Below are 41,180 nucleotides of genomic sequence, written 5' to 3' on the forward strand. Positions count from 1 at the left end.
TGAGGTTCACCCCGAACGGTGGACAGGGGCTTAAGAGATTCAGGCAGCCGCTCGGAGTGACTTCTCGTAGTCGCTGGGACTGCGCATCCCGAGCTTGGAGTGCCGCCGCGTACTGTTATAGAAACGGATCCACTTGTCAACTGCGGCAACGAGTTCCATCTTCGTGGCGTAGACGTGCCGGTAGTAGTGCTCGTGTTTGAACGTCGACCAGAACGACTCGGCTGGGCTGTTGTCCCAGCAAATCCCGGTGGCGCCCATCGATCGGCGCAGCCCGTGCCGGAAGCAGGCCTGTGCGGTCAGGTGTGCCGTGTATTCGCCGCCGCGGTCGGAATGTAGGACTGTGCCACGACATTCACCGCCGCGGGCGGCCACGGCCGCCTCGATGGCGGTGGTGACCATCTCGGCGCTAATGTGGTCGGCGACGCTGTAGCCGAGCACTGTGCGGGAGTGCCCGTCCCGGATCGCGCACAGGAACATCTCGCCCTCACCGCAAGACAAGTACGTGATGTCGGTGAGCCACACGGCGTCCAGGCGGCCTTGGTCGAACTCGCGGTCGACGAGATCCGGCGGGAACGATGCCGCCAGGTCGGAGACCGTCGTTCTGACCTTGAACGTGCGTGGGCTGATGCCCTCGATCCCGATCTCGGCCATGACCTTGGCAACGGTTTTGGCGCTGATCACCTCGCCCTGATCCCGCAGTTCCGCGGTGATCCGTGGCGATCCGTAGGTGCCGTCAGAGTCCTTGTGCGCCTGGGTGATCTTCACCTCCAGGTCTGCGCGGCGCTGCTGACGAGGTGTCAACACCGTTGCGGCACAACGTTTCACGTAGGCGTAGTAGCCAGAGGCGGACACCGCCAGCAGCCGCGCCATGCGTCGGATCGCGAAGCGTTCGCCCTCAGGCGCGGCCAGGTCGGCGACGCCGGCGATGGTGTCGGGGCCGGCGTACTTGGCCATCAGAGCGAACCGGGCCGGTTCTTCTGCATCGCGGCAAAGTACGCCGAGGCTTTTACCAGGAACGCGTTGTCCTTCTCGAGCTCGGCGACCTGTCGACGCAACCGCTGCAGCTCGGCCAGCTCAGCCGCCTCCAGGGGCGTGTCCCCGTGAGCCTCGGCCGCGGCGATCCGGCGCCGCTCGTCCTTGACCCAGACGCTCAACATTCCCGCGTCGATCCCCAGCTCGCGGGCAACCTCAGAGATCGTCCGACCGGAATCGATCACACGATGCGCAGCCTCGACCTTGTACTCGGCCGTGTACGAACGGCGTTTACGAGGAGGCATGAGGACATCCTTTCAGCAGAACCCTAGGTCCTGCTAACTCGGTGTCCACTGCTCGGGGTGAACCTCAGAACACCGCGCCTCGAACACAGAACGGCCACTCAGTGAAGCGGCATTCGATCCGAACGATCGGGACATGCTGCGCCGCATCGACGCACCGCAGCCCGAACCTGCCATGCCAGCGGCTTATCCGGACGACGGCACCGGCCTTGACCGCGTCGTGCTCTACGACGATCCCGACGACGTGTACCGCACGCCGACAACTCGAGGTCTGCTCGATGGCCAGCGGCCGCGACGGCCGCGCTTCACTGTGTGAACTTCCAGCAGCCGTAAACGCTTCGCATGCGCACACTGAGCGATGGTGGAGGTGACCGCCGATGGTGTGACCCACGACAACGACGATGGCCAAGCGCAGTTGCCTGGCCTCGGCCCGTCGCCCTTGCACCACAGACAAAATCTGGGCCCGCAGTATCGTCGAGCTGTTCACCGTGGCTCGTACCTGGCGAGACCACAACGAGATACCAAGACCGTAAGCGAGACTGGCAAAACCTGGCGAGACACGGAGTCTCGCTCCGGTCTCGCGGTCTCGACAGAAGTCTCGGAGGTGTCTCAAGTGGACAGTGGAGAGGGTCCAGTCGACATGTGATCGCTGGCCCCGACAGGTGCTACGGCAGTCGGGGAGTCGAAGCGGCACAGGGCGAAGCAGTCCTGACCGACCGGCCTTTGAATCGCGCGTCATGGCGCGGCCACCACTCAACCACCGCCCCGCCGTCGTAGGGGAGTCTGGGTGCTGGTGACCAGAGGGCTGGCGGATCCTGCTGATCGACGGTTTTCCATGACCGCACGACAGCCGCTCGCGACCTTCCGCCCGAGGCGGGGGTCGTTGGCATTGAGGTGCACCATGCCCCAACAGACACCTGACCACGAAGGCCATCCCCGCGAAGCGCGCATCAAGGGTGATGACGCCACGACACCACCGGTTCGCCGCACACGATCATCCACACAGAACACCTGGCGCGTGGAGCGGATCGACACGGAACCAATGACCGCCCAGCAGTACGACCTCGCCGTCACCACACTGGCCGCGCTCATCACCAGATGGCGCATCAACCAAGAAAACGCGAAAGAAACCCGCGAAGAGTCCGCGTAGAACAGTGGTGTTCGGCTTCCCCTCCGGCATGCGAAGAGCAACAATAGAAACAAGCAGCAAGGCCTATGGGCTGCGGCTTTAGGTCGCCTGACGTATTGATCCAGCGACTGCGCATACCTGCAGTAGTGCCAAAAAGGACTGCTGCAGGTATGCGTGCGGAAATGACGAAAGAGAGGACGAGTCATGGCGCGATCATCGGCCGTGCGGCGCAGCAGGAAAGCCGCGATGACGACAACACTCGGCGACGACGTACGGGTGGGGATCTACGTGCGGCGCTCCACCGACGACGAGCACCAGCCCTACTCAATCGAAGCCCAGGACACGCGCCTACAGGCCTACATCGACTCGCAGCCGGGCTGGCGCCTGGTCACACGGTTCCCCGACGATGCCTCCGGCGCCACCACCGAACGACCTGGGCTCCAACGCGCGCTCACGGCCGCCCGTTCCGGTCTGATCGACGTGCTGCTCGTCTACCGGGTGGACCGCTTCTCGCGCAACCTGCGCGACATGGTCATGCTGCTCGACGAACTCGATTCTGCTCGGGTGGTGTTCCGCAGCGCCACCGAACCGTTCGACACCTCCACCCCAATGGGTCGCATGCTCGTGCAGATGCTCGGCATGTTCGCCCAGTTCGAACGCGACACCATCATCGATCGCGTCATCGCCGGCATGGAACGCAAACACGCCAAAGGAAAGTGGAAGGGCGGCCGGCGCCCCTTCGGTTACCAGGTCGACAAGGCCACCCACACCCTCGTCGTCGACGAGCACGAGGCCGTGATCGTGCGGCTGATCTTCGACCTCTACACCACCGACCGCCTCGGCTCCCGCGCCATCGCCACAGTGCTCAACGACCGGGGCCACCGCACCAGTTCGGGCGGCAAGTGGTCCGGCTACCAAGTCATCCGCGCTCTGAACAACCGCGTCTATCTGGGAGAGCTGACCTTCCGGGAGGCCACCGTGATCGATACCCACGCACCAGTCATCGACCTGACGGTGTGGGAGCAAGCCCAGGCCATCCTCGCCGCCCGCGGCGAATCCCACGCCCACCGTGCCGCATCAGGCTCCGACTACATCCTCACCGGCCGCCTCCGCTGCCCTCAATGCGGCAAAGCCATGATCGGCACCCGCGCCACCGGCCGCAACAAGACCTACCGCTACTACACCTGCTGGAACCTCGCGCGCTACGACGCCAGCAAATGCGACTTCCGTCGGCTCAACGCCGACGCTGTCGACACGGCCATCCTGGACGCGATGACCAGCTTCTACCGCGACCGTCATGACCTCATCGCCGACACCATCGCCCACCAGCAGAAGCAGCACCAGGCAGCGAACGCCGACCGACACGCCGAACTGGCCGCCGTCGACAGCGAGATCGCCAAGACCGGGCAGTCCATCGACCGCTACCTCGCCGCGTTCGAGCGCGGCACCATGGACGAGGAACTCGTCGTTGACCGGCTCACAGGGCTCCGCGTCAAGACCAAACAACTCCGCATCCGCCGCGACGAACTCGGTCTCGCTCTCGATGACCAGCCCGCAGCGCCCGAGCCCGCCACCCTCTCGGCAGTGGCCGACCACATCGCCGAGATCATCACGAGCGGTACCCATAATCAGGCCAAGGCACTCGTCGAAGCCCTGGTCGCCAGCGTGACCGTCACCGGGCCTGACCGGCTCGTTCCGGTCTTCCGCATCCCGCAACCCCGCATCGACAACGACGGGGTCGCACCCGCTCTACCAGCGGATACGACCCCGAACGGAGTGCTTCGCACAATGACTAACTTGGTGGAGGTGCCGGGAATCGAACCCGGGTCCTGTGCCGGTTCATCAGGGCTTCTCCGTGCGCAGTCCGCTGTGTCTCTGCTTGGCCCCACCTGTCACGCGAACAAGCAGGTGTGACGGGCCCAGTCGCTGTGAGTTTCCCGGGCAGTCTCCGCGACCGAGACTGCTGGTAAGCCCTCTAGCTGATGCCGGGAACTAGGCCGAAGGCACTCCTAGGCCGACAACCGCTAGCTCCGCTGTCAGGCAGCGAGAGCGTACGCGGTGCGCTTGTCGTTAGACGTGGCGCTTATTGGTTTGCGATGACGCTTAACGGTGGTCTCTCGCCTGCACCGACACGCTTCCCCTGAATCAACGTCCACAGTCGAAACCGTTCACCCCCTCGTAGTGGTACGCATAGCATAACGACTGGGGCCACCGAGTTCTTCCCGAGGCAGGTAGGGCTGTCCCCACCTCTGACCGGATGGCTGGCCAGATGGTCTCTGACCAGCGAGAACGACACCATGGACGTCATGAGGAAACCGAACGCGCTCGCAGCCGGGTTCTACCTGCTGACCAACCTGGTGACCGGCATCTTCTGGTTCACCCTCTCCGTCGTGCTCACCGTCGTCGGGTTCGCCACCTCGATCCTCTGGGTGGGTCTGCCGATCCTGTGGTCGGCGATGGCGGTCGTGCGAGGTGGCGCGACGATGGAGCGGGCGTGGGTCAGGGCGGCGTTGCGCACGGACATCCCCAGGCCTTACCGCGAGCCACCGACCGGCACGTTGTGGCAGCGGTTCAAGGCCCAGTTCACGGATCCGGCGACGTGGCGCGATTTCGGTTACCTGCTGTTGCTGTTGCCGGTCGGCATCTTGGAGTTCGTGTCCGTCGTCGTCATGTGGTCGGTGGCGGCGGCGTTCATCGCGGTGCCGTTCTGGATCGGCACCGCGCCGTTCGCGGTGATCGTGGGCGACTTCTGGACCATCGACTCGTTCGCGTCGGCGTTGCCGGTCTCGCTGATCGGGCTGGCGTTGATCCCGTTCGCGGCGCTCGGTACCCGGTGGCTCGGGTCGGTGCACGGCAAGTTCGCGCGCGGCATGCTCGGACCGACCCGTGCGGACGCGCTGGCGATCGAGGCGGAGCGGCTGTCGTCCAGCCGTGCCCGCGGTGTGGAGGCGGCCGAGGCGGAGCGGCGGCGCATCGAACGCGACCTGCACGACGGCGCGCAGCAGCGGCTCGTGGCCGTGGCAATGGGGCTGGGGCGGGCGAAGTCCAAGATGGGCACGGACCCGGAGGCCGCGGCCGAGCTCATCGCGGAGGCGCACGCGGACGCGAAGCTCGCCATCAAGGAACTGCGGGACCTGGCGCGGGGCATCTACCCGTCCGTCCTGGGTGACCGGGGGCTCGACGCCGCGCTGTCCGCGCTCGCCGCCCGTGTGCCGATCGAGGTCGACCTGCAGGTCGACGTGGAGCCGCGGCCGCCGACGTCGGTGGAGAGCGCCGCGTACTTCACCGTCGGCGAGGCGCTCACGAACATCACCAAGCACTCCAACGGCACCAAGGCGACCGTGCGGGTCAACAGGGTGGACACGGGAGTGCTGGTCGAGGTCACCGACAACGGTCAGGGTGGCGCGGAACTGCGGCCGGGCGGCGGACTCGCCGGGCTCGCGGACCGGGCCGCCACGATCGACGGTGTGGTTGTCGTCGTCAGCCCCGCTGGTGGGCCGACCGTTATTCGAGCGGAGTTGCCGTGCGCGTGGTGATCGCCGAGGACTCGGTGCTGCTGAGGGTGGGCGTTCAGCGCCTGCTCGCCGACGAGGGCATCGAGACCGTCGCGGCGGTGGAGAACGGTGACGACCTGCTCGACGCCGTGACCGAGTACAGGCCCGACCTGTGCGTGGTGGACGTGCGGATGCCGCCGTCGTTCACCGACGAGGGGCTGCGGGCCGCCATCGAGTGCCGCCGCCGCTATCCCGGGCTGCCGGTGCTGGTGCTGTCGCAGTACGTCGAGGAGCGCTACGCCGTGGAACTCCTCGCGGGCGGTGCGAGCGGTGTCGGATATCTGCTGAAGGAACGGGTGGCGGACGTGAAGGAGTTCGTCGACGCGGTGCGCAGGGTCGCCGACGGCGGCACGAGCATCGACCACGAGGTGATCACGCAGCTCATGGTGCGCAGCAAGAAGAGCCCGGTCGACAAGCTGACGCCCCGCGAACGCGAGGTCCTGGGCCTGATGGCCCAGGGACTGTCCAACACGGCCATCGCCGGCACGCTCGTCGTGTCCGACGGCGCCGTCGAGAAGCACGTCGGCAACATCTTCGCCAAGCTCGGCCTGGAGCCGTCGAACTCCGAGCACCGCCGCGTGCGCGCCGTGCTCGCCTATCTCGACAGCTGAAGCAGACGGGCGCCGTTGTCGTGCAGGACCGCCTGCTCGGTGGCGGCGTCCAGGCCCCACGCCCTGATGGCGTCGAGCTGCACCTCGTACGGGTACGGGATGTTCGGGAAGTCGGTGCCCAGCACCACCCGGTCCGCCAGCCCTGCGACGCGCGCCCGCCAGTCCGCGGGCAACGGCACCATCTGCTCGGTGAACGGGACGCCCACCATCGTGGTGTCGACGTGCACGTTGCGGTAGCGCTCCACCAGGTCCAGCGCGTCCGAGTAGTCCGGCATACCGGCGTGTGCGATCACCGCGGTCAGCCGCGGGTGCTGCTTCAGGACCTCTTCGAACACTCCGAGCCCGGTGAACTCTCCCGGCATCGGCCCGTCGCCGCAGTGCACGACCACCGGCACGCCGGCCTCCGCCAGCTGGCCCCAGACGCCGTCCAGCAGTGCGTCACGCGGGTCGTAGCCACCGACCTGGACGTGCGACTTGAAACAGCGCGCACCGGCCTCCAGGGCGTTGCGCACGTACGCCTCGGCGCCCGGCTCCGCGTAGAACGTGCCCGTCGGCACCGCCTCGGGGACCCGTGCCGCGAAGTCGGCCACCCACTCGTTCAGCCACGGCGCCATGCCTGGCTTGTGCGGGTAGAGCAGGGGTGCGAACGCGACGACGCCCAGCTCCCGCAATGCGGTGAGCCGGGCGTTCTCGTCAGTGCGGTACCAGATGATCCAGTCGACCCCGGACTCGCGCACGCGGTCGAAGTACGCCCAGACCTTGTCCAGGACGTTCTGCGGCATGAAGTGGACGTGGACGTCCACCAGTGCCATCAGTAGCGACCCTTCAGGGCCCTGCCGTGGGCCTTGGCGATCTCGCGGTTCGCGTCGCGCTTCGCCAGGTCCTGCCGCTTGTCGTAGGACTTCTTGCCCTTCGCCAGCGCGAGCTCGACCTTGACGTAGCCGTCCTTGAAGTACATCTGCAGCGGCACGAGCGACAGACCGGACTCCTTGGTCTTGCCGATCAGCCGCTCGATCTCCGCCTTGTGCAGCAGGAGCTTGCGCTTGCGCCGGACCTCGTGGTTCGTCCAGGTGCCCGCGACGTACTCCGGGATGTGCAGCGCGTGCAGCCAGATCTCGCCGTCGTCGACCTGGGCGAAGGCGTCCACCAGGGACGCCCGTCCCATGCGCAGGCTCTTCACCTCGGTGCCGACGAGCTGAATGCCCGCCTCGAAGGTGTCCAGAATGGACCAGTCGTGCCGAGCCTTGCGGTTCGACGCGATGACCTTCTGCCCGCGTTCCTTGACCATGACGACCAGTCTAAATGCTCGGCAAAATCCTTAAAGCCGCACGTAGAGGCGGAGTGTCACGTAGCCGGTGGTCGCCGAGATGACTATCGCGACGAGGAACAGCCAGGGCGACACGATCAGGATGTCCAGGTAGCCGATCGGCGGGATGATGCCCGACTCGGTGAGGTTCCTGGTGATCCGGTCGAGGAAGAACGCCTTGAACAGCACCAGGCCGCCGACCGCGGTGACCGAGCCGATGATGCCCGCGACGACCGCCTCGATGAGGAACGGCAACTGCGTGTACCACCGCGTCGCGCCCACCAGGCGCATGATGCCGACCTCGACTCGGCGGGTGAACGCCGACACCTGGATGGTGTTCGAGATCAGCAGCAGCGCGGCGAACGCCTGGATGAGCGCGAGGATCAGGGCGACGTCGCGCATGCCGTTGAGGCCCTCGAAGAACCGCTCCAGGAACTTGCCCTGGTCGTCGACGCCCTTCACACCGGGCTTGCCCTCGAAGGCCTGCTTGATGACGTCGGTGCGCTCCGGGTCCTCGAGCTTCACGCGGAACGTGGCCGGGATGGCTTCGGGACGCGCGAGCTTGAGCAGTTCCGGCTGGGCCTCGAAGATGCGCTTGAAGCGCTCGAAACCCTCGTCCCGGTTCTGGTAGACCACGGACTCGACGCCGGAGGTCGCCTCCAGGTTGGAACGCAGGCCCGCGCACGGCTGCTGGGTGCAGTCCTTGTCGTTGGCGCTGACATCGTTCGTCAGCAGCACGGAGACCTCGAGCTTGCCCGCGTAGTTGGCCTGCATCTTGTCGACCATGCGGACGACGAGCAGGCCACCGCCGAGCAGCCCGAGCGAGATGGCGGTCGTGAGGATCATCGCGATCGTCATCGTGACGTTCCGGCGAAGTCCGGTGATGACCTCGCTGAACACGAAGCTGGTACGCATCGGGGGCGGGGTTCCTTGGGGTTCGGGGGCTTAGGGACGCTTAGCGGCCAACGCCGTAAACGCCGCGCGCGTCATCACGGACGACCTTGCCGTACGACAGCTCCACCACTCGGCGGCGCATCGAGTCGACGATGCCGTGGTCGTGGGTGGCCATGATGACGGTCGTGCCGGTGCGGTTGATCCGCTCCAGCAGCAACATGATGTCCTGGCTCGTGTCGGGGTCCAGGTTTCCGGTCGGCTCGTCGGCGATCAGCACCAGCGGGCGGTTCACGAACGCACGGGCGATCGCGACGCGCTGCTGCTCACCACCGGACAGCTCGGTCGGGAACCTGTCCTCCTTGCCGTCGAGACCCACCAGCTGCAGCACCTCCGGCACCACCTTGACGATGGTGTTGCGGGGCTTGCCGATGACCTCGAGCGCGAAGGCGACGTTCTCCGCCACCGTCTTCGTGGGCAGAAGACGGAAGTCCTGGAACACGCAGCCGATCGACTGCCGCAGGCGGGGAACCCTGCGCCGCGACATCTTGGCGACGTCGAAGTTGGAGACGTAGACGCGTCCCCTGGTCGGCACCTCTTCGCGCAGCAGCAGGCGCAGGAACGTCGACTTGCCGGACCCGGAGGGCCCGATCAGGAAGACGAACTCGCCCTTCTCCATCTCGACGGACACGTCGTCGAGCGCAGGACGCGTGGAGGTCTTGTAGACCTTGGAAACGTGTTCGAGACGAATCACGAGGCGCGAGTCTACTCATGGCCGGGGTAAAGCCCCCGTTCCGGTTAACTTCCAGCCCCGGAAGGGCGGCCGGAACCTCGACGCGGCGTATCCGACCAGGCACTACCCGTCCACGAAAAGAGCACGTCCGACCCTCGTTCGGGGCTGAACGTGCTCTTCGGTTCAGATCAGGACTAGGACTGCTGGGACTGCTTGCGCCACCGGATGCCGGCCTCGAGGAAGTCGTCGATCTCCCCGTCCAGCACCGCCGACGGGTTGCCGACCTCGTGGTTGTTCCGCAGGTCCTTGACCATCTGGTACGGGTGCAGCACGTAGGAGCGCATCTGGTTGCCCCAGCTGGAGCCGGAGTCCTTCAGCGCGTCCATCTTGGCCTGCTCCTCCTGCCGGCGGCGTTCGAGCAGTTTCGCCTGCAGGACGTTCATGGCCGTGGCCTTGTTCTGCAGCTGCGAGCGCTCGTTCTGGCAGGACACCACGATGCCGGTCGGGATGTGCGTGAGGCGCACCGCCGAGTCCGTCGTGTTGACGCCCTGACCGCCGGGGCCGGACGAGCGGTAGACGTCGACGCGCAGTTCCTTCTCGTCGATCTCGACGTGGTCCGTCTGCTCGACGACGGGCACGACCTCGACGCCGGCGAAGGACGTCTGGCGGCGGCCCTGGTTGTCGAACGGCGAAATGCGCACGAGACGGTGCGTGCCCTGCTCGACGCTCAGCGTGCCGTAGGCATAGGGGGCGCTGATGCGGAACGTCGCGGACTTGATGCCCGCCTCTTCCGCGTAGGAGGTGTCGAACACGTCGACGCCGTAGTTGTGGCGCTCGGCCCAGCGCGAGTACATGCGGAGCAGCATCTCGGCGAAGTCCGCGGCGTCGACGCCACCGGCCTCGGCGCGGATGGTGATCAGCGCGTTGCGCTCGTCGTACTCGCCGGACAGCAGCGTGCGCACCTCGAGGCTCGCGATCTCCTCGCGGAGCTTGGCGCGGTCGGTGTCCGCGTCGGCCGCCGCGTCCGCGTCCTCTGCCTCTTCGGCGAGCTCGTAGAGCAGTGGCAGGTCGTCGAGGCGCGAGCGCAGGCCGGTGACGCGGCGCAGCTCGCCCTGCTTGTGGGAGAGCGCGCTGGTGACCTTCTGCGCCTTCTCCTGGTCGTCCCAGAGGTCAGGGCGGGTCGCCTGCGCCTCCAGGTCCGCGACAGCGGCGCGCAGCGCATCGAGGTCCAGCACCGCCTCGATGCTCGAAAGGGTGGCGGAGAGGTCCTTGATGTCTGCTTCGACGTCCGGGTTCACGCAAAAAGATTACGCCAGCACCGGCCGTCAGTCGCGACCGGTGCGTGCTGGCGCTCTCTTCGAAGCGGTTTCTACGCGGTCGGAATCGCGTCGAGCAGCTTGAGAACGGCCTTCGCGTGTGCGAGACCGAACTCCGCCACCGCCTTTGCGTAGGGGTCCTCCGCCGTCTTGGCAGCGCTCTTCGCGCTCTCCTGTTCCTGACCGTACGTAGAGCGTGCGGTCGTGATCAGGGACTCGCGCTGCTTCGCGGTCAGCGAGCCGGCGTGCACCAGGCGGAGGATGAGCGGGCTGCGCAGGTGGTCCGGGCCAGGCTCGGACAGCAGCCAGTTCTTGAAGGCCTTCTTGCCCGCGGCCGTCAGCACGTACTGCTGGCTGGACCGCGGTCCCTGCTTGCCGAGGCGCAGCAGGCCTTGGTCAGCCAGCGCGGGCAGCTCGCGGTACACCTGGGAGCGGGTCACGCTGAAGAACGCGCCGAAGCGGTCTCCTGCCTCCGCCACCAACTGGCCACCGGTCTTGGGTCCGTCGTGCAGCAGCCCGAGCAGGGCGGCTGCGGTCGCATTCAGGTCTGACACAACGACAACGTTCCCACGTCTGGGGGAAGCTGTCCACAATGGTCAGCCGTTCTGTCCACAGTGGCTGATCACCGGGCTAGTCTGATGGGCCATGCGGAGCAACGAAAAGTCTCGCTGAGTAAGCGGCAGTTTCCGAGCCTCACGCGTTTGGCCTCTTGACCGTCTGTGTCCATCCCGGATGGAAAAGTCCTTTCGCAGAACCGAAAGTCCCCGCTCTCACTCGATCGGCGGTACGACTCTCACCGGCCGGAGCCACCCGAATGGACGGTCGGGGGCCGTCGTCGCACGACCTGGTGATGTCCGCGCAGACCTCTTTCCCCTGCCCGGCATTGGGGGAAAATGATCACTGCCAGGCAGGCGCGGTTGAACACGGAGGTCGGGGACCATGAAGAACCTGAGCTTGAAGTGGCTGGACCACAAGAAGGTGGCGGCGCACACGAGGGCGTGGGTGACGGGAGGCATCCCGGAGCAGGCCGGCAAGGACGAGTGCATGGTGTGCGGCAAACAGATCCGCAAGCACCGCACCGTCAACGGCCAGGGCCGCATCTGCTCCAGCATGCTGTGCGCCCAGTACTGGGCGGAGAACATGACCTGAAAGATCCTGGCCGAGTCACCTCGGCCAGACAACGCAGAAGGCCGGAGTCCATTGGACTCCGGCCTTCTGTCTATCCTAGTAGCGGGGACAGGATTTGAACCTGCGACCTCTGGGTTATGAGCCCAGCGAGCTACCGAGCTGCTCCACCCCGCGCCGCTTCTAGCTTGTCTTGCGGTGTTGCTGTCTTGCTGTTGTAAGGAGAACTCTACACCCTCCAAAAACCCATTTTCACCCACCCCCCTTAAGCAGCATCCCCGCAGGTCAAGGCCCTAAAAGCCCCACCGCCCCAGCCAGCACGCGAACCCCACCCAAGCAGACCCGCACCCCGGTACGGAGCAAGGCGCCGATACAACAGAGTCAGCCACCGAAGCCGACCCCCAAAGCAAAGCCAGGGCTTGGCAGTGGGATGGGTTCGAGGACTCCGCCTCTACCGCAAATGCGAAAAAGCCCTGTCCGCGTTTCCGCGAACAGGGCTTTCTCTACTTTGTAGCGGGGACAGGATTTGAACCTGCGACCTCTGGGTTATGAGCCCAGCGAGCTACCGAGCTGCTCCACCCCGCGTCGGTAATTGGAACTCTACGCGGGGTGGAGCAGGTAATGCAAATCGGTAGGTCAGCCGGACGGTGTGGGGCTCGGCACAACCGACGACTGACCCGTCGGTGGCGCTGCCGGTGCCCCGGTGTTGTACTGCTTGAACCTCTTCGTGGCGTCGTCCAGCTTGGCGTACGCCTGGCCGAGCTCGGTGAAGTTGCTGTTCTGCTGGGCCTTCTTGATGTCGGCCAGCGCGGCGTCGATGTCGGTGACCGCCTTCTGCAGCTCCGGGCTCAGCGCGCTGTTGGTGGGCGGTGTGGTCGGCGGCGTGGAGGTCTGGCCGTTGCCGTTGTTGTCACTCGGCGGCGGCACGACCGCGCCGGCACCGCTGAGCACCTGGTCCAGCGCCTCGTTCAGCGTGGACGCGTAGCCGACCCGGTCGCCGTACCAGACGAGCACCTTGGACAGCTGCGGGTACGACGTGTTGTTCGACGCCCGTTCGATGTAGACGGGTTCGACGTAGAGCAGCGCTCCGCCCACGGGCAACGTGAGCAGGTTGCCGTAGACGACCGTCGTCTTCTGCTGGGTCAGCAGGTTGAGCTCGCGGCTGACGTTGTCCGACGTGAGGAACTGCGTCTGGATCTGCTGCGGGCCCTTCGCGTCCTGGCTGAGTTGCAGGACGCTGATCTTCCCGTAGTTGTCCGGGTCGGATCCGACCGAGACGTGGGCCGCCATGAACTCCCGGTTCTCGCGGACGAGCGGGCTGGTCAGCTGGAAGCGGACCTTGCTCGGGTCGCTCGAGTCACCGGCGAGGACGTAGAACGGCGGCTGGGCGTCACGGCGCTTGCTCGCCGCGTCGCGCTGGGCGTCGGCCGTCGTCACGTTGTCGATCGTCGGGTCCTGCGGCGGTGCCCAGTAGGCGACACCGGAGTAGAAGTCCGACGGCGACGAGACGTGGTACTTCGACAGGATCTGCCGCTGCACCTTGAACAGGTCCTCGGGGTAGCGGAAGTGCTGGCGCAGCTCGTTCGAGATCTCGCTGCCCGGCTTCACCGTGTTCGGGAAGACGCCCATCCACGCCTTGAGGACCGGGTCCTTGTCGTCGATCTGGTACAGGTTCACCGTGCCGTCGTAGGCGTCCACAGTGGCCTTGACCGAGTTGCGGATGTAGTTGACGGGCTTGTTGACCTGCGAGATGACGACGCCGTCCGCGGTGAGCGAGTCGTTCGTCGCGTCACCGAGCTGCGTGCGTTGCGCGTACGGGTAGTTCTCGAGCGTGGTGTAGCCGTCGACGATCCAGGTGATGCGGCCGTTGACGACTGCCGGGTACGGGTCGCTGTCGACCGTGAGCCACGGGGCGACTGCCTGCACGCGGTCGCGCGGCGTGCGCTTGAACAAGATCTTCGAGTCGTCCGCGATCGACTGGTTGAAGAGGATGTTGCGCTCGCCGTAGTACGCCGCGAAGGCGAGCTTGTTGAACAGGCTGCCGATCGGAACGCCGCCGCTGCCGGTGTAGGTGTAGGACTTGGCGTCCGTGTCGTACTCCGCCGCCGAACCGGCCGGGCGGCCACCGACGATGGAGTAGTCGTTCACGCCGAACAGCTCACCGAAGTAGGTGCGCGGCTGGTCGACCTTGATGCCGTTCTGCACGTTGCCGACGTCGCCGTTGGACTTGACCTCACCGGTCTTGAAGTCCGGGTAGCCGCCGTTGGACTCGTCGGCGACCGCGTTGACCTTGTTCGCCTCGGCGTAGACGAAGCCGTTGCCGTGGGTGTAGATGAGGTGCTGGTTGATCCAGTCGCGCTGGCCCTGCGGCAGGCTGTCGAGCTTCAGCTCGCGCACCGCGACGATGTAGTCGCGGAGCTTCCCGTCCACTGTGTACCGGTCGACGTCGAGCTTGTTCGGGAAGCCGTAGAACGGCCGCAGCTGCTGGAACTGGGTGAAGGTCCGCGAGAGCACCGCCGGGTCGAGCAGGCGGATGTTGCCCAGCGTCGCCGCGTCGTTGGACTTGACCTGGTCGTTGCTGACGTTCTGCTTGCCCTCGTAGGGCTTCGTCTCGACCTTGTCGTCGGTCAGCCCGAACGACTGCCGTGTCGCCGCGATGTTGCGGGTGATCGACTCGGCTTCCTTCTGGATGGCGTTCGGCTTGACCGAGAACTGCTCCAGCACCGCGGGCCACGCCGCGCCGACGAGCACGCTCGACAGCACCAGCAGGACGGTCGCGATGGCGGGCAGCTGCACGTTGCGCATGAACGCGCCCGCGAAGAACGCGACGGCGCAGAACACCGCGATGCACAGCAGGATCAGCTTGGCCGGCAGCACCGCGTTCAGGTCGGTGTAGCTCGCGCCGACGAACTTCTCGTTCTCGTGCAGCAGCAGCGCGTACCGGTCGAAGAAGTACGCGACGGCCTTGAGCAGCACGAACGCGCCGGCGACGAGCGCCAGGTGCAGCCGCGCGGGACCCGAGAGCTGGCCGCCGCGACCGGCCAGGCGGATGCCGCCGAACAGGTAGTGCGCGATGACCGCGCCGATGAACGACACCGCGACCGTGATGAACAGCCACGACAGCAGCCACTCGTAGAACGGCAGCTGGAACGCGTAGAAGCCGATGTCGTGCCCGAACTGCGGGTCGGTCACGCCGAACGGCTGGGAGTTCAGGAACAGCTGGATCTGCTGCCAGTCGGCCTGCGCCGACGCGCCCGCGATCAACCCGACGAACACGGGGATGCCGATCGCGAAGAACCGGACCCGGCCCATCACGACGGTGCGGTAGCGCGCCACCGGGTCGTCCGGTCCGGACACCGGCACGAACACCGGCCGTGCCCGGTACGCGAGGAAGAGGTTCAGCGCGACGACGCCGCCGACCACGGCCCCGACGGCCACGAACAGGGCCAGGCGGGTGAGCAGGACTGTGCTGTAGACGTCGCGGAATTTCACCTCGCCGAACCACAGCCAGTTCACGTAGGTGTCGAGCAGCCGCGATCCCGTGATGAGACCGAACAGGAGCACAACACCCACGATGAGCAGTATTCGGCTTCGCCGGGACAGTTTCGGCAGTCCGACCGGAGGCCGTGTGGCCACGAGGCACGCTCCTGGATCGCGGTAAATCGATACGTACGTTTAGTCCAACTCTACGGACGACGCCCTGGGTTCCCGTGAAGTCCGCAGTCTTACGATGACACGCGTGTCAGCGAGTGAAACGCCAGCGGTCATCCTCCCGACGGTCGCCCGCGAGGTTGAGGAGTTCGTAGCGGCAGGCGGCTGGGAGCAGCCCCCGCAACTCTTCGCCCTAGTGGCCACCTCAGAACTGCTCAACCAGCAACCGGAGCTGCGCAACCAGCTCGACCCCGAGTCGAGCCCGCTGACGCCGATCGCCCAGGACGAGCTGTCGGGCGACCTGGCCGACGCGCTCGCGGGCATCGAGTGGCCCCCGGCCGTCAGCGGGTGCGCCCTGGCCCAGGAGATCGTCGTCCTGCCGCCGGAGGCCGAGACGGAGCTGAGCCACGGCGAGCTGGACGACGAGGCGGCCCGCCGTTTCGCCGCCGAACACCCCGCCCGCCGCGAGGCGCGCCTGGTGGCTGCGGTGCTGCGCGACGGCTCGGTCTCCTGCGTGCTGAGGCTGCGCGGCACGGTCGAGGTGCCAGAGGAGTTCGTCGAGCACCCCGAACTCGCGCCCAACCTCACCGACGCCCTGCTCGCCACGCTGCGGCCCTAGTCGTCACATCCCCAGGCTGGCACAACCCCGGCACGTGATCGCGCCGGGGTTGTGATGCGTTGCCCGATGTTCGCGGCAAGCGGACAGCGACCACCCGCCGGGGTCGCGGCCGGGTCAGCAGCTGGGCGTGTCCTTGCCGGCGTTGAGCGCCTCCAGCGACGACACGGCGTCCGTCAGGTTCTCGACCTTGATCAGCTTGAGGTCGGAGGGGGCCTGCTGCTTCGCGTCCGCGCAGTTGTCGGCGGGCACGAGGAACGCCGTGGCGCCCGCTTCCTTCGCGGCGACCATCTTGAAGGCGATGCCGCCGATGGGCTTCACGGTGCCGTCGCCGGTGATCTCGCCGGTGCCCGCGATGGACTTGCCGCCGTTGAGCTCGCCCGGCGTCAGCTTGTCGACGATCGCCAGCGCGAAGATCAGACCGGCCGAGGGACCGCCCACGTCGGACAGGCTGATCTTGATCTTGAACGGCACGTCGGCGCGGTCGACCGGCGAGATGCCGATGAAGCCCGCCGGGCGGCCGTCGTCGCGGGTGCCGAGGGTGAGCTGGGTCGACTGGGAGGTGCCGTCCTTCTCGAACGCCACCTCGATGCGGTCGCCGGGCTTGGTGTTCTCCAGCGCGCCGCTCACGTCGGCGGCGCTCTGCACCTGCTTGCCGTTGACCGAGATGATGCGGGCGCCGAGCGGGATCACGTTGTCCGCCGGGCTGCCCTTCGTGACCTGGTTCGCGATCACCATGCCCGGATACTTGAGGTGGTTCAGCGCCGCGACCTCGGCCGCGGTCTGCGACTCGCTGAACGCGCGCTCGTTGTTCTCCTGGACCTGCTGCTCCGACTCGCCGGGCTTGAAGAACTCCTCGCGCGGCGCCAGCGCGTAGCGGCCGGACAACCACAGACCCAGCGCGCCGAACAGCGACACGTCGTCGGTGAGCGAGACCGTCGTCATGCGCAGAGTCCCCTTGGTGGGGAAGGTGTCCTGGCCCTCGACCGACACCACGTCGGCGTCCTTGACCTGGCCGAGCACGTCGTAGGTCGGGCCGGGGCCCAGCGCGACGTACGGGACTCTGGCGAAACCGCCGAGCAGTCCGAGCGCCGCCACCACTAGGAAGCTGACGATCAGCGTCCACGTCCGGCGGGTCAGTCCGCGTTCCCTCGGCGGGGGCGCGGGTGGGGGTGCGGTCGTGACGGTTTCACTCACGGCTGAACAGCGTACGACCACGTCCGTCCGCGTACGGTAGAGGCATGAGTGACGTGCCGTTCGGGTTCAGCCCGCACGACCCCGACGACAAGAGCGGGAAGCCGGGAGACAACCCGTTCGACTTCAGCCAGCTGGGCGACATGCTGAGCCAACTCGGCTCGATGTTGAGCAACGCGGGCTCGTCGAGCGGGCCGGTGAACTACGACCTCGCCAAGCAGATCGCGTTCCAGCAGCTGTCCTCGACGGCGACCACGATCGGGTTCGCCGCCGACCAGTCGAGCGCGGTCACCGACGCCGTGCACCTGGCCGAGATGTGGCTCGACCCGGTCACGTCGCTGCCCGCGGGCACCCGCACCACGCAGGCGTGGACCGCGCGCGACTGGATCGAGCGCACCATCCCGACCTGGCAGCGCCTGTGCGACCCGGTGGCGCAGCGCATGTCCGGTGCCTGGGTAGAGGCGATGCCCGCCGAGGCCAAGCAGGCGGCGGGCCCGCTGCTCGCGATGCTCGGCCAGATGGGCGGCATGGCGTTCGGCTCGCAGCTCGGCAACGCGCTGGCGCAGCTCGGTGCCGAGGTGCTGACCTCGACCGACGTCGGCCTGCCGCTCGGTCCCGAGGGCACCGCGGCGCTGCTGCCGGCGAACATCGAGAAGTTCACCGAGGGCCTGGAGCGTCCCGCGTCCGAGGTCATGGTGTTCCTCGCCGCGCGCGAGGCCGCCCACCAGCGCCTTTTCACGCACGTGCCGTGGCTGCGGCAGCGCCTGCTCGACACCGTCGAGGAGTTCGCCAAGGGCATCAAGGTCGACACCTCTGCCCTGGAGCAGCTGGCCGGCCAGATCGACCCGTCGAACCCGGCCTCCATCGAGGAGGCCATGGGCTCGGGCCTGCTCGAGCCGCAGACCACCCCGGAGCAGAAGGCGGCGCTGAACCGCCTGGAGACGCTCCTCGCCCTCGTCGAGGGCTGGGTGGACGTCGTGGTCGACGCCGCCGTCGCCGACCGCCTGCCCGGTGCCCCGGCCCTGCGCGAGACGCTGCGCCGCCGCCGTGCCTCCGGCGGCCCGGCCGAGCAGACGTTCGCGACGCTCGTGGGCCTGGAGCTGCGTCCGCGCAAGCTGCGGGCCGCCTCGGCCCTGTGGAAGCTGGTCGGCGACCAGCACGGCGTCGAGGTGCGCGACAGCGTGTGGGAGCACGCCGAGCTCGTCCCGACCGCCGAGGACCTCGACGACCCGCTGGAGTTCGCGGAGCGCCTGACGAACACCCGCAATGCGCTGGAGGACCCGATCGCCGAGCTGGAGCGCACCATGCGCGAGGGCGAGGGCAAGTCCGAGAACGGCGGCAAGCCAGACAAGCCAGAAGAGGCCTGACCAGCACCTTGACACGTGAAGCGCCCGGCGAGCACACCCTCGCCGGGCGCTTCACGTTCGTCAGGATCTTCAGTCCTCTGTGATCCCCAGGCCTGCGGCGGCCGAGAGACCTTCCAGGTAGCCCATGGCCCGCTCGGTCTTCGGGTAGCGGTGGACCCACTCCCAGAAGTCCTTGCCGTGCCCTGGCACCAGCAGGTGCGCGAGTTCGTGCACCAGCACGTAGTCGAGCACCCACGGCGGCACGTCGCGCAGCCGCTCGGACACGCGGATCGTGCCCTCGGTAGGCGTGCACGAGGCCCAGCGCGTGCGCATGGGCGGCACCCAGCGCACGCTCACCGGCTCCGCCAGCGAGTCCAGGTAGCGCGCCGACAGCTCGGCGCACCGCGCCATCAGCGCCTCGTCCGATGTGCGCGCAGGGGACTTCCTGCGCGTCTCACTGCGCTGGAGGCGGCTCAACATCTCCGCCACCCAGTGCTTCTCTTCCCCCTTGGTCATCCGTGCCGGCAGAAGGACGACGACGGTGTCGCCCTCCCGGTACGCGCTGACCATGCGGCGGCGCCGGGGGCTCCGCCGCACTTCCACCCGCGGTTCGGCCATGCAGTCACCGTAAACGCCGTCACCGACAATTTTCGGCCCCCAACCGGCGGCAGGCGCGCACCCGGCGGGTGAAGTTCCACCGAACGGCGGCTGGACACGCGCGGGATCGACATGCGCGGTTTCGCGCTCCTGCGGAGGTACCGTCGCGCCAAGGTCCCCGAGTGTGTCCGCACTCACAACTGCAAGGGAGGGGCTGTGGCCGACACCTACAACGGCTACTGCGTCAAGTGTCGCGAGAAGCGCGACTTCGACGGCAACGTCGAGGAGACCAATGGGCGGCGCATGGCGAAGGGCACCTGCCCTGTCTGCGGTACGAAGATGACGCGGATCCTCGGCAAGGCCAAGGTCTGACGTTTGCGCTGGCAGGGGGCCACGCCCCCTGCCAGTCTTGCCGTCGTGGACACAAGACCTCGCGTGCGTACAGGACTGGCCGTGGTGCGCAGAGCCCCCGGCGTCGTCCAGGTCGGCATCGACCCGAAGCACGCCGTCGTGATCGACGCGCTGCCCGAGGCGCTGGTCGACGAACTGATCGCCCTCGACGGCCGGCACACTGTCGCTGAACTGGGTGAAAGGCTGGAAAGCCGAGGTGGAAACCCCACCCAGCTGGGTGAAGTCCTCGCTTCACTCGAAGAGGCCGGTCTGCTCGACGACGGTCCTGCGGCCAGAGGTGGGACGGCCGCCGTGCACGGGTCCGGGCACCTCGCGCTCTCCATCACTTCGCTCCTGGTGGAATCCAGCGTTCAGCTCGCCCACAACGCCGATCTGACCGTGCTGGCGGCGACGCTCGTCCCCGATCCGAACCTCGTGGGCACGCTGATGGCGTTCCGTACGCCGCATCTGGCCGTGCGCGTGCGTGAGGGCGTGGGGATCGTGGGGCCGCTGGTCCTACCTGGTCGTTCTTCGTGCCTGAACTGCGCGGACCTGCACCGCGCCGACCAGGATCCGGCGTGGCCCGTCATCGCGGCCCAGCTCGCCAGCCGGCCGGCCTCCACCGACGTGCTGTTCGCGTCGGGCACGGCGGCGCTGGCGGTGGCGCAGGTCCTGGAGTCGCTGAGCTACGTCCGCGGCCGCGACCAGACCCCTCCGCCCGTGGTGAACGCCACTCTCGAGCTCGACCTCATGTCCGGTGTTGCTGAGAGGCGAAGCTGGTATCCGCACCCGGACTGTCAGTGCTCCGCACATAACATGGCCGAGTGACCGAGATTCCGCGCAAGGCCGTGCAGCGCACCGCCAAGCTGGCGAGCCTCCCGCTCGGGGTGGCCGGCCGGGTTGTCGGCGGCTGGGGGAAGCGACTGACCGGACGCGCGGCCGACGAGGTCAACGCCGAGGTGACGGCCAAGACGGCGGAGCAGGTCTTCGCGGTGCTCGGCCAGCTCAAGGGCGGGGCCATGAAGTTCGGGCAGGCGCTGAGCGTGTTCGAGGCGGCCGTCCCCGACGAGCTGGCGGCCCCGTACCGCGAGGCGCTGACGAAGCTGCAGACCGCGGCCCCGCCGATGCCCGCCCGCACCACGCACCGCGTGCTCGCCGAACAGCTGGGCGCGTCCTGGACGAAGCGCTTCCAGGAGTTCGACGACGTCCCGGCCGCGTCGGCGTCCATCGGCCAGGTGCACCGCGCGGTGTGGCACGACGGCCGCGACGTGGCGGTGAAGGTCCAGTACCCCGGTGCGGACGAGGCCCTGCGCGCCGACCTGAAGCAGCTGCTGCGGTTCAGCCGCCTGCTGCAGGCGATCATGCCCGGCACCGACGTGCGCCCGTTGCTGGAGGAGCTGCGCGACAGGTACCTGGAGGAGCTCGACTACCGCGACGAGGCCGCGAACCAGCGCACCTTCGCGAAGGCCTTCGAGAACGACCCGCACGTGCTGGTCCCCCGCGTCATCGCCTCGGCGCCCAAGGTCATGGTGACCGAGTGGACCTCCGGCGTGGGCCTGTCGCACATCATCCGCGAGGGCTCCGTCGAAGACCGCGACCTGGCGGGCCAGCTGCTCGCCGAGTTCCACTTCTCCGCCCCGTCCCGCTCCGGCCTGCTGCACGCCGACCCGCACCCCGGCAACTTCATGCTGGGCGACGACGGCCGCCTGCGCGTGATCGACTTCGGCGCCGTGGCCCGCCTGCCCGACGGCCTGCCCAAGACGCTGGGCCTGATGACCAGGCTGGCCCTCGACGGCCGCTCCGCCGACCTCGTCGAACTGCTGCGCACCGAGAACTTCATCCGCGAGGGCATGGAACTGCACGGCGAGGACGTCCTCGGCTACCTGGCACCGTTCGTGGAACCGCTGCGCGCCGAGTCGTTCCACTTCACCCGCCGCTGGCTGCAGTCGCAGGCCGAACGAGTGGGCGACCTGCGCAGCCCGGACTCGCAGACGGGCCGCTCTTTGAACCTGCCACCGCAGTACCTGCTGATCCACCGCGTGACAATGGGCGCGACGGGCATTCTCTGCCAACTCGACGCCCACGTGACCGCGCACGAAATCGTCGCACGGTGGCAACCGGGATTCGCCGACTAACTCGTCCGGGTGAACTGAGGCTGAGTTGTCCACAGCTTGGCCCTCAGCCCCCTCCGACCGCTTCCAGCTGCGCCACGATGAACCCATGGCACCCATCGCGACCATCGCTGAACTGCGCAAATCCGGGATCTCCGCACGGGAGGTCCTGCGCCACTGCACCCCCGCCGGCTCATGGCAGCGGCTGCTGCCCGGCGTAGTCCTGACCACCCCCGCACCGGCCACTCGCCTCGACAGACTGCGCGCGGTCCTTTCTTTCGCTGGGCCTTCTTCGGTGATCACAGGAGCCGACGCACTGGTTCGACAAGGAGCCGCACTTTCTCTTCCGCGGCACATTCACGTCCTCGCGGGAAGCAATGTGCGAAGAGCGAATCCGTGGATTCTGCTGGAACGCACAACCCGTCCGCCGGCCGTGGTGGAACGCCACGGCCTGAGGCTCGCGCGTGCAGCGCGGGCCGCCCTCGACTTGGCCCGGCGCGAGCTGAACCCGCGCGCCATCGCCGAGATCCTCGACGCCGTGGTGAGTGCGCGGTTGTGCACGCCGGTGGAGCTCCGGGAGGAGTTACGGGTGAGCAGCCGGCGGGGAACGGCCCTGGTCAGACAGGCCTTGTGCCACCGGTACCCGATCTGACGGCAGGCCGGACGACTCTCACGCGACATGCCGTCTGGCCCTGGGATTTCACGTCACCTGACCAGCGGACTCTCGAGTTTCGTGTCGCCAGATCCCGGCGGGCTCTCACCTGAGATCCCGCGCCACCTCAACTCGATCCCACCTCAAGTCGGACGCGCGCCGCACCGCGCGATCCGCAGAGCCAGGCAGGTCAGCGCCAGTACTCGTCCGGCAGCTTGCCCTCGATGTCCCGGACGTGGGTCTTCGAGCACACCTGACACAACCACCGGAGCGATCCGCCGGTCCGCTCCGACGACCAGGCCAGGAAATCCAGGTCGGGAACGGAGGAACGCAGCCGCCCGCATCTGTGGCACACCGGCTCCGCCCCTGCGGTCACCGGCGCCGCCCCACGTGAACGGTGTCGGTTTCCAGCAGGAACACGTCCTCGCGGGCGCCGACGTACTCCGAGTCGGAGGGGTTGAGCAGGCGGCGGAGCGCGTCGCGGTCGGCGGGGTGCAGGTGGGTGCCGGTGATCTCGTTCAGCCAGGTCAGGCGGTCGACCGCCCAGTCGCGGACCAGTTGTTTGGCAGGGGCCGGGTGGTCTACGACGAAGCTGAAGGCGCTGATCTCGCCGAGGCCCGCGTCCGCCAGGGCCACGTTCCAGCCGACCGGGAGGCGGGCTGAGCCCGTCATGTTCTCGCGCATCGACACGAACCACGAGGCGCGGGCCGCGGCCATGCGGTCCTGCAGGCCGGGCGAGCCGACGCCCAGGTCCCACGGGAGGAAGCGGGTTTCGAGGCCGCCTTCCGCGAGGGCCAGCCAGCCGCCGGGAGCCAGGGCTTCCACAAGGCGTTTCATTCCGCGCAACTGATCAGGGAGGTGGTGGATCACCCGGGAGCCCCAGATGAGCTCGACCGGGCCGGCGAACGACAGCGGGGCTTCGGCGGCGAGGTCGGCGAGCACCGGCTTCACCGACACGGCGCCGTCGGTTTCCGCGCGGGCCGCGGCGCAGGCCGCGTCCAGCAGTTCGGGGGTGGCGTCGACCAGGACCAGGACGCCTCCGCCGTGGTCTCGCAGGGCCGCGGCGAGCGGCACGCTCATGGATCCCGCGCCGCAGCCGACGTCCATCACGACCGGCGAGTCGGGCAAGGGCTCGACCAGTCTGCGGGCGACCGAGGTCAGCGCCTCCGCCTGCAGCGAGCCGTAGCGCCTCATCGCGTGGAGGCGGGCTGACCAGTCGATTCCGTCGTGAGTGTGGTGCGGCACAAAGGGAACGGTACGGAGGAACGGCCGAGGCCGCCATCCACCTTCTCGTGGATGACGGCCTCAGCTCGAGACTGTCAGAGGTCGAAGCGAGCCGCTCTGCGTCCCGCCCATCGCGACAACCTGCGCCAACGTTGCGCTGACGCGAGGCGGTTCGCCAGGCGTTGCTCTTCTGCGAACCTCTGGGCTTCTTGTATTCGTATTCGGACGAGTTCTTCATTCAGAGACATGGGAGTCAGGGCCTCGTTCAGGTAGGCGGGCATTGCGCTGTGGTTCAGATGCACGGTGTTCACGCCGCCGCCTCCGTCTTGCTGGCAGTGACAACAGTCGCGTCCTTGCGCGGACGGCCACGGGGCCGCTTGCGCGCGATGACGACTCCGCGCTCGAAGATCTCTCCACCCCAGACGCCCCACGGCTCGTGACGTGCGATCGCGCCGGCGAGGCACTCCGCGAGAACCGGGCAGGTTCCGCAGAAGGACTTCGCCTTCTCGAGGTCAGCAGGCGCGTCAGCGAACCAGAGGTCGGGGTTGTGGGTGCGGCAGGGGATGTCGAGCCCCTCCGCGAGGTCCGGAAGTCCCTCTCCGGTGAGCGGGACAGTCGCGGTCAACATCAGGGTTTTCTCCTTGTGTGGGGTACTGCGAAAACACGAAAGCCGCGGACTCTGTACGAGTCCGCGGCTTTCGTGAGCCTGGTGGTCCTTCGACCCCGTTCTAGGGGGTCGGCAGGAGCCTTCTCACTTGATGCGCGGACAGCGCATTCGTGTAGTTGTCGACGTCATCGATGACCGGCAGCGCGATCGGCTGCTCGCTGCGCACTTCGGCACCAGCCAGAGCGATTCCGCGCAGAGCGGTGCCCCGCTCGCGGCCCAGCAGTGCCACTGGCTTGTGGGCAGAGGTCTGCCACATGGCCTGAGTGGATGCGGACGTGCAGAAGCCCTCGGTCAACGGGAGGCCGAGCGCGCGGGAGATGCTGAAGATCTTCACAACGGGCCACCTCCTCCGAACGAGAGAGCTCTGCATCGAGAGCTAGTAGTAGTTCTTCTTCCCCAGACGGGTCCTCCGGACCCGGCATGAGCAGGTTATGACCCCGTACCTGGGGCTCGCAACCTATTTAACGAAACTTGTCCCGATCAGGTGGCGGAGTACCCGACACCGGCTCGGACCAGGCCCAACACGTCGTCGCCGAACTTATCAAGCTTGGAGGCGCCGATGCCCGAGATCGCGACGAGTCCGGCCGAATCCGTGGGTCGCTGCTCCGCGATCGCCATCAGCGTCGCGTCGGTGAACACGACGTACGGGGGCACCTTCAGCTCCCGCGCCCGTCCCGCACGCCACCGGCGCAGCGTCTCGAGCAGTTCCTCGTCCACATCGGACGGACAGGACCTGCATCGGCCGAGCTTGACGGCCTGCGACTCGACCAGCGTCGACGCGCACACCCGGCAGGTCGGCTTCTCCTTCTTCATGAGAGGAGGCCGTTGCGCGCCGCCGGATACCCGTGCGGCCGGGTGGTTCTCGGGAACGAGGTTGTAGAGGAACCGCGACCGGCGGCGGTACTTGCGCCCACCGGCGGCGCGCGCCAGCGCCCACGACAGCCAGATGTGCACACGCGCGCGGGTGACACCTACGTATAGAAGGCGGCGTTCTTCTTCGATCTTCGCCTCGTCGCCGTCCGCGTACTGGATCGGCATCGTGCCCTCGACCAGTCCGACGAGGAACACGGCGTCCCACTCGAGGCCCTTCGACGCGTGCAGCGACGCCAGCGTCACGCCTTCGACCGTCGGCGGGTGCTGTGTCTCGGCGCGCATGTCCAGCTCGAGGCAGAACCTCGGCAGGTCGGCCTCGGGCGTGGCGGCGGCGAACTCCTCGGCGAGCTCGACGAGAGCGAGCAACGACTCCCAGCGTTCGCGCGCGCTGCCACCGGTCGGCGGCTCGTCGGTCAGCCCGACGCGGCCGAGCGCCGAGCGCACGACCTCCGGCAGGCTGCCGTCGGGATCGCCCGACGAGCGCAGCGTGATCATCGCCTGGCGGATCTCGGCGCGCTCGAAGAAGCGCTCGCCCCCGCGCACCAGGTACGGGATGCCGAGCCCGGCGAGCGCCTGCTCGTACGCCTCGGACTGCGCGTTGACGCGGTAGAGGATCGCGATCTCGGACGCCGCGACGCCCTCGTCGAGCAACGTCTTGATGCGGGCCGCGACGGCGTCGGCCTCGCTCGGCTCGTCGTCGAACTCGTGGAACCGCGGCTTCGGCCCGTCCGGCCGCTGCCCGATGAGTTGCAGCCGCGAGCCGGCCGGGCGCCCGCGTGCCCACTTGATCACGTCGTTGGCCAGCTCGACGACCTGCGGGGTCGACCGGTAGTCGCGCTCCAGCCGCACGACGACCGCCTCGGGGAACCGGCGCCCGAAGTTGAGCAGCGGCTGCGGCGAGGCGCCCGCGAACGAGTAGATGGTCTGGTTGGCGTCGCCGACCACGGTCAGGTCGTCGCGAGCGCCCAGCCACGAGTCGAGCACGCGCTGCTGCAGCGGGGTCACGTCCTGGTACTCGTCCACGACGAAGCAGCGGTAGCGGTCGCGGAACTCCTGCGCGACCTCCGCGTTGTCCTCCAGCGCGCCCGCCGTGTAGAGCAGCAGGTCGTCGAAGTCGAGCAGCTGCGCCTCGGTCTTGAGCTGCTCGTAGGTGGTGTAGAGCTTCATGATCTGTTCGGCGGGCGCCGGGATGTCCCGCGCGGCGCGGGCGGCGGCGGCCGGGTAGTCCTCCGGCGTCAGCAGGGACGCCTTCGCCCACTCGATCTCACTGGTCAGGTCGCGCAGCGCGTCCGACTCGGTCGGCATCCCCAGCCGGGTCGCGGCACGGGCGACGACGCGGATCTTCTGGTCGACGAGCTCCCAGCGCGGGCCGCCGATGACGCGCGGCCAGAAGTAACGCAGCTGGCGCGATGCGGCGGCGTGGAACGTCACGGCCTGTGCGCCGTGCACGTCCAGAGAGCGCAAACGTGTGCGCATCTCCCCCGCGGCGCGCTTGGTGAACGTGACGGCGAGGACCTGCGACGGAGCGACGTGGCCGCGTTGGCACAGGTACGCGATGCGGTGCGTGATGGTGCGCGTTTTACCGGTACCGGCACCCGCGAGCACGCACACGGGGCCGCGCGGGGCCTCGACCGCGGCGCGCTGTTCCGGATCGAGACCCTCCAGCAACGCGTCCATGCCCGGCAGTCTCGCAGATGGCCGAGCTGTGCTAAGTCAGGCTCCCGCTGTGTTCGACAATTCCGGCCAGTATCCTGTGGGTATGGCTGGTAAGCAGGACAAGGCGGCGGCGAAGGAAGCGGCGAAGGTTCGCCGCGCGGCTTCACGCGCGCGGCGCAAGCAGATCTTCGAGGCGTTCAAGATGCAGCGCCGCGAGGACAAGGCGCTGATCCCGATGATGCTGGGCGCTCTGCTCGGTGTGACGGCGATCGCCGTGGTCCTGGGCATCGTCTTCGACGCCGTGTGGATGTTCGTGCCGCTGGGCGTCGCGATCGGCGCGCTGCTGGCCGTCATCATCTTCGGCCGCCGCGTCCAGAGCAACGTCTTCCGCAAGGCGGACGGCCAGCCGGGCGCCGGCGCCTGGGCGCTCGAGAACCTGCGCGGCCGCTGGCGCGTCACGCCCGCCGTCGCGGGCACCACGCAGCTCGACGCCGTGCACCGCGTGCTGGGCCGGCCGGGCGTCGTCCTGGTCGCCGAGGGCGCTCCGCAGCGCGTCAAGCCGCTCCTCGCCCAGGAGAAGAAGCGCATCTCCCGCGTCGTCGGCGACACCCCGATCTACGACTTCATCATCGGCACCGAAGAGGGCCAGGTCCCGCTGAAGAAGCTGCAGTCGAAGCTGATGAAGCTGCCGCGCAACATCACGGCCGCCCAGGTCGACACGCTGGAGACCCGCCTCGCCGCACTGGCCAGCCGCGGCGCCGCACTGCCCAAGGGCCCGATGCCCGCCGGCGCGAAGATGCGCAACGTCCAGCGCGCCATGCGCCGCAGGGGCTGACCGAACCCGCTCCCACCAGCACGAAGAGGCCCGCCGCACAGATGTGCGGCGGGCCTCTTCACGTTTTGCGGACCAGCGGCTAGCGGACCTTGATGACGACGGTGCCGGCCGCCTTGTCGTGCAGGCAGCGGCCGTCGGCGTCCCAGACCAGCGCCGGGATCAGCGGGAAGATGAGCACGGTGCGCAGCAGGGCACGGGGCAGGTGCACGAACGTCTTGCCGTCGATGCGCGCCACCCGCAGGCCGAGCAGCGCGTGTCCTGGGGTGAACCCGAAGAACGCGACGGCGACCACCGTGATCACGAACCAGGCCAGCAGGCTCCAGTTCTTGGGCAGGTCGGGCTGGGTGAAGACCGCCGCGACGCCCGCGGCGAGGAGGAAGTCGACCAGGATGGCGAACGTGCGCCGCCCGATCGAGGCGATGGAGCCGGGCCCGTCCTTGGGGAAGCCATGGCGCTCACCGCGCCAGCGCTGTTGCGTGCCGTCGTTCGAGTCCTCACCCGGCGACAACACGGAGTCGGGTCCTGACAGCCACGAACCGGTCCACCTGCTCACCCCACCAGAGTAAGGCCGTGCTCAACGGGTGAGCACTGGCAGGTCGCCTTGCCCACTTGGGCGGTCCCGTTAACACTGGCGAAACATCGGAGTGACGGACGGGCAACACCGCCGACATACCGTCACTCACGATGACCAGCCGTTGTCCATAGTCAAGGAGTCGACGAGGGTGTTCAAGAATTCCGACGAGGTGCTGAAGTTCATCACCGACGAGGGCGTCAAGTTCGTCGACGTGCGGTTCAGCGACCTGCCGGGCGTGATGCAGCACTTCACGCTGCCCGCCAAGGCGTTCGACGCCGACGCGATCGAAGAGGGTCTCGCCTTCGACGGCTCCTCCGTGCGTGGTTTCCAGTCCATCCACGAGTCGGACATGCTGCTGCTGCCCGACCTGTTCACCGCGCGCCTCGACCCGTTCCGGATCGAGAAGACGCTGATCGTCAACTTCTTCGTGCACGACCCGTTCACGCGTGAGGCGTACAGCCGCGACCCGCGCAACATCGCGCGCAAGGCCGAGCAGTACATCACCGACTCGGGCATCGCCGACACCGCGTACTTCGGTGCCGAGGCGGAGTTCTACATCTTCGACTCGGTCCAGTTCGACACGACCGCGAACTCCAGCTTCCACAAGATCGACGCGGTCTCCGGCTGGTGGAACACCGGCCGTGAGGAAGAGGGCGGCAACCTCGGTTACAAGGTCAAGTACAAGGGTGGCTACTTCCCCGTCACCCCGAACGACCACTACGCCGACCTGCGCGACCAGATGGTCCTCAACATGGAGGCCCAGGGCTTCACCGTCGAGCGCGCTCACCACGAGGTGGGCACCGGCGGCCAAGCCGAGATCAACTACAAGTTCAACACGCTGCTGCACGCCGCGGACGACCTGATGCTGTTCAAGTACATCATCAAGAACACCGCCTGGCAGGCCGGCAAGTCCGTCACCTTCATGCCGAAGCCGCTGTTCGGCGACAACGGCTCGGGCATGCACACGCACCAGTCGCTGTGGAAGGACGGCACGCCGCTGTTCCACGACGAGAGCGGCTACGCGGGTCTCTCCGACACCGCCCGCCACTACATCGGCGGCATCCTGCACCACGCCCCGTCGCTGCTGGCCTTCACCAACCCGACGGTGAACTCCTACCACCGCCTGGTCCCGGGCTACGAGGCCCCGGTCTCGCTGGTCTACTCCCAGCGCAACCGCTCGGCGTGCGTCCGCATCCCGATCACGGGCAACAACCCGAAGGCCAAGCGCATCGAGTTCCGCTGCCCCGACTCCTCGGGCAACCCGTACCTCGCCTTCTCGGCGATGGTCATGGCGGGCCTCGACGGCGTGAAGAACAAGATGGAGCCGCCGGCCCCGATCGACAAGGACCTCTACGAGCTCCCGCCCGAGGAGGCCCGCGACGTCAGGCAGGTCCCCGCGACGCTGGACGCCGTGCTCGACAACCTCGAGGCGGACCACGAGTTCCTGCTCGAGGGTGGCGTGTTCACGCCGGACGTGATCGACACCTGGATCTCGTACAAGCGCTCCGAAGAGATCGACCCGCTGCGTCTGCGCCCGAACCCCTACGAGTTCGCGCTCTACTACGACGTGTGATCGGTTGAGCTTTGTGTCGAAGGCCCGGCGGGAACACCCCGCCGGGCCTTCGGCCGTTCTAGGTGCCAAGAAGGGTCACGGTGGACGACGACTCGCTGACCCGCACGTTGGACACGAGCACGTCGGCCTCACCGCCGGTAGGCAGCTTGATCCGAGCCTCGCCGCCGGTGAGGGTGCCCGCGGCCGTGCCGGCGCCGGACAGCTGCCAGACGCCGTCGTTCACGGTCTCGATCAGATCGACCCGGTCCATCACGACCGCGTTGCCGTCCGCGTAGATGAGCCTGGCCGGTCCCGAGTAGCTGAACATCAGTTCTCCCCTGCCGGATCTCCCTGACGCCTGAACACACGTGCGGGACGGCTGCGAGGTTCAACTGATGATCTAAAAAGGACTTAGGCCGTGAGCCGGGAGCGGACCTCCATCAGGGCCTCGCCGAGCAGGTTGAGGCCCAGCCACTGCGCGGGGTCGGTGGCGCGCGGGTCGGACTCGACGAGGCCGATGCCCCACACGCGGTCCTGCGGGCTGGCCTCGACGAGAACGCGGGAACCGGTGCCCAGCAAGTAAGAACGCAGTGCGGGGTCCTGGCCGAACTTCGCCAGGTTGCCCTCGACGACGATCTCCAGGCGCGCGGAGACCCACTCCGCGTCGGAGAAGCCCGACACTTCGCGGCCCAGCGCTTTTGCCTCGCCCGGTGTGCGGGCGGCCAGCACGCGCGAGGCCGCGGAGGCGTCGCCGAAGAGCAATGCCTTGCGCCACATCATGTAGTGCTCGGCCGACGGGAAGTCCTGGCCGACGGCGGAGAAGGAGCACGGCCACCACTGCGACAGGCATCCCTTGCCGATGCCGCCGTCACGTTCGGGCTGGTGGCCCCAGAAGAACAAGTACTTCACAGGGCGAGAGGGTAGCGACCTAGCCGCGTGATTCCTCGGGGTTTTCGCCTGGTTCCGGCATCTCCGGCTCGCGCCACGCCTCGGCCCGCGTCGGGCCGTTCGCGCGCAGTTCGTTCTCGACCTCCTTCTTCAGGTGGTCGTCCTTCAGGAAACCGTGCTGGTCACTTCCGCGTTGAGTCATGCCCGAGGCGTACCCGGTCACACCGGGAAATCACTTCGGCAGCGGAATTCCGGCGATCGTGATCGCGGCGCCCGTCGGGGCGAACTGGCCGGAGATCGACGAGAACGTCAGAGTGAGGGAGTTCACACCCGTACCGAGCTTCTCGTCGAGCACGACGGTGCCCGAGGTGGTGGTGCCCTGGGTGACGAGGCCGTCCCACTTGCTGCTCGACGCCGCGTAGGTGCGGTTCAGATCGTCCACGACGGCAATGCCGACCACGGGGAGGGTCATCCTGGCTCGGGAGGCGTTCGTGGCCGTCACGAAGAGCTTCACGCGGTTGTTCGCCGCTTCCACGCGGGTGACCTCGACGGTCAGCATGCCGCGCTGCTGCTTGAACGAGCCCGTCGTGACCTTCACGTCCGCCGACGGCTCTGTCGTTTCCAGTGCGCCATCAGGGGTTTCGACACCGTTCGACGTAGTCGTCGTCGCGGTGACGTTGGGCTGTGCGGCGGAGTTGTTGCCACTCAGTGCATATTCGATCACACCGAGTAGTGCGAGCACACCGGCAGCCACGCCCGCGATAGCAATCACGGTCTTTCCTCCGCGCGTGACCCTGCGATGCTGCATGACTTCCTCTGCTAGACCCCCGGCGAACTACAGCTCCCCCACTGAGCGCGCCCAGTCTCATCTCGATTGGGTGAAACGTCAATGCGCTAGGGTCCGCGCGTGTCCCAAGATGTCGCCGAATTCACGGCTCCACAGCTGCTCACCACCCACATCTTCGACTCGGCACCCGATGCGCTCGAAGCGGTTCAGGCCGCTGACGTGCTCGACCTCGGTGTCCGCGTCTACAACCGGCTCGTGCCCGACGCCGACGACGCGGAAGCGTTGGAGGAGGAGTGGGTGGTCGAGGTCTACACCAGCGCTCCCGCGGTGGACCCCGACTCCGACGAGGACTGAGCAGTTCCAGAACCGGGGGCACACCGCGAGGTGTGCCCCCGAACCTGAAGAAATACCTGAAGATTTCAGACGGTGAGTACGACTTTTCCTCGCACATGGCCACCTTCGAGCAGCCTGTGCGCCTTCACGGCCTCTGCCAACGGAAAAGTCTGCAGCACCTCGACGCGCAGTTTCCCGGCCGCGACCAGGTCCACCAGCCACTGCGTCTGCCCCGCGTCGGGCCGCGCCCAGGTGTTGACCACGCCGTTCTCCCGCGCCCTCGCTCCATCCACAATGGACGTCATCCGCGCCCGGTCGCGGACCAGCTGCAACGACTGGTCGAACGCGAGCCCTCCGGCGTTGTCGACCACCGCGTCGACCAGGCCGTCTCCGCCGACGAGCTCCGCGACCGCGTCGACCAGCGCGTCACCGTAGGCGACCGGTTCGGCCCCGAGCGACCGCACGAACTCGTGGTTGCGCGGCGACGCGGTGCCGATCACCCGCGAAGCTCCCAGCTCACGCGCGATCTGCACCTGCAGGTGCCCGACGCCGCCGGCGGCCGCGTGCACCAGGACCACGTCGCCGGAACCCGCGCCGACGACCTTCAACGACTGCAGCGCCGTCAGTCCAGCCAGCGGCAACGCGGCCGCGGTCACGAAGTCCACGGTGGACGGTTTGCGCGCGATCATCCGGTCCGGCACCGAGACCGACTCGGCGCAGGTGCCGAACTGGACGTGGTCCTTGCGCGCATACGCGAGCACCTCGTCGCCCGGCTTCCAGTCGTACACGCCGACGCCGACCGACCGCACGACGCCCGCCACGTCCCAGCCGGGGATCAACGGCAGGTGGTGCGGCAGCAGCCCCTGCAGGTACCCGGCTCTGACCTTGCAGTCCACCGGGTTCACCCCGGCCGCGCGCACGTCCACCAGCACGTGGTCAGGCCCGATCAGCGGGTCGGGCAGTTCCTGCAACGACATGACGTCGGCATCGCCGAACCGGGTGTACGCGATCGCTTTCACGGTTTCTCACCGTAGAAGACACGCTCCGCCACCGCACGCGCACGACGAGTGGTCCTGCGGTACTCCTCCAGGAACTCACCCGGATCGCCACCGGGCTCGTGCCCCATCACCGACGCGACCGCGACGAGATCACGCCCGGACGTCGGCAGCTGATCGGAAGCCTTGCCCCGGACCAGCGTCACGGCGTTGCGCGCCTGCGTCGCGAGGTTCCACGCGGTGGTCAGCGCGGCAGCGTCCTCCGCGGCGAGCAGACCGGCTTCGACGGCCGCTGCCATCGCGGCCATTGTGGACGGTGTGCGCAGGCCGGGCACCGCGCCGGAGTGTTGCAGCTGCAACAACTGCACGGTCCACTCGACGTCCGCGAGCCCACCGCGCCCGAGCTTGGTGTGCGTGCTCGGGTCGGCACCGCGCGGCAGCCGTTCCGCGTCGACGCGTGCCTTGATCCGCCGGATCTCCCGCACGGACGCCGCGTCCAGCCCGGCCGCCGGATACCGCAGCGGCTCGATCAGCTCCTCGAACTCGGCGCCCAGCGCGGCGTCGCCCGCGAGGAACCGGGCCCGCAGCAACGCCTGCTTCTCCCAGATCTCCGCCCACTGCCGGTAGTAGGCGCGGTAGGAGTCCAGCGTCCGCACCAGCGGCCCCTGCCTGCCCTCCGGCCGCAGGTCCGCGTCGACCTGCAACGGCGGGTCCTGCGACGGCGCGCCGAGCAGCCGCCGGATCTTCTCCACGACACCGCTCGCCCACTTCACCGCCTCGGCGTCCGACACACCCTCGTGCGGCCGGCACACGAACAGCACGTCCGCGTCCGAGCCGTACCCGAGCTCGTGCCCGCCGAGCCGGCCCATCCCGATCACGGACAGCGCGGCCACCGGGTCACCGGACGCGCGCACCGCGGCGTCGAGCGCGCTCTCCAACACCGAACCCCACACCTCGGACAGCGAGGCGCACACCGTCTCCAGCGGCATGAACCCCAGCAGGTCCGCGGCGGCGATCCGCAGCATCTCGTGACGCCGCAACGACCGTGCCGCCGCGATCGCCCGCGCCGCGTCGCCGTACCGGGAAACGGCGCTGCGCAAGGGTTTTCCGATCGAGCGCGGATCACCTCCGACCAACGCCTCGGTGTCCGCGAGCAGCCTCAACACCTCCGGCGCGCGCACCAGCAGGTCCGGCACGAGGCGGGACGTGCCCAGCAGCACCGCGAGGCGTTCGACGACGGCACCCTCGTCCCGCAGAAGCCTCAGGTACCAAGGGGTTTCCGCGAGCGCCTCGGACACCTTCCGGTACGCGAGCAGCCCGCCGTCGGCGTCGGGCGTGCCGGCGAAGAGGTCGAGCAGCACCGGCAGCAGGGCGCCCTGGATGCGGGCCCGTCGCGACATGCCGTGCGTCAACGCCTGGATGTGCCGCAACGCGCCGTCCGAGGACGTGTAACCCAGCGCCGCCAGCCGCGCCACGGCCTCCTTGGTGGTGAGCCGCAACGCCTCGGTCGGCACGCCCGCCACGGACTGCAGCAGCGGCCGGTAGAACAGCTTCTCGTGCAGCCGCCGGACCTGGTTGGCGTGCTTGCGGAACTCCGCGAGCAGCACCTGCCCCTCGGACTTCTGCCCGTCCGCCGCCAGCCCCACCGACCGCGCCAGCCACCGCAACGCCGCCATGTCGTCGTCGGCCGGGAAGAGGTGCGTACGCAGTAGACGCTGCAGCTGCAGCCGGTGCTCCAGAGTCCGCAGGAACCGGTACGAGCGCCCGAACTCCACCGCGTCCTCGCGTCCGACGTACCCGCCCTGGCCCAGCGCCGCCAGTGCGGCCGTGGTCGCCTGGATGCGCAGGTCCTCGTCGGACCGCCCGTGCACGAGCTGTAGCAGCTGGACCGCGAACTCGACGTCGCGCAGACCGCCGCGGCCGAGCTTCAGTTCGCGGTCGGCGAGCCCGGTCGGCACGTGTTCTTCGACCCGGCGCCGCATCGCCTGGACGTCCTCGACGAAGTTCTCGCGCTCGGCCGCCGTCCACACGTACGGCCGCACGACCTCGAGGTACGCCTGCCCCAGCTCGGCGTCACCGGCGACCGGTCGTGCCTTCAGCAGCGCCTGGAACTCCCAGGTCCGCGCCCACTTCTTGTAGTACGAGGCGTGCCCGTCCAGCGTGCGGACCAGCGCACCGGCCTTGCCCTCCGGCCGCAGCGCCGCGTCGACCTCGAAGCACGACTGGCCGGCGATCTGCATCATCGTGCTGGCCAGCCGGGTCGCGACCCCGAGGTCACCCTCGGCGACGAACACGACGTCGACGTCACTCACGTAGTTCAGCTCGTTCGCGCCGCACTTGCCCATGGCGATCACCGCGAGCCGGCAGCGGTCCGCGCCGTTCACCCGCTCCGCGGCGAGCTTCAGCGACGCCCTCAGCGCCGACACGGCCAAATCGGACAGTTGCGCCGCCACCGTGTCGTACGGAACGAACGGCAACTCGGGCTCGACGACGTGCCCGAGGTCGTTGGCGGCGACGAGCAGCAGCTTCGCCCGGTACTCCGAGCGCAGCACGTCGCCGTCCGCCAGTTCCAGCGACACGTCGACCCCGTCGGTCAGCGAACGCCACCGCCCGGGGTTCGCGACGAGGAAGTCCGACAGCGCGGTGGACGAGCCGAGCACGGCGAGCAGGCGCCCGCGCACCACGACGTCCTCGTGCAACGCGGCCGACAGGGCGTCCCAGTCGGCAACGGCTTGGAGGCGCTCCAAGCCACGCAGCGCGAGGTCCGGATCAGGGCAGCGGGACAGCGCGGACAGCACCGCTTCGGAGCCTTCGGTGGGCCGGCGGTCGGCCCACAGGCCGAGTCCGCGCAGCACTTCCTCGCTGCGCGGTTCGGTGAGCCCGAATCTTGCTGGTGACGCGTGGCGCACTGGTTCGCTCATCGTGAGCCAACCCTAATGTGTTCACACGATCAGAAGACGATCAGTGAGAGTCCGTAGAGCACGACCGCCACGCAACCGGCGAAGCTCGCGTACGCGGGCACCTTCTTGTCACCCGACAGTGCGCGGATGCCGACGACGAACAACGTCACGACGAGAACCGTGGCCAGCAGCGTGGCGCCGAAGACCTGCAGCAACGCCGTCCAGTCGACCTTCATGCCGCCACCTTGTGCAGCTCGGCCTGAGCGGCGACCTCGTCGACGATGTGCTCCGGCTTGATCGGCTCACGCCGCGCCAGGATCCAGATACCGATCGACACCGCGATGCCGATCGTGGCGACGCCGATGATGCCGACGGCGCCGGTCGAGGCCCACTTGCCCGCGAGGGCTCCGACGATGCCGGCGGCGGGCAGCGTGAACAGCCAGCCGGCCGCCATCTTGCCCATGGTGCCCCAGTTGACGCCGTGCCGGTCGCGGCCGAGGCCGGAACCCATGATGCCGCCGGACGCGACGTGCGTCGTGGACAGTGCGAAGCCGAGGTGCGACGACGCGAGGATCGCCGTGGCCGTCGAGGTCTGGGCCGCGAAGCCCTGCGCGGGCTCGATGGTCGTCAGGCCGCGGCCCATCGTGTGCGTGATGCGCCAGCCGCCGAGGTACGTGCCCGCCGCGATCGCGAGACCGGCACTGACGATCACCCAGGTGGGTGGACCGGAGCCGGGGGCGAGCGAGCCGGACGTGATCAGCGCGAGCGTGATGATGCCCATCGTCTTCTGCGCGTCGTTCGTGCCGTGCGCGAGGGAGACCAGCGAGGCGGACGCGACCTGGCCGACCTTGAAGCCGGTGTGCGAGACGCGCGGGTCCGCCGCCTTCTTGAGCCGGTACACGACGATCGTGGCGATGGCCGCCACCAGGCCGGCGACCAGCGGCGCGACGATCGCGGGCACCAGGACCTTGTCGACGACCTTGACGAAGTGGATGGCGTCCACACCGGACGCGACCCACGCCGCACCGATCAGGCCGCCGAACAACGCGTGCGACGAGCTCGACGGCAGGCCGATGTACCAGGTGACGAGGTTCCACATGATCGCGCCGACCAGCCCGCCGAAGATGATGGCGGGCGTGATCTGCGCGTCGTCGACGATGCCGCCGGAGATGGTCTTGGCCACCTCAACGGACAGGAAGGCGCCTACGAGGTTGAGAACCGCCGACAGCGCGACCGCCGTGCGGGGCTTCAACGCACCCGTGGCGATGGAGGTGGCCATGGCGTTGGCCGTGTCGTGGAACCCGTTGGTGAAGTCGAAGATGAGAGCAGTGATGACGACGATGATCACTACAAGAGCGGGATCCACAGTGATCCTCCGGCTGGATCGAACAAGCTGTCCAGGAGATTACGGTACCGCCAACGGAGGATGTCTTAAAACCTACGAAAGTAACGTCACACCAAAGGAAGTCGTGTGCCCGAACCCAGCGCGGGCAACAGTTCTCCCCGAACGAGTTTCGCGAATCTGCCGACGAACGGCTGCCACACCTCTTCGAAGTCGCGGTGTGCCTGTTCGAGGAACTCCTGGTCGAAGTGGTGAGCTCGCGCACAGGAAGCCGAATCAGGATCCTTGGCCGCCCAGTTCAAGACGATTTCCGGCGTCGTCTCGATGTGGAACTGGAGGCCGTAAGCGCTCTCCCCGACCCGGAACGCCTGATTCGGATATTTCGGGGACGCCGCGAGCTGCTCCGCCCCAGGTGGCAGCAGGTGCACCTCGTCGTTGTGGAACTGCAGCACGTCCGGCGTGAACGGCAGGTCCGCGAACAGCGGGTCGGTGGCCGCGGCGTCGCGCTTCGCCACCAGCAGCACGCCGACCTCCGGGCCCTGCGGACCCTTGCGGACCTGGCCACCGGTGGCGGCCGCGAGCAGCTGCGCGCCGAGGCAGATCGCGAGGGTGGGCAGCCGCTTCGACACGGCGCTCGACAGCAGCCGGCGGGCGTCCGCGAGCCACGGGTGGTCGAGGTCGTCGAGCGCGCCCATCTCACCGCCGAGGCAGATGACGCCCTGGTAACCGTCGAGGTTCTCCGGCGCGGGCTCGTCCTTGAGCTGCACGAGGTGGAGGTCGATGCCTTCAGCCTCGAGCCAGTCGCCGAGCTTGGCCAGCGGGTCTGACTCCGAGGGTTGCAGGACGAGCAGGCGCGGTGCGTTCACGCATCTGAGCCTAGGTGGACGGAGGTCAGCAATGACACGCGACCTTGGATACGCCCGCTCCGGCGAGCTGGTTCGACTCGACCGGGTACCCCGCCTCCCGCCAGGCCGTGATCCCGCCCGAGAGCCGCTTGACGCGGTACCCGCGTTGCGCGAGCGCGAGGGCGCCCTTGGTCGCCGCGTTGCACTGGAAGCTCTCGCAGTAGCAGACGTAGACGAGGCTCGGATCGAGGTCGAGCTCGGCCGGCAGGTCGCGGTAGGGCAGGTTGATCGCACCGGGGATGCGGGCCTGCGCGAACGCCTCCGGGGCGCGCGTCTCCACGAGGACATAACCCTGGGTGTTGCCGTCGAGGAGGTCGCGGTGCACGTCGTCGGGGTCGGCCTCGAACGCGAGCTCGGCGGCGAAGTGGGCGGCAGCGGCGTGCGGGTCGGCGGCGGGAAAGCGCAGTGCGTTCGTCATGCCTTCGATCCTGCTGGGACCGATCCCGTTCGGACATGCGGATGTCCAGGCGTTCGGGGCGTTCTCCCTATGATTTCCAGGTGGAACTCGACGCCGTGGACTGGAAGATCCTGTCGCTGCTGCAGCAGGACGGCCGGATGTCGTTCAGCGCGCTGGGCCGTGAGGTGTCGCTGTCAGCGCCGGCGGTGACCGAACGGGTACGACGCCTGGAGTCGCTCGGTGTGATCACGGGCTTCACCGCGGTGGTGTCGCCTTCCCGGCTGGGTCTGCCGATCGAGTCGATCGTGCGCGTACGGGTGCGGTCGCTGGACACGCCGCGGTTCCGCTCGCAGGTGCTGGTGCTCCCGCAGATCCTCGACGCCGACCACGTGACCGGGGACGACTGCTGGCTGCTGCGGGTCGTCTGCCGGACCATGGCCGAGCTGGAGGAGCTCGTCGAGGTGATGCAGCGCTACGGCGACACGACGACCTCGCTCGTGTTCTCCTCCCACATCCGCAACCGCCCGCTGTCACCCGACCTGCTGGGCTAGAGCCAGCTGTACTCGGACCAGTCGGAGACCGTGCGGAAGCCGATGCCCTGGTAGACGGAGTTCGCCGTGGAGTTGGCGAGGTCCGCGGTGAGCACGACGTGGTCGACGCCTTGGCCGTACGCCCACTGGCTGACCGCCGCGGTGGCCGCGGCCGCGTAGCCGTGCCGGCGGTGCTCGGGCGGGGTGTAGACCGGGCCGACCCGCGAGACCCCGCCGACCGGGGAGGTGCTGCCCGCCCACGACACCGGGACGCCGTCGACCCGCCACAGGACGTGCCCCGCGGACATCCACCGGCTGTCCATCGCCCGCTTCTCGGCCTCCTCCCTCGGCAGTCCGTCCAGTTCGACCCAGAAGGCGATCCACCACTCGGTGATCAGGTCGTCGTCGGCGGGCGTGGCGAGCCTCGACTCCCCCGGCACGTCCGGCACCGTCAGGTCCTCCAGCCGGTAGAGCCGCAGGGCGTAGATCTCCTTCCCGCCGTCACGCCAGAGCGTGCGGAAGGCCTCGACCCGGTCCCGCGTTCCGCTGACCTCGTTGATCTCGCGGCCCCGAAGTGTCTCCACGACCGCAGGAGCCGCAGGCACCGGCATCGCGGCGACGTGCAGTGGCCGGCCCTCCATCTGGGTGACCGCGCCGACCACGCTCCCGTTGTCGTACAACGAGATCAGCGTGATCGGTGTCAGACGTCCCTGGAGTGCGGCGTCCACACCGGTCAGGTGCACGCTGTTGTTCACGGGATCGGCGCCGAGGAAGTCGCCCGCTACCGCGAGGAAGTCCTTGATGTCGTTGTGGCTCAGTGCTTCCACCAGAACTCCGCCCAGTCGTCGAGTGGTTGGTAACCGATGCGTTGGTAGATCGAGTTCGAGGTCGGGTTGGTCAGATCCGCGAAGAGCAGGACCTCGGTGGCGCCCTGGTCCAGCGCCCACCGGGTGGCGACCGCGCTGACCGCGGCGCCGTAGCCGTGCCTGCGGTGCTCGAGCGGGGTGTAGACCGGGCCGATCCTCGTCATGCCGGCCTGCGGGCGACTCGCCACGGCCCAGGCGACCGGTGTGCCGTCGATCATCCAGAGGGCGTGGCCCTGGCCGAGGCGCAGTGAGGTGCGCATGGCCTCGATCGTCGGCGCGGCTGGCGCCTCGGGCACGGCCTCGCTGAGGAAGGCCTTGCGCCAGGCGCCGAGGAGTTCGACGTCGTCTTCGGTGGCCATCCGGCTGGTACCGCCGACCGACGGCAGGGCGAGGGTGGTCAGGCGGTACTGCCTGGTGGCCAAGGATTCGGTGTAGTTCTTGCCCGTCGCTGTGGCGAAGGCCTCAGACCTCGCGCGCGGACCCGTCACGCCAGGAGCGTCCGGATCGACCTTGGCGGCGACACCGGCCGCGAGCTCCACCGCGGCGAGCGGGAGGTCCGCCGCCTGGAACGGCCAGGGCGGGGTGCGGACCAGTGAGCCGATCACTTCGCCGTTCTCGTGGAACGTGATCAGGATCGGCGGTTGTTCGGTGGCCGGCGAGCGCCGGATGCGGTCCAGCGAGGTGAGTGCCACGGTGTTTCGCACCGGATCGGCTGACAGCCGATCGTGGGCGGCGGCGTCGAACGATTCCAGCGTGGCGTGCACGACGGCGTCCATGAGGTCCATCAGACCAGAGCACGCAAGCGGAAATTTCGGGCACGCAAAAAACCCCCGAGGGGAGCACCGAAGTGCTCGACCCTCAGGGGTCTTCTGGAAATAATGTTCGGCGACGACCTACTCTCCCACACCGTAACCAGTGCAGTACCATCGGCGCAGAAGGGCTTAACTACCGGGTTCGGAATGGGACCGGGTGTTTCCCCAACGCTATGATCACCGAAACTCTATGGAGATGTACCTGCGGCGATCGGAATGCCGCTCGGTTCTTCCAGAACCGCACAGTGGATGCGTAGCGTCTTTGTAACAAGTCCTCGGCCTATTAGTACCAGTCAGCTCCAACCGTTACCGGTCTTCCACCTCTGGCCTATCAACCCAGTGGTCTAGCTGGGGGCCTTAACTCACGAAGAGTGGGATACCTCATCTTGGAACGAGCTTCCCGCTTAGATGCCTTCAGCGGTTATCCCTTCCGAACGTAGCCAACCAGCAATGCTCTTGGCAGAACAACTGGCACACCAGCGGTCCGTCCGTCCCGGTCCTCTCGTACTAGGGACAGCCTTCCTCAAGTATCCTACGCGCGCGGCGGA

44 protein-coding genes, 2 tRNA genes, 2 rRNA genes, 1 other RNA gene and 1 pseudogene are annotated in these 41,180 nt (G+C 68.0%); 16 read left to right on the plus strand and 34 right to left on the minus strand.

The window, feature by feature from the left end; genetic code table 11:
* Positions 1–39 precede the first annotated feature (39 nt).
* Complete coding sequence (locus LX88_RS42550) at positions 40–954, minus strand: IS3 family transposase (protein ID WP_258948734.1); 915 nt, start codon at positions 952–954, stop codon at positions 40–42.
* Positions 954–1,277 (minus strand): transposase, encoded by a 324-nt coding sequence (locus tag LX88_RS42555; protein ID WP_258948733.1) that lies wholly within the window; start codon positions 1,275–1,277, stop codon positions 954–956. The genes LX88_RS42550 and LX88_RS42555 overlap by 1 nt, the downstream gene beginning before the upstream one ends.
* Positions 1,278–1,410: 133 nt before the next feature.
* On the opposite strand from LX88_RS42555, the gene LX88_RS42560 reads away from it, so the two are divergent.
* From LX88_RS42560 to LX88_RS42570, 3 genes and pseudogenes are all read left to right on the plus strand, one after another.
* Positions 1,411–1,590 (plus strand): hypothetical protein, encoded by a 180-nt coding sequence (locus tag LX88_RS42560; protein WP_258953424.1) that lies wholly within the window; start codon positions 1,411–1,413, stop codon positions 1,588–1,590.
* Between the two features lie 585 nt (positions 1,591–2,175).
* Entirely contained in the window at positions 2,176–2,424 is a 249-nt protein-coding gene (locus LX88_RS42565; protein ID WP_258953425.1) for a hypothetical protein, read from the plus strand.
* 225 nt (positions 2,425–2,649) lie between these two features.
* Positions 2,650–3,618: pseudogene (locus LX88_RS42570) on the plus strand (recombinase family protein); the annotation flags it as partial.
* Positions 3,619–4,201: 583 nt separating this feature from the next.
* Here the strand turns inward: LX88_RS42570 and ssrA are convergent.
* Positions 4,202–4,579: a transfer-messenger RNA gene (gene ssrA / locus LX88_RS42575) on the minus strand.
* 121 nt (positions 4,580–4,700) lie between these two features.
* On the opposite strand from ssrA, the gene LX88_RS42580 reads away from it, so the two are divergent.
* Positions 4,701–5,939 (plus strand): sensor histidine kinase, encoded by a 1,239-nt coding sequence (locus LX88_RS42580; RefSeq protein ID WP_372511542.1) that lies wholly within the window; start codon positions 4,701–4,703, stop codon positions 5,937–5,939.
* The gene (locus LX88_RS42585; RefSeq protein ID WP_258953427.1) at positions 5,927–6,568 is read left to right on the plus strand and encodes a response regulator transcription factor; all 642 of its coding nucleotides are present in this window, start codon (positions 5,927–5,929) and stop codon (positions 6,566–6,568) included. Before LX88_RS42580 ends, LX88_RS42585 begins: the two co-directional genes overlap by 13 nt.
* On the opposite strand, the gene LX88_RS42590 is transcribed toward LX88_RS42585, so the two are convergent.
* The 6 genes from LX88_RS42590 to LX88_RS42615 all read right to left on the minus strand — a co-directional run bounded on the left by LX88_RS42590 (position 6,553) and on the right by LX88_RS42615 (position 11,368).
* On the minus strand, positions 6,553–7,380 hold the full coding sequence (locus LX88_RS42590; RefSeq protein WP_258953428.1) for an amidohydrolase family protein: 828 nt from the start codon (positions 7,378–7,380) through the stop codon (positions 6,553–6,555). The two genes, LX88_RS42585 and LX88_RS42590, sit on opposite strands and share 16 nt — an antisense overlap.
* Positions 7,380–7,856 (minus strand): SsrA-binding protein SmpB, encoded by a 477-nt coding sequence (smpB, locus tag LX88_RS42595; protein ID WP_090068110.1) that lies wholly within the window; start codon positions 7,854–7,856, stop codon positions 7,380–7,382. Before smpB ends, LX88_RS42590 begins: the two co-directional genes overlap by 1 nt.
* Before the next feature lie 30 nt (positions 7,857–7,886).
* The gene (ftsX, locus tag LX88_RS42600) at positions 7,887–8,789 is read right to left on the minus strand and encodes a permease-like cell division protein FtsX (protein WP_030481520.1); all 903 of its coding nucleotides are present in this window, start codon (positions 8,787–8,789) and stop codon (positions 7,887–7,889) included.
* 40 nt (positions 8,790–8,829) lie between these two features.
* Complete coding sequence (ftsE, locus tag LX88_RS42605; protein ID WP_030470385.1) at positions 8,830–9,519, minus strand: cell division ATP-binding protein FtsE; 690 nt, start codon at positions 9,517–9,519, stop codon at positions 8,830–8,832.
* A gap of 173 nt (positions 9,520–9,692) precedes the next feature.
* Positions 9,693–10,796: a peptide chain release factor 2 gene (prfB, locus tag LX88_RS42610; RefSeq protein WP_258953429.1), complete on the minus strand. Its 1,104-nt coding sequence runs from the start codon at positions 10,794–10,796 to the stop codon at positions 9,693–9,695.
* Between the two features lie 71 nt (positions 10,797–10,867).
* On the minus strand, positions 10,868–11,368 hold the full coding sequence (locus LX88_RS42615; RefSeq protein ID WP_030470382.1) for a PadR family transcriptional regulator: 501 nt from the start codon (positions 11,366–11,368) through the stop codon (positions 10,868–10,870).
* 385 nt (positions 11,369–11,753) lie between these two features.
* Between LX88_RS42615 and LX88_RS42620 the strand changes: the two genes are divergently transcribed.
* Complete coding sequence (locus LX88_RS42620) at positions 11,754–11,963, plus strand: hypothetical protein (protein ID WP_258953430.1); 210 nt, start codon at positions 11,754–11,756, stop codon at positions 11,961–11,963.
* A gap of 79 nt (positions 11,964–12,042) precedes the next feature.
* Here LX88_RS42620 and LX88_RS42625 read toward each other — a convergent pair.
* The 3 genes from LX88_RS42625 to LX88_RS42635 form a co-directional block, all read right to left on the minus strand.
* Positions 12,043–12,116: transfer RNA gene (locus tag LX88_RS42625), tRNA-Met, on the minus strand.
* A gap of 334 nt (positions 12,117–12,450) precedes the next feature.
* Positions 12,451–12,524: transfer RNA gene (locus LX88_RS42630), tRNA-Met, on the minus strand.
* 51 nt (positions 12,525–12,575) lie between these two features.
* Positions 12,576–15,575: a UPF0182 family protein gene (locus tag LX88_RS42635; RefSeq protein WP_258953431.1), complete on the minus strand. Its 3,000-nt coding sequence runs from the start codon at positions 15,573–15,575 to the stop codon at positions 12,576–12,578.
* A gap of 94 nt (positions 15,576–15,669) precedes the next feature.
* Between LX88_RS42635 and LX88_RS42640 the strand changes: the two genes are divergently transcribed.
* The gene (locus tag LX88_RS42640; RefSeq protein ID WP_258953432.1) at positions 15,670–16,209 is read left to right on the plus strand and encodes a PPA1309 family protein; all 540 of its coding nucleotides are present in this window, start codon (positions 15,670–15,672) and stop codon (positions 16,207–16,209) included.
* Between the two features lie 114 nt (positions 16,210–16,323).
* Here LX88_RS42640 and LX88_RS42645 read toward each other — a convergent pair whose 3' ends face one another.
* Entirely contained in the window at positions 16,324–17,403 is a 1,080-nt protein-coding gene (locus LX88_RS42645) for a YlbL family protein (RefSeq protein WP_258953433.1), read from the minus strand.
* Positions 17,404–17,447: 44 nt separating this feature from the next.
* Here LX88_RS42645 and LX88_RS42650 point away from each other — a divergent pair, with 44 nt between their 5' ends.
* Entirely contained in the window at positions 17,448–18,767 is a 1,320-nt protein-coding gene (locus LX88_RS42650) for a zinc-dependent metalloprotease (protein WP_258953434.1), read from the plus strand.
* A gap of 69 nt (positions 18,768–18,836) precedes the next feature.
* Here LX88_RS42650 and LX88_RS42655 read toward each other — a convergent pair whose 3' ends face one another.
* Positions 18,837–19,364: a M48 metallopeptidase family protein gene (locus LX88_RS42655; RefSeq protein WP_090068096.1), complete on the minus strand. Its 528-nt coding sequence runs from the start codon at positions 19,362–19,364 to the stop codon at positions 18,837–18,839.
* A 195-nt stretch (positions 19,365–19,559) separates the two neighbouring features.
* Between LX88_RS42655 and LX88_RS42660 the strand changes: the two genes are divergently transcribed.
* The 4 genes from LX88_RS42660 (at position 19,560) to LX88_RS42675 (ending at position 22,496) form a co-directional block, all read left to right on the plus strand.
* Complete coding sequence (locus tag LX88_RS42660) at positions 19,560–19,715, plus strand: DUF5679 domain-containing protein (protein WP_169746029.1); 156 nt, start codon at positions 19,560–19,562, stop codon at positions 19,713–19,715.
* A gap of 45 nt (positions 19,716–19,760) precedes the next feature.
* Entirely contained in the window at positions 19,761–20,561 is an 801-nt protein-coding gene (locus LX88_RS42665) for a TOMM precursor leader peptide-binding protein (protein ID WP_258953435.1), read from the plus strand.
* Entirely contained in the window at positions 20,558–21,868 is a 1,311-nt protein-coding gene (locus LX88_RS42670) for an ABC1 kinase family protein (protein ID WP_258953436.1), read from the plus strand. Before LX88_RS42665 ends, LX88_RS42670 begins: the two co-directional genes overlap by 4 nt.
* Positions 21,869–21,953: 85 nt before the next feature.
* Entirely contained in the window at positions 21,954–22,496 is a 543-nt protein-coding gene (locus LX88_RS42675) for a hypothetical protein (protein WP_258953437.1), read from the plus strand.
* 190 nt (positions 22,497–22,686) lie between these two features.
* Here the strand turns inward: LX88_RS42675 and LX88_RS42680 are convergent, their stop codons facing one another.
* From LX88_RS42680 to LX88_RS42700, 5 genes are all read right to left on the minus strand, one after another.
* Positions 22,687–22,872, minus strand: a complete 186-nt coding sequence (locus tag LX88_RS42680) for a hypothetical protein (protein WP_258953438.1) — start codon at positions 22,870–22,872, stop codon at positions 22,687–22,689.
* The gene (locus tag LX88_RS42685; RefSeq protein ID WP_258953439.1) at positions 22,869–23,741 is read right to left on the minus strand and encodes a class I SAM-dependent methyltransferase; all 873 of its coding nucleotides are present in this window, start codon (positions 23,739–23,741) and stop codon (positions 22,869–22,871) included. The genes LX88_RS42680 and LX88_RS42685 overlap by 4 nt, the downstream gene beginning before the upstream one ends.
* A gap of 286 nt (positions 23,742–24,027) precedes the next feature.
* Positions 24,028–24,348 (minus strand): WhiB family transcriptional regulator, encoded by a 321-nt coding sequence (locus LX88_RS42690; RefSeq protein WP_090068084.1) that lies wholly within the window; start codon positions 24,346–24,348, stop codon positions 24,028–24,030.
* Between the two features lie 100 nt (positions 24,349–24,448).
* Positions 24,449–24,721 (minus strand): hypothetical protein, encoded by a 273-nt coding sequence (locus LX88_RS42695; protein ID WP_090068082.1) that lies wholly within the window; start codon positions 24,719–24,721, stop codon positions 24,449–24,451.
* A gap of 146 nt (positions 24,722–24,867) precedes the next feature.
* Positions 24,868–26,937, minus strand: coding sequence for an ATP-dependent DNA helicase UvrD2 (locus LX88_RS42700; protein WP_258953440.1), 2,070 nt, complete (start codon positions 26,935–26,937; stop codon positions 24,868–24,870).
* A gap of 82 nt (positions 26,938–27,019) precedes the next feature.
* On the opposite strand from LX88_RS42700, the gene LX88_RS42705 reads away from it, so the two are divergent.
* Positions 27,020–27,751, plus strand: coding sequence for a DUF4191 domain-containing protein (locus tag LX88_RS42705; protein WP_258953441.1), 732 nt, complete (start codon positions 27,020–27,022; stop codon positions 27,749–27,751).
* 79 nt (positions 27,752–27,830) lie between these two features.
* Here LX88_RS42705 and LX88_RS42710 read toward each other — a convergent pair whose 3' ends face one another.
* Positions 27,831–28,304 (minus strand): RDD family protein, encoded by a 474-nt coding sequence (locus LX88_RS42710; protein WP_258953442.1) that lies wholly within the window; start codon positions 28,302–28,304, stop codon positions 27,831–27,833.
* A 169-nt stretch (positions 28,305–28,473) separates the two neighbouring features.
* Here LX88_RS42710 and glnA point away from each other — a divergent pair, with 169 nt between their 5' ends.
* A complete protein-coding gene (gene glnA / locus LX88_RS42715) occupies positions 28,474–29,898 on the plus strand; it encodes a type I glutamate--ammonia ligase (protein WP_258953443.1) in 1,425 nt (474 codons plus the stop codon).
* Between the two features lie 58 nt (positions 29,899–29,956).
* Here glnA and LX88_RS42720 read toward each other — a convergent pair whose 3' ends face one another.
* The 4 genes from LX88_RS42720 to LX88_RS42735 form a co-directional block, all read right to left on the minus strand.
* The gene (locus tag LX88_RS42720) at positions 29,957–30,205 is read right to left on the minus strand and encodes a hypothetical protein (RefSeq protein ID WP_258953444.1); all 249 of its coding nucleotides are present in this window, start codon (positions 30,203–30,205) and stop codon (positions 29,957–29,959) included.
* Positions 30,206–30,288: 83 nt separating this feature from the next.
* Positions 30,289–30,786, minus strand: a complete 498-nt coding sequence (gene ybiA, locus LX88_RS42725) for a riboflavin biosynthesis intermediates N-glycosidase (RefSeq protein WP_258953445.1) — start codon at positions 30,784–30,786, stop codon at positions 30,289–30,291.
* Between the two features lie 19 nt (positions 30,787–30,805).
* Positions 30,806–30,967 (minus strand): hypothetical protein, encoded by a 162-nt coding sequence (locus tag LX88_RS42730; RefSeq protein ID WP_258953446.1) that lies wholly within the window; start codon positions 30,965–30,967, stop codon positions 30,806–30,808.
* A gap of 30 nt (positions 30,968–30,997) precedes the next feature.
* On the minus strand, positions 30,998–31,537 hold the full coding sequence (locus LX88_RS42735) for a hypothetical protein (RefSeq protein ID WP_258953447.1): 540 nt from the start codon (positions 31,535–31,537) through the stop codon (positions 30,998–31,000).
* Positions 31,538–31,672: 135 nt separating this feature from the next.
* Here LX88_RS42735 and LX88_RS42740 point away from each other — a divergent pair, with 135 nt between their 5' ends.
* A complete protein-coding gene (locus LX88_RS42740) occupies positions 31,673–31,906 on the plus strand; it encodes a hypothetical protein (RefSeq protein ID WP_030481542.1) in 234 nt (77 codons plus the stop codon).
* A gap of 65 nt (positions 31,907–31,971) precedes the next feature.
* On the opposite strand, the gene LX88_RS42745 is transcribed toward LX88_RS42740, so the two are convergent.
* The 6 genes from LX88_RS42745 to LX88_RS42770 form a co-directional block, all read right to left on the minus strand.
* Positions 31,972–32,904: an NADP-dependent oxidoreductase gene (locus tag LX88_RS42745; protein WP_258953448.1), complete on the minus strand. Its 933-nt coding sequence runs from the start codon at positions 32,902–32,904 to the stop codon at positions 31,972–31,974.
* On the minus strand, positions 32,901–35,801 hold the full coding sequence (locus tag LX88_RS42750) for a bifunctional [glutamine synthetase] adenylyltransferase/[glutamine synthetase]-adenylyl-L-tyrosine phosphorylase (protein WP_258953449.1): 2,901 nt from the start codon (positions 35,799–35,801) through the stop codon (positions 32,901–32,903). Before LX88_RS42750 ends, LX88_RS42745 begins: the two co-directional genes overlap by 4 nt.
* A 29-nt stretch (positions 35,802–35,830) precedes the next feature.
* Complete coding sequence (locus tag LX88_RS42755; protein ID WP_258953450.1) at positions 35,831–36,016, minus strand: hypothetical protein; 186 nt, start codon at positions 36,014–36,016, stop codon at positions 35,831–35,833.
* The gene (locus tag LX88_RS42760) at positions 36,013–37,146 is read right to left on the minus strand and encodes an inorganic phosphate transporter (RefSeq protein ID WP_258953451.1); all 1,134 of its coding nucleotides are present in this window, start codon (positions 37,144–37,146) and stop codon (positions 36,013–36,015) included. Before LX88_RS42760 ends, LX88_RS42755 begins: the two co-directional genes overlap by 4 nt.
* An 86-nt stretch (positions 37,147–37,232) precedes the next feature.
* Positions 37,233–37,988 carry a type 1 glutamine amidotransferase gene (locus tag LX88_RS42765; protein WP_258953452.1) on the minus strand — a complete coding sequence of 252 codons (756 nt, stop codon included), beginning with the start codon at positions 37,986–37,988 and terminating at the stop codon, positions 37,233–37,235.
* A gap of 25 nt (positions 37,989–38,013) precedes the next feature.
* Positions 38,014–38,445, minus strand: a complete 432-nt coding sequence (locus tag LX88_RS42770) for a rhodanese-like domain-containing protein (protein WP_258953453.1) — start codon at positions 38,443–38,445, stop codon at positions 38,014–38,016.
* Between the two features lie 80 nt (positions 38,446–38,525).
* Between LX88_RS42770 and LX88_RS42775 the strand changes: the two genes are divergently transcribed.
* Positions 38,526–38,975 carry an Lrp/AsnC family transcriptional regulator gene (locus LX88_RS42775; RefSeq protein WP_258953454.1) on the plus strand — a complete coding sequence of 150 codons (450 nt, stop codon included), beginning with the start codon at positions 38,526–38,528 and terminating at the stop codon, positions 38,973–38,975.
* Here LX88_RS42775 and LX88_RS42780 read toward each other — a convergent pair.
* The 4 genes from LX88_RS42780 to LX88_RS42795 all read right to left on the minus strand — a co-directional run.
* A complete protein-coding gene (locus tag LX88_RS42780; protein ID WP_258953455.1) occupies positions 38,972–39,781 on the minus strand; it encodes a GNAT family N-acetyltransferase in 810 nt (269 codons plus the stop codon). The two genes, LX88_RS42775 and LX88_RS42780, sit on opposite strands and share 4 nt — an antisense overlap.
* Complete coding sequence (locus LX88_RS42785; RefSeq protein WP_258953456.1) at positions 39,769–40,605, minus strand: GNAT family N-acetyltransferase; 837 nt, start codon at positions 40,603–40,605, stop codon at positions 39,769–39,771. The genes LX88_RS42780 and LX88_RS42785 overlap by 13 nt, the downstream gene beginning before the upstream one ends.
* Positions 40,606–40,700: 95 nt before the next feature.
* Positions 40,701–40,817 (minus strand): 5S ribosomal RNA (rrf, locus tag LX88_RS42790).
* Positions 40,818–40,895: 78 nt separating this feature from the next.
* Positions 40,896–41,180 (minus strand): 23S ribosomal RNA (locus LX88_RS42795); the annotation flags it as partial.

It is taken from the genome of Lentzea californiensis, from assembly GCF_024648825.1.
Classification (GTDB): Bacteria; Actinomycetota; Actinomycetes; order Mycobacteriales; family Pseudonocardiaceae; genus Lentzea; species Lentzea californiensis.

What these genes read in the sequence shown, in the direction of transcription:
- LX88_RS42560 (WP_258953424.1), top strand. Translation starts at nt 1,411, where the DNA reads ATGCTGCGCCGCATCGACGCACCGCAGCCCGAACCTGCCATGCCAGCG.
- LX88_RS42690 (WP_090068084.1), bottom strand. Translation starts at nt 24,348, where the DNA reads ATGTTGACCGCGACTGTCCCGCTCACCGGAGAGGGACTTCCGGACCTC.
- LX88_RS42620 (WP_258953430.1), top strand. Translation starts at nt 11,754, where the DNA reads ATGAAGAACCTGAGCTTGAAGTGGCTGGACCACAAGAAGGTGGCGGCG.
- LX88_RS42675 (WP_258953437.1), top strand. Translation starts at nt 21,954, where the DNA reads ATGGCACCCATCGCGACCATCGCTGAACTGCGCAAATCCGGGATCTCC.
- LX88_RS42565 (WP_258953425.1), top strand. Translation starts at nt 2,176, where the DNA reads ATGCCCCAACAGACACCTGACCACGAAGGCCATCCCCGCGAAGCGCGC.
- LX88_RS42785 (WP_258953456.1), bottom strand. Translation starts at nt 40,605, where the DNA reads ATGGACCTCATGGACGCCGTCGTGCACGCCACGCTGGAATCGTTCGAC.
- LX88_RS42750 (WP_258953449.1), bottom strand. Translation starts at nt 35,801, where the DNA reads ATGAGCGAACCAGTGCGCCACGCGTCACCAGCAAGATTCGGGCTCACC.
- LX88_RS42655 (WP_090068096.1), bottom strand. Translation starts at nt 19,364, where the DNA reads ATGGCCGAACCGCGGGTGGAAGTGCGGCGGAGCCCCCGGCGCCGCCGC.
- LX88_RS42700 (WP_258953440.1), bottom strand. Translation starts at nt 26,937, where the DNA reads ATGGACGCGTTGCTGGAGGGTCTCGATCCGGAACAGCGCGCCGCGGTC.
- LX88_RS42590 (WP_258953428.1), bottom strand. Translation starts at nt 7,380, where the DNA reads ATGGCACTGGTGGACGTCCACGTCCACTTCATGCCGCAGAACGTCCTG.
- LX88_RS42580 (WP_372511542.1), top strand. Translation starts at nt 4,701, where the DNA reads ATGGACGTCATGAGGAAACCGAACGCGCTCGCAGCCGGGTTCTACCTG.
- ftsX (WP_030481520.1), bottom strand. Translation starts at nt 8,789, where the DNA reads ATGCGTACCAGCTTCGTGTTCAGCGAGGTCATCACCGGACTTCGCCGG.
- smpB (WP_090068110.1), bottom strand. Translation starts at nt 7,856, where the DNA reads ATGGTCAAGGAACGCGGGCAGAAGGTCATCGCGTCGAACCGCAAGGCT.
- LX88_RS42705 (WP_258953441.1), top strand. Translation starts at nt 27,020, where the DNA reads ATGGCTGGTAAGCAGGACAAGGCGGCGGCGAAGGAAGCGGCGAAGGTT.
- LX88_RS42770 (WP_258953453.1), bottom strand. Translation starts at nt 38,445, where the DNA reads ATGACGAACGCACTGCGCTTTCCCGCCGCCGACCCGCACGCCGCTGCC.
- LX88_RS42640 (WP_258953432.1), top strand. Translation starts at nt 15,670, where the DNA reads ATGACACGCGTGTCAGCGAGTGAAACGCCAGCGGTCATCCTCCCGACG.
- LX88_RS42755 (WP_258953450.1), bottom strand. Translation starts at nt 36,016, where the DNA reads ATGAAGGTCGACTGGACGGCGTTGCTGCAGGTCTTCGGCGCCACGCTG.
- LX88_RS42730 (WP_258953446.1), bottom strand. Translation starts at nt 30,967, where the DNA reads ATGACTCAACGCGGAAGTGACCAGCACGGTTTCCTGAAGGACGACCAC.
- LX88_RS42550 (WP_258948734.1), bottom strand. Translation starts at nt 954, where the DNA reads ATGGCCAAGTACGCCGGCCCCGACACCATCGCCGGCGTCGCCGACCTG.
- LX88_RS42720 (WP_258953444.1), bottom strand. Translation starts at nt 30,205, where the DNA reads ATGTTCAGCTACTCGGGACCGGCCAGGCTCATCTACGCGGACGGCAAC.
- LX88_RS42555 (WP_258948733.1), bottom strand. Translation starts at nt 1,277, where the DNA reads ATGCCTCCTCGTAAACGCCGTTCGTACACGGCCGAGTACAAGGTCGAG.
- LX88_RS42650 (WP_258953434.1), top strand. Translation starts at nt 17,448, where the DNA reads ATGAGTGACGTGCCGTTCGGGTTCAGCCCGCACGACCCCGACGACAAG.